Annotated in this window: 64 protein-coding genes, 1 tRNA gene and 4 pseudogenes (2 of these 69 only partly in view); 43 read left to right on the forward strand and 26 right to left on the reverse strand. The window is 39.7% G+C overall.

Going from position 1 to position 55825, the window contains the following annotated elements; translation table 11 throughout:
* Positions 1-146 carry the start of a PTS system trehalose-specific EIIBC component gene (gene treP / locus M3234_RS06260; protein WP_262303880.1) on the reverse strand. Its footprint begins 1279 nt before the window's first position, so the window shows 146 of its 1425 coding nt (coding positions 1-146); its start codon is at positions 144-146; its stop codon lies beyond the left edge, outside the window.
* Positions 147-584: 438 nt separating this feature from the next.
* Between treP and M3234_RS06265 the strand changes: the two genes are divergently transcribed.
* The 3 genes from M3234_RS06265 to M3234_RS06275 are packed head-to-tail and all read left to right on the forward strand — an operon-like array spanning position 585 to position 2210.
* On the forward strand, positions 585-1190 hold the full coding sequence (locus M3234_RS06265) for a vacuolar protein sorting-associated protein 54 (RefSeq protein WP_262303881.1): 606 nt from the start codon (positions 585-587) through the stop codon (positions 1188-1190).
* An 18-nt stretch (positions 1191-1208) separates the two neighbouring features.
* The gene (locus tag M3234_RS06270) at positions 1209-1760 is read left to right on the forward strand and encodes a GNAT family N-acetyltransferase (protein ID WP_262303882.1); all 552 of its coding nucleotides are present in this window, start codon (positions 1209-1211) and stop codon (positions 1758-1760) included.
* A 39-nt stretch (positions 1761-1799) separates the two neighbouring features.
* Positions 1800-2210: a VOC family protein gene (locus M3234_RS06275; RefSeq protein WP_262303883.1), complete on the forward strand. Its 411-nt coding sequence runs from the start codon at positions 1800-1802 to the stop codon at positions 2208-2210.
* A 62-nt stretch (positions 2211-2272) separates the two neighbouring features.
* On the opposite strand, the gene M3234_RS06280 is transcribed toward M3234_RS06275, so the two are convergent.
* Complete coding sequence (locus M3234_RS06280) at positions 2273-2665, reverse strand: thiol-disulfide oxidoreductase DCC family protein (RefSeq protein ID WP_262303884.1); 393 nt, start codon at positions 2663-2665, stop codon at positions 2273-2275.
* A gap of 147 nt (positions 2666-2812) precedes the next feature.
* Here M3234_RS06280 and M3234_RS06285 point away from each other — a divergent pair, with 147 nt between their 5' ends.
* The gene (locus M3234_RS06285) at positions 2813-3184 is read left to right on the forward strand and encodes a DUF2500 domain-containing protein (protein WP_262303885.1); all 372 of its coding nucleotides are present in this window, start codon (positions 2813-2815) and stop codon (positions 3182-3184) included.
* Positions 3185-3328: 144 nt separating this feature from the next.
* On the opposite strand, the gene M3234_RS06290 is transcribed toward M3234_RS06285, so the two are convergent.
* Positions 3329-4429 carry a DUF4236 domain-containing protein gene (locus M3234_RS06290; RefSeq protein ID WP_262303886.1) on the reverse strand — a complete coding sequence of 367 codons (1101 nt, stop codon included), beginning with the start codon at positions 4427-4429 and terminating at the stop codon, positions 3329-3331.
* Positions 4430-4578: 149 nt separating this feature from the next.
* On the opposite strand from M3234_RS06290, the gene M3234_RS06295 reads away from it, so the two are divergent.
* A complete protein-coding gene (locus M3234_RS06295) occupies positions 4579-5649 on the forward strand; it encodes an NAD(P)H-dependent flavin oxidoreductase (protein ID WP_262304126.1) in 1071 nt (356 codons plus the stop codon).
* A gap of 32 nt (positions 5650-5681) precedes the next feature.
* Positions 5682-6329: a phosphatase PAP2 family protein gene (locus M3234_RS06300; RefSeq protein WP_262303887.1), complete on the forward strand. Its 648-nt coding sequence runs from the start codon at positions 5682-5684 to the stop codon at positions 6327-6329.
* 74 nt (positions 6330-6403) lie between these two features.
* Here M3234_RS06300 and M3234_RS06305 read toward each other — a convergent pair whose 3' ends face one another.
* The 4 genes from M3234_RS06305 to M3234_RS06320 all read right to left on the reverse strand — a co-directional run bounded on the left by M3234_RS06305 (position 6404) and on the right by M3234_RS06320 (position 10599).
* A complete protein-coding gene (locus M3234_RS06305) occupies positions 6404-7072 on the reverse strand; it encodes a DUF2642 domain-containing protein (RefSeq protein WP_262303888.1) in 669 nt (222 codons plus the stop codon).
* A gap of 178 nt (positions 7073-7250) precedes the next feature.
* The gene (locus tag M3234_RS06310) at positions 7251-8795 is read right to left on the reverse strand and encodes a hypothetical protein (protein WP_262303889.1); all 1545 of its coding nucleotides are present in this window, start codon (positions 8793-8795) and stop codon (positions 7251-7253) included.
* Positions 8796-8852: 57 nt separating this feature from the next.
* Positions 8853-9392 carry a hypothetical protein gene (locus M3234_RS06315; protein ID WP_262303890.1) on the reverse strand — a complete coding sequence of 180 codons (540 nt, stop codon included), beginning with the start codon at positions 9390-9392 and terminating at the stop codon, positions 8853-8855.
* Positions 9393-9528: 136 nt separating this feature from the next.
* A complete protein-coding gene (locus M3234_RS06320) occupies positions 9529-10599 on the reverse strand; it encodes a CotH kinase family protein (RefSeq protein ID WP_262303891.1) in 1071 nt (356 codons plus the stop codon).
* A gap of 179 nt (positions 10600-10778) precedes the next feature.
* On the opposite strand from M3234_RS06320, the gene M3234_RS06325 reads away from it, so the two are divergent.
* The 3 genes from M3234_RS06325 (at position 10779) to M3234_RS06335 (ending at position 14981) form a co-directional block, all read left to right on the forward strand.
* On the forward strand, positions 10779-11408 hold the full coding sequence (locus M3234_RS06325; protein ID WP_262303892.1) for a hypothetical protein: 630 nt from the start codon (positions 10779-10781) through the stop codon (positions 11406-11408).
* Positions 11409-11689: 281 nt separating this feature from the next.
* Positions 11690-13042: an arsenic transporter gene (locus M3234_RS06330; protein ID WP_262303893.1), complete on the forward strand. Its 1353-nt coding sequence runs from the start codon at positions 11690-11692 to the stop codon at positions 13040-13042.
* Between the two features lie 457 nt (positions 13043-13499).
* Positions 13500-14981: a pyruvate kinase gene (locus M3234_RS06335; RefSeq protein ID WP_262303894.1), complete on the forward strand. Its 1482-nt coding sequence runs from the start codon at positions 13500-13502 to the stop codon at positions 14979-14981.
* Positions 14982-15164: 183 nt separating this feature from the next.
* Here M3234_RS06335 and M3234_RS06340 read toward each other — a convergent pair whose 3' ends face one another.
* The 3 genes from M3234_RS06340 to M3234_RS06350 all read right to left on the reverse strand — a co-directional run bounded on the left by M3234_RS06340 (position 15165) and on the right by M3234_RS06350 (position 17145).
* Positions 15165-16484, reverse strand: coding sequence for a D-serine ammonia-lyase (locus M3234_RS06340; RefSeq protein WP_262303895.1), 1320 nt, complete (start codon positions 16482-16484; stop codon positions 15165-15167).
* Between the two features lie 155 nt (positions 16485-16639).
* On the reverse strand, positions 16640-16750 hold the full coding sequence (locus M3234_RS06345; protein WP_082692766.1) for a YjcZ family sporulation protein: 111 nt from the start codon (positions 16748-16750) through the stop codon (positions 16640-16642).
* A gap of 92 nt (positions 16751-16842) precedes the next feature.
* A complete protein-coding gene (locus M3234_RS06350; protein WP_262303896.1) occupies positions 16843-17145 on the reverse strand; it encodes a hypothetical protein in 303 nt (100 codons plus the stop codon).
* A 707-nt stretch (positions 17146-17852) separates the two neighbouring features.
* Between M3234_RS06350 and M3234_RS06355 the strand changes: the two genes are divergently transcribed.
* Entirely contained in the window at positions 17853-18113 is a 261-nt protein-coding gene (locus M3234_RS06355; protein WP_066304931.1) for a metal-sensitive transcriptional regulator, read from the forward strand.
* A gap of 33 nt (positions 18114-18146) precedes the next feature.
* On the opposite strand, the pseudogene M3234_RS06360 reads toward M3234_RS06355, so the two are convergent.
* Both M3234_RS06360 and M3234_RS06365 read right to left on the reverse strand, forming a co-directional pair.
* Positions 18147-18464, reverse strand: a pseudogene (locus M3234_RS06360) (redoxin domain-containing protein); the annotation flags it as partial.
* A 15-nt stretch (positions 18465-18479) separates the two neighbouring features.
* On the reverse strand, positions 18480-18656 hold the full coding sequence (locus M3234_RS06365; protein ID WP_262303897.1) for a hypothetical protein: 177 nt from the start codon (positions 18654-18656) through the stop codon (positions 18480-18482).
* A gap of 211 nt (positions 18657-18867) precedes the next feature.
* On the opposite strand from M3234_RS06365, the gene M3234_RS06370 reads away from it, so the two are divergent.
* From M3234_RS06370 to M3234_RS06445, 16 genes and pseudogenes are all read left to right on the forward strand, one after another.
* Entirely contained in the window at positions 18868-19440 is a 573-nt protein-coding gene (locus M3234_RS06370) for a YckD family protein (RefSeq protein ID WP_262303898.1), read from the forward strand.
* A 200-nt stretch (positions 19441-19640) separates the two neighbouring features.
* Positions 19641-20290: pseudogene (locus M3234_RS06375) on the forward strand (response regulator transcription factor).
* Positions 20287-21150, forward strand: coding sequence for a HAMP domain-containing protein (locus tag M3234_RS06380; RefSeq protein WP_262303899.1), 864 nt, complete (start codon positions 20287-20289; stop codon positions 21148-21150). The pseudogene M3234_RS06375 and the gene M3234_RS06380 overlap by 4 nt, the downstream one beginning before the upstream one ends.
* Positions 21151-21155: 5 nt before the next feature.
* Positions 21156-21659 (forward strand): sensor histidine kinase, encoded by a 504-nt coding sequence (locus tag M3234_RS06385; RefSeq protein WP_262303900.1) that lies wholly within the window; start codon positions 21156-21158, stop codon positions 21657-21659.
* A 115-nt stretch (positions 21660-21774) separates the two neighbouring features.
* Positions 21775-22206 (forward strand): cytochrome c-type biogenesis protein CcmH, encoded by a 432-nt coding sequence (locus M3234_RS06390; RefSeq protein ID WP_262303901.1) that lies wholly within the window; start codon positions 21775-21777, stop codon positions 22204-22206.
* 407 nt (positions 22207-22613) lie between these two features.
* Positions 22614-22844 (forward strand): glutaredoxin family protein, encoded by a 231-nt coding sequence (locus M3234_RS06395; protein WP_262303902.1) that lies wholly within the window; start codon positions 22614-22616, stop codon positions 22842-22844.
* A gap of 277 nt (positions 22845-23121) precedes the next feature.
* On the forward strand, positions 23122-25065 hold the full coding sequence (locus M3234_RS06400; protein WP_262303903.1) for a CoA-disulfide reductase: 1944 nt from the start codon (positions 23122-23124) through the stop codon (positions 25063-25065).
* A 564-nt stretch (positions 25066-25629) separates the two neighbouring features.
* Complete coding sequence (locus M3234_RS06405) at positions 25630-26109, forward strand: DsrE/DsrF/DrsH-like family protein (protein ID WP_262303904.1); 480 nt, start codon at positions 25630-25632, stop codon at positions 26107-26109.
* 82 nt (positions 26110-26191) lie between these two features.
* Entirely contained in the window at positions 26192-26488 is a 297-nt protein-coding gene (locus tag M3234_RS06410) for a rhodanese-like domain-containing protein (RefSeq protein ID WP_262303905.1), read from the forward strand.
* Between the two features lie 52 nt (positions 26489-26540).
* Entirely contained in the window at positions 26541-27110 is a 570-nt protein-coding gene (locus tag M3234_RS06415; protein WP_262303906.1) for a sulfurtransferase TusA family protein, read from the forward strand.
* 83 nt (positions 27111-27193) lie between these two features.
* Positions 27194-28321: an MBL fold metallo-hydrolase gene (locus tag M3234_RS06420; RefSeq protein ID WP_262303907.1), complete on the forward strand. Its 1128-nt coding sequence runs from the start codon at positions 27194-27196 to the stop codon at positions 28319-28321.
* Between the two features lie 26 nt (positions 28322-28347).
* Complete coding sequence (locus M3234_RS06425; protein WP_262303908.1) at positions 28348-28575, forward strand: sulfurtransferase TusA family protein; 228 nt, start codon at positions 28348-28350, stop codon at positions 28573-28575.
* 50 nt (positions 28576-28625) lie between these two features.
* Positions 28626-29402 carry a sulfite exporter TauE/SafE family protein gene (locus tag M3234_RS06430; RefSeq protein WP_262303909.1) on the forward strand — a complete coding sequence of 259 codons (777 nt, stop codon included), beginning with the start codon at positions 28626-28628 and terminating at the stop codon, positions 29400-29402.
* Positions 29403-29503: 101 nt separating this feature from the next.
* Positions 29504-30574 (forward strand): redoxin domain-containing protein, encoded by a 1071-nt coding sequence (locus M3234_RS06435; protein WP_262303910.1) that lies wholly within the window; start codon positions 29504-29506, stop codon positions 30572-30574.
* 433 nt (positions 30575-31007) lie between these two features.
* Entirely contained in the window at positions 31008-31976 is a 969-nt protein-coding gene (gene uvsE / locus M3234_RS06440) for a UV DNA damage repair endonuclease UvsE (RefSeq protein ID WP_262303911.1), read from the forward strand.
* 68 nt (positions 31977-32044) lie between these two features.
* Positions 32045-32185, forward strand: a complete 141-nt coding sequence (locus M3234_RS06445; RefSeq protein ID WP_262303912.1) for a hypothetical protein — start codon at positions 32045-32047, stop codon at positions 32183-32185.
* 30 nt (positions 32186-32215) lie between these two features.
* Here the strand turns inward: M3234_RS06445 and M3234_RS06450 are convergent, their stop codons facing one another.
* Positions 32216-32539, reverse strand: a complete 324-nt coding sequence (locus M3234_RS06450) for a hypothetical protein (RefSeq protein ID WP_262303913.1) — start codon at positions 32537-32539, stop codon at positions 32216-32218.
* 76 nt (positions 32540-32615) lie between these two features.
* On the reverse strand, positions 32616-33773 hold the full coding sequence (locus M3234_RS06455; RefSeq protein ID WP_262303914.1) for an MFS transporter: 1158 nt from the start codon (positions 33771-33773) through the stop codon (positions 32616-32618).
* A gap of 221 nt (positions 33774-33994) precedes the next feature.
* Here M3234_RS06455 and M3234_RS06460 point away from each other — a divergent pair, with 221 nt between their 5' ends.
* Positions 33995-34762 (forward strand): ABC transporter ATP-binding protein, encoded by a 768-nt coding sequence (locus M3234_RS06460; RefSeq protein WP_262304128.1) that lies wholly within the window; start codon positions 33995-33997, stop codon positions 34760-34762.
* Positions 34749-36674: an ABC transporter permease gene (locus M3234_RS06465; RefSeq protein ID WP_262303915.1), complete on the forward strand. Its 1926-nt coding sequence runs from the start codon at positions 34749-34751 to the stop codon at positions 36672-36674. Before M3234_RS06460 ends, M3234_RS06465 begins: the two co-directional genes overlap by 14 nt.
* A 15-nt stretch (positions 36675-36689) precedes the next feature.
* On the opposite strand, the gene M3234_RS06470 is transcribed toward M3234_RS06465, so the two are convergent.
* Entirely contained in the window at positions 36690-37667 is a 978-nt protein-coding gene (locus M3234_RS06470) for a sensor histidine kinase (protein ID WP_262303916.1), read from the reverse strand.
* Positions 37664-38338, reverse strand: a complete 675-nt coding sequence (locus M3234_RS06475) for a response regulator transcription factor (protein ID WP_262303917.1) — start codon at positions 38336-38338, stop codon at positions 37664-37666. Before M3234_RS06475 ends, M3234_RS06470 begins: the two co-directional genes overlap by 4 nt.
* Before the next feature lie 172 nt (positions 38339-38510).
* Between M3234_RS06475 and M3234_RS06480 the strand changes: the two genes are divergently transcribed.
* Positions 38511-39020, forward strand: a complete 510-nt coding sequence (locus M3234_RS06480) for a hypothetical protein (RefSeq protein WP_262303918.1) — start codon at positions 38511-38513, stop codon at positions 39018-39020.
* Positions 39021-39075: 55 nt separating this feature from the next.
* Here M3234_RS06480 and M3234_RS06485 read toward each other — a convergent pair whose 3' ends face one another.
* The 4 genes from M3234_RS06485 to M3234_RS06500 form a co-directional block, all read right to left on the reverse strand.
* Positions 39076-40716 carry a PhnE/PtxC family ABC transporter permease gene (locus tag M3234_RS06485; RefSeq protein WP_262303919.1) on the reverse strand — a complete coding sequence of 547 codons (1641 nt, stop codon included), beginning with the start codon at positions 40714-40716 and terminating at the stop codon, positions 39076-39078.
* On the reverse strand, positions 40709-41470 hold the full coding sequence (locus tag M3234_RS06490) for a phosphonate ABC transporter ATP-binding protein (RefSeq protein ID WP_262303920.1): 762 nt from the start codon (positions 41468-41470) through the stop codon (positions 40709-40711). The genes M3234_RS06485 and M3234_RS06490 overlap by 8 nt, the downstream gene beginning before the upstream one ends.
* 15 nt (positions 41471-41485) lie before the next feature.
* Entirely contained in the window at positions 41486-42385 is a 900-nt protein-coding gene (locus M3234_RS06495) for a putative selenate ABC transporter substrate-binding protein (RefSeq protein WP_262303921.1), read from the reverse strand.
* 215 nt (positions 42386-42600) lie between these two features.
* Entirely contained in the window at positions 42601-44154 is a 1554-nt protein-coding gene (locus tag M3234_RS06500; RefSeq protein WP_262303922.1) for an ABC-F family ATP-binding cassette domain-containing protein, read from the reverse strand.
* A 258-nt stretch (positions 44155-44412) separates the two neighbouring features.
* On the opposite strand from M3234_RS06500, the gene M3234_RS06505 reads away from it, so the two are divergent.
* Positions 44413-44580, forward strand: coding sequence for a spore germination protein (locus M3234_RS06505; protein WP_262303923.1), 168 nt, complete (start codon positions 44413-44415; stop codon positions 44578-44580).
* 74 nt (positions 44581-44654) lie between these two features.
* Here the strand turns inward: M3234_RS06505 and M3234_RS06510 are convergent.
* Together M3234_RS06510 and M3234_RS06515 are read right to left on the reverse strand one after the other, a co-directional pair.
* A pseudogene (locus M3234_RS06510) lies at positions 44655-45092 on the reverse strand (solute carrier family 23 protein); the annotation flags it as partial.
* Between the two features lie 143 nt (positions 45093-45235).
* Positions 45236-45481 carry a helix-turn-helix domain-containing protein gene (locus tag M3234_RS06515; RefSeq protein WP_262303924.1) on the reverse strand — a complete coding sequence of 82 codons (246 nt, stop codon included), beginning with the start codon at positions 45479-45481 and terminating at the stop codon, positions 45236-45238.
* 197 nt (positions 45482-45678) lie between these two features.
* Here M3234_RS06515 and M3234_RS06520 point away from each other — a divergent pair, with 197 nt between their 5' ends.
* The 8 genes from M3234_RS06520 (at position 45679) to M3234_RS06555 (ending at position 49921) form a co-directional block, all read left to right on the forward strand.
* Positions 45679-45888, forward strand: coding sequence for a hypothetical protein (locus M3234_RS06520; protein WP_262303925.1), 210 nt, complete (start codon positions 45679-45681; stop codon positions 45886-45888).
* Between the two features lie 177 nt (positions 45889-46065).
* The gene (locus M3234_RS06525) at positions 46066-46212 is read left to right on the forward strand and encodes a hypothetical protein (RefSeq protein WP_262303926.1); all 147 of its coding nucleotides are present in this window, start codon (positions 46066-46068) and stop codon (positions 46210-46212) included.
* A gap of 161 nt (positions 46213-46373) precedes the next feature.
* Entirely contained in the window at positions 46374-46718 is a 345-nt protein-coding gene (locus M3234_RS06530) for a DUF2493 domain-containing protein (RefSeq protein WP_262304129.1), read from the forward strand.
* A 12-nt stretch (positions 46719-46730) separates the two neighbouring features.
* Entirely contained in the window at positions 46731-46904 is a 174-nt protein-coding gene (locus M3234_RS06535; RefSeq protein ID WP_262303927.1) for a hypothetical protein, read from the forward strand.
* Between the two features lie 51 nt (positions 46905-46955).
* Positions 46956-47264 carry a hypothetical protein gene (locus M3234_RS06540; RefSeq protein WP_262303928.1) on the forward strand — a complete coding sequence of 103 codons (309 nt, stop codon included), beginning with the start codon at positions 46956-46958 and terminating at the stop codon, positions 47262-47264.
* A gap of 137 nt (positions 47265-47401) precedes the next feature.
* Complete coding sequence (istA, locus tag M3234_RS06545) at positions 47402-48970, forward strand: IS21 family transposase (RefSeq protein ID WP_262303929.1); 1569 nt, start codon at positions 47402-47404, stop codon at positions 48968-48970.
* Positions 48967-49731 carry an IS21-like element helper ATPase IstB gene (gene istB, locus M3234_RS06550; protein ID WP_262303930.1) on the forward strand — a complete coding sequence of 255 codons (765 nt, stop codon included), beginning with the start codon at positions 48967-48969 and terminating at the stop codon, positions 49729-49731. The genes istA and istB overlap by 4 nt, the downstream gene beginning before the upstream one ends.
* Before the next feature lie 52 nt (positions 49732-49783).
* Positions 49784-49921, forward strand: coding sequence for a hypothetical protein (locus tag M3234_RS06555; RefSeq protein ID WP_262303931.1), 138 nt, complete (start codon positions 49784-49786; stop codon positions 49919-49921).
* A gap of 276 nt (positions 49922-50197) precedes the next feature.
* On the opposite strand, the gene M3234_RS06560 is transcribed toward M3234_RS06555, so the two are convergent.
* Complete coding sequence (locus M3234_RS06560; protein ID WP_262303932.1) at positions 50198-50311, reverse strand: YjcZ family sporulation protein; 114 nt, start codon at positions 50309-50311, stop codon at positions 50198-50200.
* Between the two features lie 236 nt (positions 50312-50547).
* On the opposite strand from M3234_RS06560, the gene M3234_RS06565 reads away from it, so the two are divergent.
* Positions 50548-50638, forward strand: a tRNA-OTHER gene (locus M3234_RS06565).
* 96 nt (positions 50639-50734) lie between these two features.
* Here M3234_RS06565 and M3234_RS06570 read toward each other — a convergent pair.
* Positions 50735-51163 (reverse strand): hypothetical protein, encoded by a 429-nt coding sequence (locus M3234_RS06570; RefSeq protein WP_262303933.1) that lies wholly within the window; start codon positions 51161-51163, stop codon positions 50735-50737.
* A gap of 146 nt (positions 51164-51309) precedes the next feature.
* On the opposite strand from M3234_RS06570, the gene M3234_RS06575 reads away from it, so the two are divergent.
* The 4 genes from M3234_RS06575 (at position 51310) to M3234_RS06590 (ending at position 53338) form a co-directional block, all read left to right on the forward strand.
* Positions 51310-51942, forward strand: a complete 633-nt coding sequence (locus tag M3234_RS06575; RefSeq protein ID WP_262303934.1) for a type II toxin-antitoxin system PemK/MazF family toxin — start codon at positions 51310-51312, stop codon at positions 51940-51942.
* 261 nt (positions 51943-52203) lie between these two features.
* Complete coding sequence (locus M3234_RS06580; protein WP_262303935.1) at positions 52204-52647, forward strand: DUF3908 family protein; 444 nt, start codon at positions 52204-52206, stop codon at positions 52645-52647.
* 205 nt (positions 52648-52852) lie between these two features.
* Positions 52853-53011, forward strand: a complete 159-nt coding sequence (locus tag M3234_RS06585; protein ID WP_262303936.1) for a hypothetical protein — start codon at positions 52853-52855, stop codon at positions 53009-53011.
* A gap of 177 nt (positions 53012-53188) precedes the next feature.
* Complete coding sequence (locus tag M3234_RS06590) at positions 53189-53338, forward strand: hypothetical protein (protein ID WP_262303937.1); 150 nt, start codon at positions 53189-53191, stop codon at positions 53336-53338.
* Between the two features lie 287 nt (positions 53339-53625).
* On the opposite strand, the gene M3234_RS06595 is transcribed toward M3234_RS06590, so the two are convergent.
* The gene (locus tag M3234_RS06595; RefSeq protein ID WP_262303938.1) at positions 53626-54630 is read right to left on the reverse strand and encodes a tyrosine-type recombinase/integrase; all 1005 of its coding nucleotides are present in this window, start codon (positions 54628-54630) and stop codon (positions 53626-53628) included.
* An 89-nt stretch (positions 54631-54719) separates the two neighbouring features.
* A pseudogene (locus tag M3234_RS06600) lies at positions 54720-55825 on the reverse strand (nucleobase:cation symporter-2 family protein) (it continues 205 nt past the right edge of the window).

Consider the following 55825-nt stretch of genomic DNA (forward strand, 5'->3'; position numbering starts at 1 on the left):
ATGGACTCAATTTCTTTAATATCGGCATTGCCAGGATCTTTTAAGACAAAACGCATTCTCGTTGCACAATGGGTAACGGCTGCGATGTTGTCTTTTCCGCCAATGTGTTCCAGCAGTTCTTTTGCCGGTTCAGTGTACTTTGACATATTGTATTTCCCCCCGTGTTCAGGTTTTGAAGACCTGATTTTCTCGTTTATTTTTCAAATCATTACATGCCTAATATACAGGTAGTGTTTGCGGTTTCATTTCATTTTATATCTAACCTGTATATACAAGTTTTGATTACGGTTTCATTCTAACTTGTATATACATGTTTGTCAATCAGGAGATTTTAGATTTATTGTTTTAAGGCTAATATTATTTTTGTGTGACATTTTTCACTTTATTGCTTTAAAGTGTTGTGTGAAAATTACGAAAATGATAGAATGAAATTGTTTAAATTCTTCTGAGTTTAGACCTCCTAATTTGAGAGCTTAGCAGGCAGCTAAATTCTCGCTTGGGCCTTCGACAATAGTCGAAGGCTCTTTTTTTATTGTTTTTTAATTGGTATAATTTGGTACAGGTAGTGATAAGGGGGAAATGGGATGGGATGGGCTGAATTTCGCAGCATTCGAAACGATTACAATGACCATTTTAAGGAAATTGATGAGAAACTGCTTCAACTTCTTCATGAACGAAAAAAACTGGCGAACGGAAAAAGATTTTTTCCGTCTTCTGAACAAATGGAAAAATGGGCTGAACAGTATGAAATAGAGATGCCGCAAGTAAGCTGGTTCTTTCACAGTGTTAACGAGGGTCCGCATTCCTATGTACCGGAAGGACCCGGGGAACTGTTAAATGTTATTCCAATCATGAAAAAAACAACTGTGGGAGATTTTCAGTATTTAATTTCGCACGCCATGCAGCATCAAAATGGCAGTATTATTACAGTTGAAATTGAGCAGCTTGATAGAGAAAAGAATCTTGGTATGATTCGGTCGCATCTGATCTTAGAAGTAGCAGGGAGTGTAGATTACCAAGTGCACAGGCACGGTGTCCACGGCAGAGATGGCCAGACCCAGATTGAGTTTCTGGTCACGCGAAGGTTGCCGGATCAACTCGATGGGGTTGCTTTTGCCTTAATGCCCTACGCGATGCCAATGGAAGAACGGCCAAAGGAAGTCATTTTGGACAAGGAAGTTTATTTTTAGAAGGAAGGTTGCTGTCTGTTGCAAGTCAAGACTGTTGACTCATGGAACGAGGAACTGTGTAAACAGGTTTCCCGCATTTACGAGCAGGCTTTTGCCGGAAAGGGTGCCAAGCCAGAGAAAATTCTCCGAAACATGTTTCGGAAAAAGCTTTGCTTTTTGCATGTCGGCTTTATTGAAGACGAGGTAGTCGCCATGGCGATTACAGGTGAGTTGAAAGGAATCGAAGCGCTGTTGATAGATTATCTGGCGGTGGATGAAGGATTTCAACACCGGGGGATTGGCCTGCAAATGGTTGAAATGATAAAGGACTGGTGCCTATCGGATGGAAGATTTAATGGCATGGTCATAGAAACCGAAGCCGATATGACTCCCGACAATCTGGCGCGTATCCAATTTTGGAAAAAGTGCGGTTTTACCATAACCGATTATGTCCATCATTATATTTGGGTCCCGGAAACGTACCGGGCAATGTTTGTAAAATTGGTGTCTGACTCCGTGCTTCCGGACAATGGGGAGCAGGTATTTCGGTTTATTGGCATGTTTCATAAGGCTTCCTACCAGGGGGCATAAAATTAGTCAAATACATAAATGATATGGAGTGGTTTTAGAATGCGAGGACAAATTACACCTTACTTGATGTTTGATGGCAATGCCAAAGAGGCGCTGGAATTTTATCGGGATGTATTCGGCGGGGAAATTTCCAATTTGAAAACCTACGGGGAGGCAGATTATCCAACTCCGCCGGAAGCGAATGACCGGATTATCCATGCCCAGTTTAGAAAGGGCGATTTGTTGATTATGGTGTCGGATGCTTTTCCAGGCAGCAAGGTCGTCGTCGGAAATAATATCTCTTTAACTCTGGACTTTGAAAGTGAAGAGGAGATTCAGACAATCTATGATGCTCTTTCTGAAAAAGGATCAGTCCACATGGAGTTGCAGGATACCTTCTGGGGAGCCAAATATGCTAAGGTCAAGGATGCATTTGGCGTGATTTGGGATTTAAACTATCAAAAATCTTAAAAAACAGGTACGAGGCTGGTCAAAAAAGCCAGCCTCTTTTAATGATGTCTATCCGATCCTTCTTAGTCTAAAAACCTTTTTCGCCATTCCGGCAATGGAAGCATACAGCTTTCTTTTTTGCCGAACCACTTATATCGATTATTAGCGATGAACTTATATACGACATCACGAATAGGGCGGGGTATGATGAGGAAGGCAGCGAACAGTTTCCATCCACCCGTCAGCCCCTTGCACACTTTTAACGCCGCCGTTGACTCAAGATAAACCTTCTCGTTTTCTATTAAAACAAAGCTGTTAATATCCGGATTTAACCGGAATTTTTGAATCATCTTTTGTCCAGCCTCACCCTGCAAGGAAGCAAACCCAAACTGGCCTTTAGGATCCCTTTTTAAAATAAATTGCACACTACTGTTGCAAAGATTACAAACTCCGTCAAATAAAATGATCCGCTCCATTTCCACCACCAACCTAAATATCCACTATTTATGTATGGTTTAAGCTTACCATACACTTCAAAATATCCCAATATTACAAATTATGATTGCACGATGGTGAATCTAATCGTTATAGTGGAAATAGATACATAGAAGGGGGAACACCACATGGGGGTTGAGTCAGGATTTGATCTATTTAGTATTATCCCAACGATTGTCCCAATCTTTTTTATCATTGTTATCGGTCTTATTCTATTTTCATTTGCCAGGGGTATTAAGGAGTGGAGCAATAATAACAATCAGCCAAAATTAAACGTGGATGCATTGGTTGTTTCCAAACGAACTCAAGTCCGGGGCGGGGCAGGGGATGCACCATCCAGCACGAGGTACTTTGTCACGTTCCAGTTTGAAAGCGGAGACAGGACGGAATTCCGGGTGAGCGGGGCAGAATATGGGCAATTGGCTGAAGGCGACAAAGGCGAACTCGTTTTCCAGGGCACCCGTTATCATGGCTTCACCCGCATCCAAACTGGCGCATAGCCAAACAGCTAGGAACAACAAAAATTGGAAAGAGAAACCTGGTTTTGAGGTTTCTCTTTTTTGTGTTGTGTCCGCCGTAGGCGGACAATTGTCCACGTTCGGTGCCTGACACCAATAGTCACTCAACCACCATTAATAACACCATTAACTTATTACAGTACCCACATCCTCAAACCCCTGCGTCTTTTTGAATTTCATTTTGTGCGGGAAGTTGGCCAAGGCATCAGATGGGTCCAGGTTAGTAAAATTTAGTCGGTTCAGGGTGATTCGGTCATATTTAACGGAAAGAATAGTTATGGTTTCCGCGTATCCTGTTGCTGGATTAAGCCGTTCTTCAAAAGCATGGACGTAGACATAGTTGATGGGCAGCAGGGCGAGCATGTCCCGCGCGATTCGGAGCGCACAGCTGCACACATAATCCTGATAAATATCATAATAGGCAGTTTTCGTTAACGCTTTCTCTGACAACTTGCCGGTTTTCGTCAATGACAACGCTTTTTCAGGGATCACGTTTCCTGCATTGACATCAAATGAGACATGGATTTCGTTCGGGTTGTCTGTGCCAAACTCAAAGCCGCTGCCGAATTCCACCAGATCATCAAGTGGTGCGAATTCTTCAATCACTTCAAAATATGTATCGATATCGCGGTTAAGCATCCGACCGGCTACATCGTGCATCCTCTGCCAGGCCGCTATTAACTCAGCATCAACCACTTTTGCCTTTTCAACGTCCTCGTAAAGCTTCTGTTTTTTCGACTCATCCCGGTTAAACAGCCGGTCCATTAAGCCGGGTTGGTAGGCCTGGAGCTGCTGGCGTGCCGCCGATGTATTCGGACCCTCCTGACCGGCAAGAAATGGAGGTTCACGGTGGAACACTTCCTGCCAGTTGATCGGATCGTCACACTCGTGATGGATGGAGCGAATCTGCTCCAAGCGATTCTCATACAGCTCCACCTGTAATCTGGCGTACTCCAATTCCTGAAGCTTTTGCTGTTCCCGCTGCATCCGGGCCAACTCATTATTTCTTTGATATGCTGGTGTCATATACGATTTTTTGCCTGACCCGGATGTAGTCGAATAGGAAAGCCCGGAGCCGGGAATCCCGACCGTTGTGGTTTTCCTGCCGCTGCTATTGATGGAATACCGCAAACCTGGTCCACCAAAACTGACGCCAACCCCTTTTTTGCCGACATTCATCCTGACCCCCGGCGCAATTTTAAAGCTCTTTCGAAACCGTATCCCCATTTTTAAAATCCCCCCTAAGAAGATGATCTTTATTAAAATTATGGCACTAGAGTTGATGATTTTCAATTTACTCCCGGGAATAGCTTCAATATTTCGGAGAAAAATGTTACTTTTAAAGAAACTTCAGAAAATTATGGCGGTGAAAAATGATGTCGAAAAATTCATTAACCAAATTATTTAACATTCAGTATCCCATTATTCAGGCACCTATGGCCGGCGGGGTCACCTCGTCTGAGCTGGTCGCGGCCGTATCCAATGCCGGCGGGCTAGGCATGATCGGGGCAGGCTATTTAACCCCGATTCAGTTGGAAACACAAATTAAAGAAATTCGTAAGTTAACAGACAAAAATTTTGGCGTCAATCTATTTGTGCCAATCCCATATGAAATGGATGAGGAAAAACTTCAAACAGCCAAGCAATTTTTACAGGAAATTTTAACAGAGTTGGAGATAAAGGATGAGTCGCCGCAGTTGCCAACTTATGAAACTGACCTGAAAACCTTCCATGAACAGATCGATATTTTAATAGAGGAAAAGATTCCGGTTTGCTCGTTTACTTTTGGGCTTCCATCAAAGGAAGTTGAAACGAAGTTAAAACAAAATTCGTCATTATTAATAGGAACTGCAACAACGGTCCAAGAGGCGCTTCTGAACGAAAAAGCTGGAATGGATGCCGTTGTGGTTCAGGGCGTCGAGGCAGGAGGCCACCGCGGGACCTTTCATCGGAGCGCCAATGAAAGTTTAATCGGACTAATGTCGCTGATTCCGCAAACCGCTGATAATATCACCATTCCGATTATAGCGGCAGGAGGAATTATGGACGCCAGAGGTTTGATGGCTGCAAGATGCCTTGGAGCCCAGGCCGTGCAAATGGGAACAGCCTTTTTGGTATGCAAGGAAAGCGGAGCGAACCATCTGCACAAGGACGCTATTCTTAAAGCTACTGAAGACGAAATGGTCTTAACCAAATCTTTTTCAGGAAAAACGGCAAGAGGAATCCATAACCGTTTCATTGAGAAGCTGAAAATGGCTGAGGAGAGTCTGCCTGACTACCCATTGCAAAATGAGCTGACCAAAGCGATCAGAAAGGCTGCAGCTGCAAACGGAAAAGTAGACTTTCTTTCACTTTGGGCTGGCCAAAGTCCACGACTGGCCAAGAAACAAACCGTAGATGAGCTTATTCAAAAAATCGTTTCCGAGGCAGAGGAACTGCGAATTTGAATAAGTATTTATGATAAGAGGGGTAGGGAACAGTGAGCAGATTTACAAAAAAGCTGCCGTATTTGTTGGTTCTGTTGGTATTTCCGTTGTTAGCCGGAATATATCAATTACTTAACAATCGGCCGAATAAAGCAGTGGTTTTGACAACCACTTTGGACCAGGAAATTCCCTTCCTGCCAGTATTTATTATTCCCTACATCCTTTGGTATGGGTATATTTTCTGCTATTTGATTTATTTTTGCTTTAAGAATACGAAGGTCTATTTCAAAACAATCTTACTAATTGTGACAGGAGAACTGATTTGTTTTCTGATTTATTTCTTTTTACAGACTCACGTCCCACGGCCGGCGCTTGAGGGGGACGGTTTCATGACGTTGCTGGTTCAGTGGATTTATACCAAAGACCAGCCATACAACTGTTTTCCAAGCATCCATGTGTTAACCACCTTTGCGGTTATGCTGGCGTCGCTTCATATTAAAAGCAAGCATGTCCTAAACACGGCTTGTATTCATATCGTTGGAAGTCTGATTATCATCTCAACACTGTTTGTGAAGCAGCATGTCATTTTTGATATGATTGCGTCCATGTTCCTGGTTACATTCCTATATGGACTGGCATTTGAACTATTGTCAATCCGAGTTACCGAAAAATCACAAACCGCTTACGTGAAAAATAAGTAAAAAACGGACAACTCTGTCCGTTTTTTTAGGTCTAGTCTGGCTTGTTCACTTACCCGCCGAAAAAAATAGGATGTCTACGTCATGTGCACCGTTTTAATATGCTGGAGATTTAAATAAACTGGATCTCCCTTTGCTGTAATTAACTCTACGAAATTATCCTTGATTCCTTGTATTTTACCCATTACATTTTCATTTTCACCTATATTAAATACAATCAATTCGCCCTTTAGTTTTTCAATTTGAATTTCAAAGGATCTGGCAAATGTGATATTGCTTGGGTTTACCGGCAGGCTGGCATTGCTCAAGCCGTAAGGCCGTTGATGGTTTGTATATGGGATCAGCCATTTCAGATGGTTTAAGGAGATGAACATCGTTTTGTAGATAGGGGAGTAAAACACAAAGTAATTGTTCATGATGCTGATAATATAGCCGTGCAGTGCTTGGTTACTAGTTACATATATTTCTGAAAAAATTCCCTTTGCCGATGTCAGTGTTTTCCTCAATGAGATTTCTTCATTATGATTATATATGGGGGTAGGTTCATTCGTCAGTGTGAACTCATCAATTTCGTCTTTCTTTAAAAATTGCCAATTCTGAATATGAACGGTTGGTATATATAAATAATCATGGCCGTTGAATAAAACGCATAAATCGCTGCCGACATCTACCATCATGCCGCTTAATAATTTTTTTCCTGATAATTCAAGTTTCACATATTTACCGATATTGCTTTTCAAATTCATTCATTCACATCCTTTCTGATAGAACGACTTTACAAAAAGAGAAGGGCAGTCAAAATACCTATGGCAATCGTCTCAGGGAACAACATCGTGTGCCCGGCTCCTTTTTGTAAGTTGATTCATTTGGTATCGAATTCATTGATGTGTTGGTTGTGTAAGCCTTCATGGTCATTGGTAGTGATTAAAAATTTAAAAAACCTGATGTTTTCTTCACCTTGTTCGGGAATCCGGCAAATGGGAAGGCTCTTGCGGTATCATTTACTGGTGGTTCACCGCCAAATAGGAATGCTCTAGTATTTTTGTTTTTTGTAGGTTTATTGGAAATCGCCTGGGATTTCACTTTTTCTTTCGTAGCTTCGGTTGCAACCGAGGCTTTTTTATCATTCATTGCTGCTACGCGCTCACCTGCAAAGCGTTTCGATTTCTTTTCATGGCTGATTGGTTTCCAGACATAACTCGTATTGTTCTTTTCCATAACCATATCCTTTGAGTGCTTTTCTTTTTGTGGAGATTCCGATTTTGCTGCCTCTTTTTGTTTTTCTTGATTAGATTCCTGCTTCTGTTTTTCTTTGTCCTTAGCTTCCTGCTTTTGTTTGTCTTTGTCTTTTGATTCCTGCTTCGGTTTGTCTTTACCCTTTGCTTCCTTAGGAGGGAGTGGAAGTGGTTTTACTTTCATCATTTTTGGCTCATCATTTGGTTTATCCTTTTGGCCACTTTCATGTTGGCCTTTCTTATCCATATTGCCTTTGGAAGCTTTTTCCGTGGACTTCGATTTTTCTTTGTTGGAATCGGAGGAAGCCTCTTCTTGACACGGTACACATGTTTCGGCCTTGATCGGTTTCGACCAGGAGGTGGTAGTGCTTTGCTGCAAGACAGTTACTTGCTGGTGCTTTTCGTCATCCTTGTTAACGTGCTTTGATTTCTTTTCGTCATCTTTGTTATCATTCTTTGATTTGTTATCGTCATCTTTGTTATCATTCTTTGATTTGTTATCGTCATCTTTGTTATCGTGCTTTGATTTCTTATCGGATTTTCCTTGCTCCGTGTGATGGGTATTTGCCTGCTTGTCAGATTTGTGCTCACGCTTTTCAGCAGCTAGATCTTTTTGCGCGGATTTATTGTCTGTTTTTTCAGCAGCGGCTTGATTATTTGAATGCTGGTCTTTTTTATCGGCGGATTCTTCTTTTTTCTCTGATTTGCTGTCTTTCTTATCTGAATCCGATTTCTCATTCGACTTCGATTTATTGCTGACGTCCTTGCTTTGACTTTCCGCCTTTTCACTCTTTTCTTCTTTGTTTTCCTCTTCTTTAATAACTCCTTTTAGGATGTTTGAAACATAATCCAGTTTTAGCAGGATTCGCTCTTCACCGTTTATTAGGGTAACAAAATCGGAATCTACCTCGGCTAGGACTCCGTTAAATCTTTGTTTATGAATACTTAAGATGCTGACCCAGGTATTTTGAAAAGAATTTAAAAGTTCTATTAAGCTCTGTGTTTGTTGGAAATGAGCCTTTGATTTCTGTACTTTAAAATCCTTGGTATTTTTCGTGATTGCCTGAATTTTATCAATCCGATAATAAAAAATATATTTATCTTCGGTTTCCAAAACAACGTGGTCAGATTCGACGCCTAATAATTTTCCTTTATAGACTTCTTCACCGACGAAAAGGTTGACGTCGAAGCCCTGTAGCAAATCTAATGCTATAGTAAATTTCTCTAATCCCATTTTTCAGCCTCCTTTAGGGATAATGGGTCGCTTCTCGGTTGGAGAAGCGACATGATATTATTCGTTATCCTCGTCTTGATTGTTATCATTGTCATCATTGTTATCGTTGTCGTTATTATTGTCATTGTCGTCATCGTCGCCGTCGGATTTTCCGGAATCGTCGTTAGAACCGCCAATGATTAATCCATAGCTGATGTTTCGAATATGTTTCATTGAAAAACGGACGACTTCTTCCTTTACAATTAACGAAGCAATGTCCTTCGTGACATCGTTTAGAACACCCTCTAATGCCTCATGGCCGCCACGGTTGATCCGTATCCATTGATATTTGATGCTTTCCAAAAGTTTGACGAAGTTTTCGGCAGTTTTATACTCGAAGTTCTTAGGAACTTTGATGCCTAATTTCATTAGGTCTTTCGAGCTTTCCGTCACACTTCTGATATGATTGGTTTTGTAATAAACCACTCCATCTCTTTTGGTAAGCAAGATAAAATAATCATCATGAACTGCTAACAATTTACCAATCCTGGACTCTGGGCCGCCCCGATCCACCCTGATTATTTTGCCTACGTACTGCATCATTGCTTCTTTATTCATAACCCATAGTTTCCTCCTTTTATTTAGATAAACATTTACACTGCATCTATATTCGTCATGGTGGGATGTTGTACTAATAAAGTAGCCTTTTTTTCACAGGTTTGCGTAAAAATAGGCAGATGTAGATAGAATCCCATTATTGAAGTTGGAGGAGTTGTTGTGTCAGGAAACGATTCCGTTCGTTAATAAAGTTGTAGATAAATTCTTTCTCTTTATCGAGCCTTTCCTCGGTTGTGTCGAAAAACGGATCTAGGTGAATATAGGGTTTAAGGGAGTTTATCAGATTATCAATCTTAATTTTTTGGGCATCCACAGTAAAATTTTTTTCGAGAATCTGAGACAAAATGCCTAAATATTTCTTCTTAAAATCAGGAAAGTGAAGCAGTCGGCCAGTTAGCGTGTTAAATCCGGTAAGAGGGACAAAGTCATAATCGTTTGGCCTGCCGTGAAGGTCCCGTCCCCAGGTTCCGTCATAATCCCAAGGGGTGATTTCATACAGGCCGGATTCACCATTTTTATAGAGGGCGTAATTATGGATGAATCCATCAAAGTTTTGGGTGCAAACAACACCGGCGAGCCAGGTTAAATATTGGTTAATATCAAGGATTTTCGGAATTTCTGTTTGGAAATCTTCATTTTTTAACGAGTTAATCATCGCGATCCATTGCTCCAGGTCGCTTAAATCTTTTTTATTCCCATATTTAAGCGTATAGCCCTCAAGTAAACTGGTTTTTAAGTTCTTCTCAGGTGTTAAGAGGGAAAAATTGGCATGGTAATTGGTCGCATAGATAATAGGGCCGAGCGGTAATTTCCGCTTTTGCAACAGATATTGGTCAAACGATTCAAGTTCCAAATAAATTCCCTTACAGATTCCGTTTATAAAAAGAAGAACATGTTTTGAGTGCGGCGCAGTGACGCCGATTTTTTCAAAGAAGTCAAGGGACAGCTTGTTTCTTGATAGGGAAATATCACTGTACTCGGCGTTTAGGTGGATTTCATGGGCACCATCAACTAATGTCGGCTTTTGAAATACGATGTGATACGACTTTTTCTTCTTTTTTCTAATGACATTTCCCCGGTAGCATAGCCCAATTTTATAGCGTTTATCACCCATTTTTAAAACACCGGGGACATGGTTCTTCGTCCAAATATCATCATCCAACTGCTTTACTAATTTGGGATTAATGAAAATTTCATATTTTAACATCTTTTTGGCTCCTAAAAACGATAATTTCTAAATATTATGCCTAGTTTAAAAGGAACGTGAGCATTTGGGCGTTTGTATGAATGTTAAAAATTCAATGTGAGTCTATATCAAAAGTCCTTGGGCCGCCATAGATTAGAAATGAGCATATTACTTTTTGGAAAGTGGTGGGTTATTTGGTAATGAAGATTGACGTGGAACAGTTACTATCTGAGGCCCAGGATAATGGCGTGTCTGCATTTCTAGACAATAATCCTGTTGAGACTGTCACTTTGCTTCATAAAAAAGGGAAAAAGGGAAGCAAAGGCAAAGGCTCAAAGGGCGGTAAGGGTTCAAAAGGAAAAGGTGGCTCTAAAGGCAGCAAAGGTACCCAGGGGAGCCATGGTTCGCAAGGCAGTGGCGGATCGAGCGGCAGCTGCGGATCAAGCGGCAGCTGCGGATCGAGCGGCAGCTGCGGATCAAGTGGCAGCTGCGGATCAAGCGGCAGTTGTGGATCAAGCGGCAGCTGTGGATCCCATGGCAGTGGCGGTTCGAAAGGCAGCGGTGGAGCAAAAGGCAGCGGTGGTTCAAAGGGAAGTAAAGGAAAAAAGGGTGGCAAAGGCCCCGGACCAAAAGGAAAAAAAGGTCCAAAGGGTAAAAAAAGTTCAAAAGGAAAGAAATCAAAAGGCAGTAAGGGATCAAAAGGCGGTAAGGGATCAAAAGGCAGTAAGGGATCACAAGGCGGTAAGGGGTCACAAGGCGGAGGCACAAAAGGCAGCAAGGGTTCCAAAGGCGGGAAGGGCTCAAAAGGCAAAAAGGATCATAAAAGTTAAAATTAATCATAAATCTTCCCAACGACAGTGGGGGACAATAAACCGATACTTGAAAGGTATCGGTTTATTCTTTTTTGGGACATTTACCCATTAATGGAGATTTAGGTACTTGACTAATTTGAAAATTCATAGGTAAAAAACTAGTAAATTTAATATGGTTTTTAGCTGATTTTTGAAAAACCGAGATATTCGTTTAGGTCAAGCCCTTCAAAAAGTACGTACTATAAACCAACTAAAAGGCAATTAATTAGTTAGCTAATGAAGGGAGTTATACACTTTTTATGTATCATCCAACATCGATGATCATCACAATATTTGCCTTTCTACTCACTATGATTATGATCTTTATACGGCCAAAAAATATGAACGAGGCCATTCCGGCAACTTTAGGAGCCATCATTGTTTTCCTTAGCGGCAGCGTATCCATTTCAGATTTAATTGATATTAGTTCTAAGGTAACAGGAGCCGCCATCACCATTATCGCCACGATTGTAATGGCGATAGTTTTAGAGAGTTTTGGATTTTTTAGCTGGACTGCAGCCCTTATGTTAAAGCTATCAAAGGGATCGGGGACTTGGCTATATTGGAATACATTATTACTTTGCTTTTTGATGACTCTGTTTTTTAATAATGACGGAAGCATTTTAATAACCACGCCAATCCTGATTTTGATCTTAAAGCATTTAGGATTAAAAAATAGTCAGATGATTCCATATTTATTAAGCGGGGCCCTGATTTCAACTGCTTCCAGCGCTCCCATCGGCGTCAGCAATATCGTCAATCTTATAGCATTAAAAATTATCGGAATGGATTTATACCTTCAAACCGTAATGATGTTTGTTCCCGGGGTAATCGGTTTGTGCTTCTTATCATGTCTATTGTACCTCGTTTTCAAAAAGGACATTCCTCAATCTATTCAAGTCCATTCTTATTCTTTTACACTTCAAAAAAACCTCTTCCATCCGCTTCAGAAAAACTATGAAAACCTGTTTAACCAACAAAAAAGGCTGATGATAAATATGCTAATCTTTGTGTTCTTTGTGAGAATCAGCCTGTTCTTTGCCTCGTTTATCGGGATTTCCGTATCACTGGTGGCTGTTATTGGGTCAATCATTCTATTAATTTGGCGCTGGATCCATTTGAAAAAGAATCCAAAAGATGTCGTCCGAAAAATCCCTTGGCATATTCTTTTATTCGCCTTTGCGATGTATGTGATTATTTACGGGCTTCACAATATTGGCTTGACGGAACTGTTAATAGCTCACTTAAGGCCATTGGTTAACGACAGTTTATTGCATGCCAGCCTTACGATGGGGATGATTACCGCGCTTCTCTCCAATATATTTAATAATCACCCAGCCTTGATGATTTCAACACTGGCATTAACGGAGATGGGTCTCGACCCGCTCATCATGAAGACCGTGTACTTGGCTAATATCATTGGCAGCGATATTGGCTCACTGATTCTCCCAATCGGGACTTTAGCCACGTTAATTTGGATGCATATCCTAAAAACCAATAAAATTTTTATATCATGGCTTGACTATATAAAAGTAACCCTTATTGTCATCCCGCCTACACTCATCTTCACATTAATTTGTTTATACCTGTGGCTGCTGCTTGTTTTTGTCTAGATAGCTGTCCTAATAAGGTATCTGCCTATGCATGTACCTTTTTTGTTTATTTTCTTAAAAGCAAATTGTCCCAATTACCACAAATTATGAGTACGGCAAATTTAGATAAATAGGATTGATTGCTGCATATATAGGCGTCAGCCACACGGTTTCCCAATTAATTTTAGTGGGGCTAAAGTAGCCATACCAATGCAATTTTATATAAATATACATCGGTAATTAACTGTACATACATCGCAGCACCCATTGTCGCATACAATTCAATTATTAAAACCCGTTTTGGCATAAATATGACAATTAAGGAGTATCGCACTCCCAAACAAAAACCCACAATGAAGGCCATCGCCTTGACTGGCAGTATTTAACCGTATAGTATTACCAATTAGGCGTTCTAATATTATGGTGCGATGAAAAGACTGAAATCCTTGGCTATTTTTCCATAAGGGGAGAAACAAAAGTGGCACCGACAACTGACGAGGAATTGATCAAAAATCTCGATAGCTTCTACGAGCACATCGTTGAAGAAAGTGAGCGAGCAATTCAAGAATTCCCCTTAATGCATGCCGTTCTTAACCGTGATAATTTACTAGCTTACTTATCCTTAAAAGAAAAAATGCCTTTATATATTACAAAAGAATTGGTGGTGCAGGGCTTTTTCCCGCTTAATCATTCATATTCTCACGTTATCTATACGTTCAAGCAAATATTAAAACATTTGGGCCACCCTACTAGAGAACCTAAAAACCTCACCTGTCCAACCCCGTATGAAGCGAAAAAGATTTTAAATATAAGAGCGGGCCACCTCCTAGGAAAACGATGGAAACAGTTGCAATCCACCATAATGGTTACCCTTGATGCAAAGATGTCTGACGAAGAGACTCTGATGGAACAGTTATTAATGAATGGCATGACGATTGCCAGAATTAATTGTGCCCATAATCATCAACAAGTCTGGCTACGGATTATCGAAACTTTGCGTAAATCCGAAACGAAGCTGAGAATGGAAGGGAAGTATCAGAATCAGAAGTGTAAAATTTTTATGGACTTAGGAGGTCCAAAGGTCCGAGTCGGCCAGTTGGGTAAGGAAGGAATTTTTGTAAAAAAAGGCGATCTCCTCAGATTGTTTCTTGACTCGGATTTAATCGGCCATCCGGCAAGCGAACATGGTCCTGCGGGAATTCCGGTTACACTTGAAAAAGCATTTCGAAATGTCCGGTTAAACGACCGAGTTTTTATCGATGATGGAAAAATCAACGGAGTCGTCCGCGAGATTTCTTCTAAATTTATTGAAATTGAGATTTTATCCCCCTTTCAGCCGGTTAGGGTCAAACCTGGAAAAGGCTTGAATTTGCCTGACTCTTTATTAAATTTAAACCTTCCCGCCCTAATGGAAAAAGACTATCAAGATTTGGAGTTTGTCGCGAAGCATGCGGACATTGTCGGAATATCCTTTGTCCACTCACCGCTGGATTTGAAAAAGTTGAGGGAAGCTTTGGACCGGTACGGGAAGCGTGATTTGGGGGTAGTGGCTAAAATTGAAACCAAGGATGCCGTACATCAAGTGGCAAGGATTATTTTGGAAGGGTTACATTTTCAATCATTCGGTATTATGATCGCTCGCGGGGACCTTGCTGTTGAGGTCGGCCCAGAAAATCTTGCGGATGTTCAGGAGGAAATTTTGAGGGTCTGTTCAGCCGCATATGTCCCGGTTATTTGGGCAACTGGAGTATTAGAAAAGCTGACGAAAAAAGGCATTCCGGCTCGCTCAGAAATCACGGATGCCGCCCAGGCAAGGCGGGCCGATTGTGTTATGCTCAATAAAGGCCCCCATATTTTGGATGCACTCGTGATGTTGACCAAGCTTTTAAAAGGGAATGAGCATGATTCCTCGAAGACTTCAAAAATTGAAGAGCTGACGAGGCAGTTTGGTATTTTATAGGGGTTTGGAGAATTTAGGCCGTGAAAATGTATGTCCGACTGCTCCAATAAGAGCTATGGGCGTAGTGAGCGCCTTAAAAGAGGCTACGACTGCTCCATAAGAGTTATTGGCGCACTATACCCAAAATTCACTATAAACTAATCCAATTAATCAGCCCAGCCTCCAATGAAGGCGGGGCCACGATTATGAAAAAGTGCCTTTTTGATAATACTCCTCTAATATTTCTTTCGGCACCATGCTGCCGCCGGTTGCCCAGACAATGTGTGTGCTGCAATCCATCTTATCACGTAATCCAACCTTTTCAAGGTACCCATTTCCGTATTTTCCTAGATTCACCGGGCCGATCATCCCGGCTAACGCTGAAGGTTCCAGATCGATGTCCTCTGAATCTGCCAAATCCTTCAACAGCTTATACATCTGCTCGTCGCTAATGGTATAGATCCCTGATAACAATGGTTCCATGACTTTCCCTACAAATCCAGAAGGCCGGCCGACCGCCAGCCCATCTGCGTCGGTTACATTATCGATACCGATATCCCCAACAGAAATTTGGTCGTGCAGCCCCGTCATCATTCCGAGCAGCATGCAAGGGGAGTGAGTCGGTTCGGCAAAGAAACAGTGTACATGATCCCCAAACACGAGTTTAAGGCCAAATGCCACACCACCGGGACCGCCGCCGACTCCGCAGGGAAGGTAAACGAATAACGGGTGATCTCCATCCACCAAAATAGCCGAAGACTCCAATTGCTTTTTTAAACGGAAAGCCGCTACAGCATAGCCTAAAAACAAGTCACGTGAATTTTCGTCGTCAACGAAATGACAGTTAGGGTCAGTCTCGGCCTGACGACGCCCTTCTTCAACCGCTTTGCTATAATCGGCTGCATATTCAATAACGTTAACTCCCTTACTGCGTAGCAAATCCTTTTTCCAATGCTTGGCATCGGCAGACATATGGACCGTAACATTAAACCCCAATTTTGCGCTGATGATGCCAATACTTAAGCCAAGATTACCCGTGGAACCAACAGCGATGGAATACTGCGAGAAAAAGGAACGGAACCTTTCGCTGTCAAGAATCGAATAATTGTCCTCAAGGGTAAGCATTCGATGCTCCAGCGCCAGTTGTTCGGCCTGCTTCAGAACTTCATAAATCCCGCCTCTCGCTTTAATCGAACCGGAGATTGGTAGATGAGAGTCACATTTTAGCAATAATTGCCCCAAGATTTGCTGACTGTAATCCTTCCTCATTAACAGCTTCATATTCGGTAGTTCCACTAACGGCGATTCAATCATACCGCCATCAGCCAGAGTTTCCGGAAAAACTTTCAAGATATAGGGAGCAAAGCGCTTTAACCTTTCCTCTGCAGCCTTCACATCTGCGTAAGTTAGCGGGGATTCAGCCATTCCCTCATTAGCATTTTTTATTTGGGAGTTAAGCCAAAATACCTCTTGTAATGAGATGAGTTTTTCTATTAAAGGGAATTGCTGGGTATGTATTTTCATTCCAAATCCTCCCGAACCCAAGTTAATATTCATTTTAACACACAAGGTTCGCAGACAGTTCACCTATGAAAAAATAAAAACAGCCATGGTTTGGACCATGACTGTCCATTATGAAATTAAACCAAATCGCGGTTTATTATTTCATAATTTCTCCATTAATACCAGTAGCCGCCCATAAAGCTAGCACCTACGATGATCAACAGAATAAATAGAACAACAATTAGAGCAAAACCTGCTCCAGCTCCGTATCCGCCACCGCCGCTCATTCATATCACCTCCATATCTTTATTACAAAATATGATTGGAGGTACAGCGACGTATAGACAAACATGTATTTTTAAGCCATTTTTTTAGTCAGTTAATTGTGTTCGTGGCTTTCGCTGAAGTGTTGGTCATGACTTTCACTGAAGTCTTCAAATTCAGGCCCAGGCGGCATAAAGCCAAACGGCCCCCGCGGAGCCATTTCCGCGCGATACAAGGCAACTATTTCTTCTTTTCGGATTAAAACCTTGACCGGACGAGGAACAGCCCGATTTAATAATACGATGGCATCGGTGCCTACCTTAAGCAGCCTTCCTTCAAAATTCCCATGTGTTGTTACTACATTTACCTCTTCTTTTAAGTGTTCCTTTGCAAATTCATGAAAAATTGTTTCACCCATTTTCCATCCTCCTCTCAGAATAGTAAATGCATATTTTAGGAAAATGAGATTGTTTTATTCATTTTTTTTTATTGGTAAAGAGCTTATTTCCAAATACCTGTAAGCTGCTGGTATTGGGGCGTCACAATGAACTGTGCTTCTTTGTACCCAAAGGTTTGAACGGCATGAGGAACAAGCTGGGATATGGCCTTATCCAATCCGCCCATTTCCGATTTTAATGATATTTTATGGTCAGAACAAGAATTGGTACCTTCGTGGTACATCATGAAATTGTTCAAAAAGTTTTCACGGCCACAAATACCCGTGTAGGTATATAATGAAGTTATAATTGATGTCATTTTAGATGAGGTGGAAATATTGAAGAAAACATCAATGGTGTTGGACCGGTGGCATGAATACGTGGACCTATGAATTGGAGCAATAAACTTTTTTATGAGTATTGCAATAGCGCATGACAAAATGTAAGAACCTTTACATTTTGTCATTTTTTTTGGAGAAAAAATACCCAGATTGTTCATAATTAGAAAATAAAATGCTTATGCTAACAATTCCTATGATTTTACTTGGTAATAATCGGTGTGTTTGATATAATTTATTTTGAGGTAAAATATTGATAGATTATCGAATTGGAATAGTATTGACAGTATACCCTTGTGGGTATAATATAAATCGTATCAGTACTGTTTTAAAGGAGGGCGGATGGATATATGGATTATAATGATCAAATTAAAAATAGAGTTAAACGGATTGAGGGCCAGCTACGAGGAATCTTGAGAATGATGGAAGAGGACAAAGAATGTAAAGATGTCATTACCCAGCTCTCAGCAGCGAGAACTGCCATTGACCGGACGATTGGAGTAATCGTCAGTTCCAATTTGGTTAATTGCGTTCAAAAAGCAGAGGAAAAAGGCGAAAGCATGGAGGATTTAGTTAAAGAGGCTGTTAATTTACTAGTAAAAAGCCGATAAAAAAGGGGCCTACTTAAGCCCCTTTTTTTAGTATTATTGCCGCACTTTTTCAGCTGCATAGCTGATAATATCTGCTGCTGCTTCTCCAAACGGATCTATTTGCTGAGCCTCGATAACTTCCCCTTTATTATCAAGAATTACGAAACCGCGCATTGATTTTGTAGGCTCTTCCGGATCTTTTAGGCCTGCTTTTTCAATCATTTGGAGCGATTCATCCGATAATACCGGAAAATCAAGATTTAATTCCTTTTTTAACTGCTTATGATGTTCTAAAGTGTCAGCACTAATGGCATATATGTCACCAGGAAAACTTGAAAATAAGTTTGTATTTTTTTGCAGCTCGACCAGCTGTGATTTACAGTAGTCTCAGCCAATTCCAGTGAAGAAAAATAGTAATGTAGGCTGCTCCTTGTTATCTAAGTGTACTGTTTTTCCACTTTCATCCTTTAGGGCATTTTCATTCTCATTAGAAGAACATCCATTTCCTATAATAGAGATGACCATCATAGAAAATATAAGTATTAGAAATTTTCTTTTTAGCATGGGATGCACCTCCTTTCTGTATTTTATTTGTTCTTATTATACCCGATGGTGTATGGGTATTTGATTTGCAAATTTGAATAAAAATCAAACTTTCATGAATTTAAGCGAATCTTAACAAGTTCTTGACATTCCCTAAAAAGCTTCTGAAAACTTCTCCTGTAAGTTTAATGTGTAAGAGCAATTTCCACATTTTTTAAAGGAGAGGATTTAAATGAAATGGAGTTATGTTTTGGCTGCAGTTGCTTTTATCGGGGTTTTTTCCTTGGGTGCCTGGTTTTCTCCTATCGAGAAGTCATCAGCAACGGTAAATGACCCAAAATTACCCGTAGTCCAAACAACAAATGAGAAAGAACCGCCTCAACAAGGACAAGCTGGATATTCTTGTCGGATGAATGGAGGACAGATGGGCAGCGGTGCAGGTATGAGAATGATGGGCTCAATGAACGAAGTCATTGCTGATGCGCTTGGCATGTCAAGAGAAGAATTCCAAACAGCCCGTCATGAAGGGAAATCTGTTGCAGATCTTGCAAAAGACAAAGAAATCAGCGTGGATCAGCTTTTAGCTTTTATCATCGAGACAAGAAAAGCAAATCTTGAAAAGCTTGTCAAAGATGGAAAGCTTACACAAGAACAAATGGACTCCATGCTGGAAAATATGACAGCCATGATGAAAGAAGCAATTGAACGGAATACTACGGGACCAATGCATGGGAGTGGAAAAGGTATGGGCTATGGCGGTCGTTGGAGCCAACAAACCCAGACAAATAGTGGTTCAGAAATTTAACAGTATAAACATATAAGCAAGCTCTAGGGCTAAGCCCTAGAGTATTTTTCAGGATTAGATGGTTTGGCAATTTTTACGAATTCGTCATATTTATCAAGCGGAAGGGGGGGGATTCTTCCACTATAATATGAGCAAACTGGGAGGTTGAGAAAATGGATCAGATCATTGCTTTTGTGGATGATGAAATAAAAATCCGGGATATGGTTCGTACCTATTTGGAAAATGAAGGGTTCAAAACGGTTGAAGCTGCAGACGGAGTGGAAGCAGTCGATTTAATGGACAACGATAAAGTGGATCTTATCCTATTGGATGTTATGATGCCGCGTAAAGACGGTCTTCAGTCATTAAGAGAAATTAGGATAAATCATAAACATGTGCCTGTCATCATGCTAACGGCAAAGTCAGAGGAAATAGACAAATTGCTGGGACTTGAAATGGGAGCGGATGATTATATCACCAAGCCATTCAGTTTGCGGGAGCTTACCGCTAGAATAAGAGCGGTCTTGAGGAGGAGCAGCTCAAACGCTGATAACCTTGAAGCAGATGAACTTCTGCTAAGGGATGAAATTACACTCAACTTATCTACTTATGAAGCAAGGATAAACGATGAAATATTGAATCTGACTCCAACTGAATTTAAAATCCTGGTCACGCTCGCGAGAAAACCAGGCCGCGTCTATAGCCGCCTTCAATTGATGAATAGCGCAATGGGGGAGGAATATGTAAACTATGAACGTTCAATTGATACCCATGTCAGCAATTTACGAAAAAAATAGAAAAAGACCCAGCGCATCCGAAATACATTCATACGGTATATGGTATTGGGTATCGTTTCGGTGAAAAGAAATGAATTTGCAAACGAAGCTGATTGCTGCCATTATTGTGATTATTTTGTTCATGGGGATAAGCCAGTCACTCTTTTTGCAATCGAGCATCCGATCGACGTTCCAAAACTATCTGGATCAGCACACAAACAATTTTATGCTCCGGATGGAACAGTCCCTGGAAGCTTATTATGAGGTGTCGGGGTCTTGGGATGATGTGCAGGAGCTTTTCTTTGAATATGATTCCACAACTGGCCAAGGACATGGGATGATGATGGGAAAAATGATGATGAATATGTCCCTGTCGAGTGACGATCTGCTCCTTCTTGATCTGAATGGAAAGGTGATTGGCGACTCGTCAGGCACAAGAATCGGAACAAACGGAGAGGACTTAACCGGTAAAAAAATTTCTTTAAACGTTAACCATGCAAAAATCGGGACTTTGGTCCTTCATCAACGGCAGCTTCAAAATCTTGAAAAGGAATTTATGCAATCATCCAATACGGCAATTTTTATCAGTGGTTTATTTGCAGCAATTGCGGCACTCCTGTCCAGTATTTTCATTGCAAAAAAGATCTCTAAACCATTAAAAGTCCTTATGGCTGGAATTAAACAGATTGGTAACGGACAAAAAGTTCATGGAATCAATATCTCAACCACAGGGGAATTCTACGAACTTAGCAAAGCATTTAATGACATGATCAGGAAATTGGATCGAAATGAAGAGATTAGACGGTCTTTAGTGGCAGATGTGGCCCATGAACTGAGGACACCATTGGCCATACTTCAGGGAAAATTGGAATCAATTCAAGAGGGGATCACCGCTCCAACGGAGGAAACTATCCTTGAACTAACTGATGAAGTATATCGATTAAGCGATTGGTAAAGGATTTGCAACAGTTAAGTCTGGCGGAGGCTGGCAAACTTAAGTTAAATCTGTCACCTGTAAATCTTAATGAGCTGATTGATAAAGTGTGCCACAATTTTAAGTGGCTGGCAGAAGAAAAGGGGATTATGCTTCATCATGATCATATACCCAATAACTGTTCTCCTAGAATAGATGCAGACAGAATGACCCAAGTCTTTGTGAATTTGATTGGCAATGCGCTCCGACATACGCCATCAGGAGGAAAAGTTGAGGTTTCCGTACAACAGCAGGGAGATTTAGTGTTAATACGAGTTGCTGATACTGGACCCGGCATACCCGCTGAGAAACTTCCACATATTTTTGACCGTTTTTATAAAGCGGATGCCTCTAGATCACGGAGTGAAAGCGGCACAGGTCTGGGGTTATCCATTGCAAAGGGATATATTGAAGCACATGGTGGTGTCATAACTGTTGAGAGTCAAGTAGGGAGGGGGACCGTATTTTTAATTACGATCCCAGTTAAATAACAATATTCCAGCCTTAATATGTCATGAAATCGCCATAAAAATAAAACGGGTACATGTTATAATATACTATACTATATGGGGTATATAAACGAACTGTAATGGAGGTGTTTTTACATTGAAACGTATTTTTGGACTGGTCTGTGTTTTTATGCTGCTTTCAGGTTCTCTCCATGCTGCGGCAGAAGAAAAGGCCGCTAAACAAAGCTATGACTATACCAATTCGGAATTTAAAGCGACGGTGGACATGCTTTATATGGATGGGCATAGTAATGACGATCTTGCAAGCTGCCAAGTTAAACAGGAATATTATCAAGATGTGGGCGAGATGTTTTTTGATAAAGGAATGTCGAAGGATGAAATCTTGTATTACTACAAAAATGAACTAGGCGTTCACGCCGTAAATGCCCCGCCTGGAAAGGGCTTTAATCTTGTCCTTTGGGTTCTCCCTTTTCTATTAATCTTTATTATGTTTATCATTATCTATTATGTTGTGAAAAAGTGGAAGCGAAATCAACTTGAGGCTCCAGTCGAGGAGCAAACCTACTAAAATGAGTTGGATGATGTTTACGCATCGATGATTGAAGATGAACGAAAGAAGTTTGTATAATTACTAGTCAGTATTCAATTTTCAAGCGCTTGCCTGCTCTTTTGAATAGCTTTAGAGAGCAGGAATTTTTTACTTTACAATATACCCAGGTGGGTATATAATACTCACTATAAAATAGATAAGTAAGAATGAGAGGGGGGTCCTGACCATGGATAATAAACCAAGAAAAGCCAATGATTGCAGTACAACTGGTTCTTGAGGAATTAGCAGTCTAAAGGTTTCTGAGGATGGGAAGCGGGTAAAACAACCGATTCCAATATGACCAGGAACTCTAGTATGGCTCCTGGGAGGAGCCATTTACTTGATTGTTAAAGCTTTTAGTTAATTTATAAAAAGGAGAGAGTTAAATGAATCAAATTACCGTTTATACAACAAATACCTGTCCCTATTGTGTCATGATGAAAAACTTTCTGACTCAACAAGGACTTACTTTTAAAGAAGTGAATGTTCAACGGGATCAGGCTGCGGCTACTCGTTTAGTAAAAACAACCGGCCAGTTGGGAGTTCCCCAAACGGAAGTAAACGGTCAGTGGGTGTTGGGATATGACCCAGACAAGGTAATGAGATTTGTAAGGTAAAATTTTGTGCAAGAATTACAAATATATGTCCGCCACTTGAAAGGTGAGAAGAGTTCACGTTGAACCAGTTATAAATCTAATTATCTAGGGGCTTTTAGCCCTCTTTTTTTATGAAAATGGAAGATTATGAAGAATTTGTGACAACTATACTATGTTACTTTACATTATCTTCAGGTGGTTTATAATACCCATTTAGGTATATTACTACCCATACGGGTATAGCTAATATATACAATGTTTATAAGTGAAATTTATATTTAATAATGGAGGGATTGTCATGACTAAGAAAGTTATTATTATCGGTGGAGTAGCCGGTGGCGCAACTGCAGCAGCCAGATTGAGAAGAATCAGTGAAGACCTGGAAATTATCCTGGTTGAACGTGGGGAGCATATTTCATTTGCGAACTGCGGATTGCCTTATTATATTGGTGAAACAATTAAGGACCGCAGCAAATTATTGGTTCAGACAGTCAAGGGTATGTCGGAACGTTTTAATCTTTATATTCGCAACTTAAGTGAAGCAGTGAGCATATCGCCTGAAACGAAAACTGTTACAATCAAGAATTTGCAAACTGGAGAAGTATACGTAGAATCATACGATAAATTGCTATTATCGCCAGGGGCTAGACCGATTGTACCGCCAATCCCAGGATTAAATGACAACCAGTCACTATTTACATTAAGAAATATTCCGGATACAGATAAAATTAAGAGCTATGTTGATACTAAGCATCCTAAAAAAGCAGTAGTTGTTGGCGGCGGTTTTATCGGCATCGAAATGGCTGAAAACCTAGTTGATAGAGGGGTGGAAGTGACCATCGTTGAAATGGCCGACCAGATCATGGCGCCGATTGATTTCGAAATGGCCAGCATTCTGCATACTCATTTAAAGGAAAAAGGCGTGAAGCTTATTTTGGAAAACGGAGTGCAATCATTTGCTGATCAAGGTAAAAAAGTAATCCTATCTGATGGCACGGACATTGATACCGATATGACCATCCTTTCAATCGGTGTCAGACCTGAAAATGAATTGGCTAAAAAAGCAGGATTGGATTTGGGCGAGCGTGGCGGCATCATCGTAAACGAATACCTGCAGACTTCGAATGAAGATATCTATGCAGTTGGAGATGCGATTGAGGTTGTTAATTATATTAGCGGTGCAAAGGCAATGATTCCGCTGGCAGGACCGGCAAACCGTCAGGGCCGAATTGCTGCCAATAACATGATGGGCAAGCATGAAAAGTATCAAGGAACATTGGGTACGTCCATTGCCAAAGTATTTGATTTGACTGTTGCGGCGACAGGCAACAACGAGAAAACTCTAAAGCGGTTGGGTGTACCATATGAGGTTGTCCACATCCACCCTAGTTCTCACGCAGGGTACTACCCAGGTGCCGCACCGATCGCGTTAAAATTAATTTTTAATAAAGAGACCGGAAAAATCTTCGGTGCCCAAGCGGTTGGTTCAGATGGCGCTGATAAGCGGATGGACGTCATTGCTACAGCAATCAAAGGCGGCTTAACCGTTGAAGACTTGACCAATCTGGAATTGTCTTATGCACCGCCATATTCTTCTGCAAAAGACCCAGTGAACATGGCTGGTTATGTAGCTGCGAATATAATCGAAGGCGAACTGGAAGCCGTTCAATGGCATGAAATTGATGGAATCGTCGCTGATGGAGGACTTTTAATAGATGTCCGTGAACCTATGGAGCGTGAATTTGGCTTTATCGAAAGCTCAATCAATATTCCGCTTAATGATTTGCGAAACAAATTGTCAGAACTTCCAAAGGACCAAACCATTTATGTTAGCTGTCAGGTGGGCTTGAGGGGCTACTTGGCCAGCCGCATCTTGAAACATAACGGCTTCAATGTGAAAAATGTTGACGGCGGCTGGAAAACCTTTTCATCTGTATTCGGCAGCAATATAAATAGAAATGTTTCTACGTCAACAAACGACCTTGGAGAAACGGTTGTAGAAAACACAAGTGAACTAAAGGTCTATTCAGTAGTGGATGTAAAGGGATTAACTTGTCCAATGCCGATCATTAAATTAAAAAAAGGTCTTGAATCCTTGGATAGCGGCCAAGTATTAGAGCTGCATGTAACAGATAAGGGTGCATTAAATGACCTGCCGGCATGGTCAAAAAATGCGGGCCACTCCATTCTGAAAACAGAAGTAGACAAAAGCTTGATAAAATTTTGGATCGAGAAAAAATAAACAGAGCAAATGCTTAGAGCATGACTAAAATAAAAAGTCATGCTCTCCTTATCTTACGCTATGTTCATACTAACCGTTAATTTTAAGATGCGTTGGTGCTCTCAATATATGTTTCCAACGCAGGATGAAATTCTTTTTGATAATGATTGTCAGGGCAAGTTTTGATGATCGTTGCCTTAAAAAAATTTGATTTGTTTGTCACCAAGGCTTTATTGCAAATCGGACATTTATCTGTAAAAAGGCATTTTATTAGGCTCATTTCTCATGCTCCTTTTCAAAAAAATTAAAACCCCTAATTCTTATATATATACTATGAATTATAAATGGATGGTTCATTTTTTTCAACAGAAGATTACTATTACACATAGATAGGTGTATAACATAATTTATGAGCCGAATAAACAAGTGGTGAACATTAGCACGTTAAAAAAGAGTTGACACCTGGAGCATTTTTAATTAACATTATACCCACTGGGGTAATAATGACAAGTATATTTTTTTGAAACTAACAATACCCATACGTGTATTGGTTTAAATAAAAAATACCATTCAGGAGGTAACAAAATGACAGAGAAAAAGAAAACAACGATTATCTTATTTAGCGGTGATTACGATAAAGCAATGGCAGCCTACATTATTGCAAACGGCGCTGCTGCTTATGATCATGAAGTCACGATTTTTCATACATTTTGGGGATTGAATGCACTAAGAAGGGATGAAAATATTCCTGTTCAAAAAGGGTTTATGGAAAAAATGTTTGCAAAAATGATGCCAAAAGGCGCAGATAAAATGGGACTGTCTAAGATGAATTTCGCTGGGATGGGGCCAAAAATGATTAAGGGTGTCATAAAGAAGCATAATGCAATGACTCTTCCTCAATTAATTGAAATGGCCCAAGAGCAGGACGTTAAATTAGTAGCATGTACCATGACAATGGATTTAATAGGCCTGCAAAAAGAAGAATTATTGGAAAATATTGAGTATGCAGGTGTTGCTGCTTATTTGGCGGATGCGCAAGATGGCAATGTTAACCTATTCATCTAATCACTGACAGGGGGGAAGCCCCTAAAAATAAATGGCGATGTTGATGCCGCCTGGTCATATTTTGAAGGAGGTAAAGTGAACAATGAGAGAAATAAGTGCAAAAGAAGTAGAAACTTTATTGGCAGTAGGCAAAGAATTAAATATCATTGATGTGCGTGAAGTGGATGAGGTCAAAACCGGAAAAATTCCAGGTGCAGAGAATATCCGCTTGGGACTGTTGGAGTTCCGTATGCATGAACTGGATAAGTCGAAGGAATATATTATCGTTTGCCGTTCTGGTGCCCGAAGTGCCCGCGCAGAACAATTTCTTGAATATCATGGCTACAATGTCATGAATATGACAGGTGGAATGATGGCTTGGGAAGGTAATGTAGAGTAATATTTTTTATCGAAAAATATACCAGTAGCGGTATATAATTGGAGGTTATACAATGGAAAACATAAAGGCAAATGTGATACTGAATGCAAAAGGATTGGCATGCCCAACGCCCATTGTTAAAACAAAAAGGGCAATGAAGGATTTGGAAGCCGGTCTTGTGTTAGAGGTGCAAGCAACTGACAAAGGTTCAAAGGCCGATATGAAGGCATGGGCAGAAAGTACGGGGCATCAATATTTAGGAACCTTGGAGGAAGGTCAAGTTTTAAAGCACTATTTACGAAAGTCCTCCCAAGATGAGACATTGGAAAAAAAGCATCCGCTTGTCATTACTAATGATGAGCTTGAAGCCAAGTTGGAAGCCAATGAAAAGATCGTTGTTCTTGATGTGAGAGAAACAGCAGAGTATGTTTTCAATCATATTCCAAAAGCCATCTCCATTCCTTTAGGAGAATTGGATGATCGCATCAGACAATTAAATAAAGAGGAAGAAATTTATGTCGTTTGCCGGACAGGGAGCCGCAGTGACCTGGCTGCACAAAGGCTGGCAGAGAAGGGTTTCACCAATGTTGTCAATGTCGTCCCAGGCATGAGTAAATGGTCGGGAAAAACCACTGGTATTTAAAAAATAGCACCTGGCATTCTATCGATGTTGTAATGAGACAATTTTTTTTGAAATAAAATATACTCTAGGGGGTAATTTTAAAAATGACTATGAAAGCTATGAGTTCAAAAGAAGTAACACAAAAGATTTTTAATAAACAAGAATTATTTATCCTGGATGTCCGAAATGAAAGTGATTTTAAAGATTGGAAAATTGAAGGGGAAAACTTCGAATATCTGAATATCCCGTATTTTGAATTGCTGGATGGCGTAGAGGAGATTCTTGGCAAAATTCCTGCCAATAAGGAAGTTCTTGTTGTCTGTGCAAAGGAAGGTTCATCTGTCATGGTCGCGGATATGTTGTCTGATGCTGGACTAAACGTTTCTTATCTTAAAGGCGGAATGAAGGCGTGGAGTGAGCACCTGGAGCCTGTTAAGGTAGGGGATTTAAAAGATGGCGGCGAACTATACCAATTTGTCCGCATCGGAAAAGGTTGTCTATCCTACATGGTTGTTTCAAACGGAGAAGCGGCACTTATTGATGCTACTCGGATGACAGATGTATACCTTGAATTTGCCAATAAAATCGGGGCGAAAATTACCCATGTAATTGATACACATTTACATGCGGACCATATTTCCGGAGGCAGAAGAATTGCAGAAAAAACAGGCGCTGCTTATTGGCTCCCACCAAAGGATGCAACGGAAGTCACATTTTCCTATCAGCCTTTGGAAGACGGCAATGACGTGGAGATTGGTTCAGTGAAAATTAATATTCACGCCCTTTATTCTCCAGGCCATACGATTGGTTCTACTTCGTTTATTGTGGATGAGAAGTATTTGCTTTCAGGCGATATCTTATTCATTGACTCGATTGGAAGACCGGATTTAGCTGGTTTGGCACAGGATTGGGTCGGTGATTTGCGTGAAAGTTTATATAAACGCTACAGAGAGCTATCTGAGGAACTGATTGTTCTTCCAGCACACTTTATGATTATTGAAGAGTTGAACGACGATGGCATTGTGTCTGAAAAGCTTGGTACATTGTTTACTAAAAACCACGGCTTAAATATTGAAGATGAAAATGAATTTCGTAAACTTGTGACGGAAAATCTGCCGCCACAGCCAAATGCATATCAAGAAATCCGTAAAACGAATATGGGGAAAATAAACCCTGATGAAGAAAAGCAACGTGAAATGGAAATTGGACCAAATCGCTGTGCAGTTCGATAAATTTAACACTTTAGGAGGAGAATTAAATGGAAGCAAATAAATTCTTGGATGCAAAAGGATTGGCTTGCCCAATGCCAATCGTAAAAACAAGAAAAGCAATGAATGATTTGCTATCGGGGCAAATACTAGAAATCCATGCAACAGATAAAGGAGCAAAAAACGATCTTACTGCCTGGGCGAAATCAGGCGGACATGAATTAGTGAAACATGAAGAAGAAAATGGTATATTAAAGTTCTGGATTATAAAAGGATAATTGAATTAAGGGAGCCAATCGGGTTCCCTTATTTTAAGGAGTGGAACACCGTGGAATTAGGCTTTATCGTGACGATTTTCATCATTGGATTTATTGGTTCTTTTATTTCTGGGATGCTTGGAATAGGCGGGGCCATTATTAATTTCCCCATGCTGCTATATATACCTGCACTAGTTGGTGTCGCCCATTTCACAGCTCATGAAGTTTCCGGTATAACGGCCATCCAAGTGTTCTTTTCAACTATCGGCGGTATTTGGGTGTACCGTAAAGGTGGTTTTTTAAACAAAACGCTCATTGTCTACATGGGCGGCGGCGTGTTGCTTGGTAGTTTTATCGGTGGATTTGGCTCCACACATATGCCGGAGAGTGGCATTAACATTGTATATGGGGTATTAGCGTTAATTGCCGCAATTATGATGTTCGTGCCTAAAAAAGGATTGGATGATATCCCTTTGGGTCAAGTGAAATTTAATAAATGGCTGGCTGCTTCATTATCCTTCGTTGTCGGAATCGGGGCAGGGATTGTCGGGGCTGGCGGAGCATTTCTGTTAATACCGATCATGCTATCCGTGTTAAAAATACCAACAAGAATGACAATTGCCTCCTCTTTAGCAATTACCCTCATATCATCTATTGGATCTATTGGTGGAAAAATCTCAACCGGCCAGATTCCCCTTCTGCCGTCCATTATTCTGGTTATTGTCAGTTTGATTGCTTCACCACTCGGTGCATCGGCCGGCAAAAGAATAAATACAAAGCTGCTGCAAGTGGTAATGGGGATTTTAATCGTAGCGGTTGCTATTAAGACGTGGCTGGAAATCTTATAAAAGGGGCTTTGTAGGCCCTTTTTGGTTTACAGTCATATCTTTTTTCTTGTTATACCCCTTATAGTATAATAAGAAGAATTAAAACTATTAAGGGGGCGTACATGCAATTCATTCAGATTGGTTCTTTGGCGGTATTGTTAAGATGGCTTTTGCTCGGGATTGCTCTAGTTTTTGGACTACTTACGATTAAACTGTGGCTAAAACAAACTCAAGAAAACGAAATACATAAAAAGGTTTTTGATTTAATCGCAAATGCATTATTTTTAGGGTTTTTTGTTTGGAAAGGGAGCTTAGTTATTCTAGAACCTTCACTGGTAATCAAAAGCCCAATGTCTTTATTATATTTTACCGGTGGAACTCCCGGATTAATTATAGCCGCTTTAAGTGCAAGTTTTTACTTCGTGTACAAATCACGAAGAATGAACCTCTCCAATTTGTTCATCCTGCAATCGGGAATCATGTTTATTTTTTCCGTCATCGGAGGATATTACTTCATGGCTATTTGGTTATTTCCTGTTCAAAACACATTTCACCTTGTTTTAAGTATTTTTTCGATTCTTATCGTTGGATTTATTTTATTTAAGTATGATCCAAAGGAGGCAATTGAAGTGGTGAAAAAACTCTTGGCCATCACGGTTTTGGCTGGCCTGTTCGGATGGGTGGCATATGATCGATTTGTGGCACCGACTGAAGCTGAGAAAACTGTACAGATGAGTAATCCTGTAGATCAATCTGTGGAAATAGGCATTCAAGAGGGAAATCGTGCGCCTAATTTTCAATTGAAAAATTTAGAAGGTGATGAAGTAGCCTTAAACGATTTGAGAGGAAAGAAGGTAATTCTGAATCTGTGGGCCACCTGGTGTCCGCCATGTAAGGCTGAAATGCCACATATGCAGGAATTTTACCAGGAACAAAAAGGAAAAGATGTGGAAATCCTGGCTGTGAACTTAACGACAGCAGAGAAGAATCCAAACGGAGTCGGTCAGTTTGTGAAGGATTATGGTCTAACCTTTCCGGTTGTGCTGGATACCGCTGGTGAAGTTGGGGATGCCTATCAAGCCTTCACAATTCCTACGAGTTATTTCATTGATAAAAATGGTATCATCCAAAAACGAATTGTCGGGCCAATGGATAAGGGAATGATGACCGAATTAATCAATAGTATTGATTAATGATGAAAAACCTTCCTTGTTTACGTGAAACATTTTATTACAAACTAAAAAATAATCAGTGTTGGAAAGAGGGATCATTGTGGTTAAAGCAACACATGCAGCAATTTCGAAAATTACGGAAGAAGTACAAGATGTGATTAATGAAGGAAAGAAGCCATTCATCCGCCTAGAAATGGGAATTGGCTGAGGCGGTCCGCAGCTGCGTCTGACTCTGGAGGAGTCAGCTTTAGAAAACGATGAAATCTCTGAAATTGAAGGCATTCAGTTTTTGGTGAATGAACGGGACCAAGTATATTTTCAAGATGCAAAACTTGATTACGTCCGAAGTATTATGGGCGGAGGGAAGTTTAAGGTCCTCAGGGTGTAAAATTAGAGGCTGAAGGGCCTCTTTTTTTTGCAAACTTTCACATACTAAGGGGAAGAGGTGAAAGTAATGACGCTAGTAAGACTCGGCTATGTAGCAATGAGCATGGAACTGAAAAATGCCTCGCCTTCCAAAACCATGACATTTGCCCAATTCCAAAAAATCGATGATCGTGAAGCCGCTATCCGCAAATTGGAACGCATTGCACAACAAAATTTACATAATACGCTAAGAATCATGCGGCATAATGTCGCCTCAGAGATCCATTTTTACCGGCTGACCTCACGCCTGATTCCACTGGCCAATCATGAGGAGTTGCTGGATTGGGATTACCTAAAGCCGCTGAAACGGGATTTGCACGAGCTGGGGGAGTATATTAACGAGCATCACGTAAGGGTTGATTTCCATCCGGACCATTTTGTTCTGATTAACTCTCCTCAGCCGGAGATCTTGAAAAATTCCATCCGTACCTTGAAGCTCCATTATAGGCTATTGAGGGGGATGGGCATTAATCCAATCCATCGTTGTGTCATGCATGTTGGCGGCAACTACAAAGAAACCGAAACATCACTGGAACGATTTGTGGAAAATTGGATGGATGTACCCAAAGGAATTCAAAAAATGATCATGCTCGAAAATGATGATACTTCTTTTACCTTGGACGACACCTTGTATTTATGCGAGAAGCTGGAGATTCCGCTGGTGTTTGATTATCATCATCACCTGGCCCACCATCAGAACCCAAATTGGGAAGAAAACTGGGAGCGAGTTGTCGGAACATGGAAACACTCACACCTGCCCATAAAGATGCATATTTCCAGTCCAAAAAGCGAAAAAGAGTTCCGGCATCATTCGGAATATGTGGACATAGACATGTTTTTCAAATTTCTTCAGGTGATTAAAGGAAGCGTCCGGCAAATTGACTGCATGATTGAAGCCAAGAAAAAAGATGAAGCTTTGTTTCATTTGATGGAGGAAATCAAAACGAGAAGTGATGTCGAAATCGTTGATGGCTCTTCCTTTCGTCTAAAATCATAATTCCGGTTATGAAAGTAAACAATAGGGAAGGATGATTATTTTCCAATTAATATGTGGGGGTATGAAGAATGGCTAACCATAGAGCAAATCGCAATCAGCAGCAAAAAGGGAACTACACGGAAGGTTCGGGTACACAGTATCATAAAGAGCATGCCGGAAATGTACCAGGTTATGGAAATAACCCTGCGGGTCAAAATCAAAAGTCCTAAAAAGTGTAGGACCGCCATCCATCGGCGGTCCTACTTTTTGTAATCGTAATACCTTAGCGTCTCAACTTTTGAGGTCGGGACTTCATCGGTAATATTGCCTTTTTCGTCCTTGTAAACCTCGTATTCCTGATAGGTTTCCACAATATAACCATCCACTTTTTCCCGTTTGACAAGCTTTTCAATCAGTTCGGGTCCCTCATCCTCGGGTTCTACCGCAACAGGCTCCACTGCCGCAGGTTGATCGGCGATATAAACGAAGTCCGAATTTAAAAATGAGAAAGGCGATTCTAGGTAAGCCAGTAATCCTAAGGTTAAGAGCAGGGAAAACGCATATAAGATATTTTTTGATTTCATGGGTTCGACGGCTCCTTTTTAATTGAATCCTAGTAACCCATTTTATGCATGTCCAAGCAACATATGACTTCCTCGTTTAAATGTTGGTTTGTTTTGCCTTGGCACGAAACCCAAGGAAGAGAACGAACGCGACTACGGTGAGCAGCACCCCGGAGATATACGGAAGTCCAATCGTAATCGAAAATAGCCAGCCGCCAAGCACCGGACCGATAATCCGGCCTAATGAATCAAACGATGATAATAGACCTGTAGAACTGCCGTGTCCGGAGGTCGATATTTTGGTCAACAGTGACGAAACGCTCGGCCGAATGACGCCATTGCCAATCCCGAATATCGTTAGATAAATCGCTGCGGTCGTGAAATTGTTTACGAGTAAAATCAAACCAAACCCAATTGCCGAAACAATCATGCCGCCTTGAATCACGGCGCTTTCGCCGTATTTCTTTGTCCAGCGGCCAACCAGGCCTCCTTGGACCATCGCCCCTGCAAACCCCATAATCATGAAGATATACCCTAACTGTGTTGATCCTAAACCGGCGCTCTCGGCAGCAAAATAAGCAAAGGTCGCTTCCAGTCCGGACAAGGATAAAGAGATAAACAATTGGACGAAAAAGAGCACGGACACATCAGGGGTGAACGCTTTCCATACGGACTGCCTTTCTTCAGCAGCTTCGCTCTTGTCCTGTTTTGATTCCTTCAAGAGAATTGCCACAAGAATCAATGTAATCAGCGAAGAAATACCCGCAAGATAAAATGGCAAGCTTAAGCTGTTTTTTGAAAAAATCCCGCCGACTGCCGGCCCGAAGACGAACCCCAATCCTACTGCGGCGCCAACAATCCCCATGCCTTTGCCCCGATTTTCTTCGGTGGTGATGTCAGCGACATAAGCCATCGCGGTCGGCATATTGGCTGAGGACAGCATCCCGCCGATGATACGGGCCGCAAACAGCATCCATAGTTGTGTTGAAATGGCTTGGATAAAGAATGATAACGCCAGACCGGTAATTCCGATCATCATGACCGGTTTTCGGCCGATCCGATCAGACAACCTGCCCCACATCGGCGCGAAAATAAGCTGCATTAAGGAATAGACGGCCATTAACAGCCCAAGCTCGGTCGGACTTGCCCCCATCTCCTCCGCATAAAATGGAAGCACTGGGATGATGATTCCGAAACCGATCATGACAAGAAACATGACCACAAATAAAATAGGTAAAGCAGATTTTGCCTGCAAGGATGCTCACTCCTTAAAAACTACATGTAAGTTCATTTTTAGTCCATTTACAATTATCACCTAGCCTGGCTGGATAATGCAACCTACAAACTCATGAATCTATGGGCAACCTTGCAAAAATGTAAGGTTAAACGCTAAAAACGTAAGGATTCATTATGGAAAAGCATCCTCTAGTTTTCTATGATAAAACTAAGCAAGAAATTGAAATGGGGATGAACCAAATGGAAATGATTTTAGAGGCAAAAGCAGTAAGTAAAGTATTCGGCGGAAAACGAAATCAGTTTAAGGCACTTCATGATATCGACCTAAATATAGCGAAAGGGGAATTCGTCGGAGTGATGGGGCCATCCGGTGCCGGGAAATCGACATTGCTCAATGTTCTATCTACGATTGAAGTCCCAACATCAGGAAAGATTCAGTTTGATGGAGTGGAATTGACAAAAATGAAGGAGCGGCAGTTGACGGAGTTCAGACGGGATAAGATGGGATTTATTTTTCAGGACTATAACCTGTTGGATACGTTAACGGTTGGGGAAAATATTATGCTGCCGTTGGCGTTTACGCACATGCCGGCAGAGCAAATCAAACAAAGAGTAACCGAATTAGCCAGGCAGTTTGGGATTGAAGGAATGCTTGAAAAATATCCATACGAAATCTCGGGTGGGCAGCAGCAACGGACAGCCGTATGCCGGGCGCTTTCTAGCAATCCAAGACTGCTGTTTGCCGATGAGCCAACAGGTGCCCTGGATTCAAAATCGGCGTTCCAACTCTTGGAAACCTTATCTAAGCTTAATCAGGAACGGCAGGCGACGATTTTAATGGTAACACATGACCCATATGCGGCGAGCTTCTGTTCTCGGGTCATATTCATTAAAGATGGCAGCCTGTACACAGAAATTCGCAGAGGCGAGCAGACAAGGAAACAGCTGTTCCAGCAAATTCTCAATATCCTTTCGACGATTGGGGGCGGACAGTATGACGTTGTATAGTCTGGCAAGAAAAAATATTGTCCAAAACATCCGCCAATACATGCTTTACCTGTATTCAATGGTCATCAGTGTTGCGATTTATTTTACCTTTGTTTCACTTCAGTATAATCAGCAATTGCTGGATTCTACCGTTACACTTGGAAAAATCGAATCAGCCTTTTTTGCCGCATCTGTCATTCTTATTATTTTTGCGGCGATCTTCATTTGGTATTCCAATTCCTTTTTTACGAGAACTCGAAAAAAGGAAGTTGGTCTATACGCCTTGTTCGGCATGAGCAAGAAAAAAATTGGCACCCTGCTATTTTACGAAAATATCATCATTGGAGCCATCGCCTTGATGATTGGAATCGGTCTTGGCATCCTGTTTTCGAAGCTGTTTATGATGATTATTTTTAAAATAATGGGCTTTTCACTTGAAGTCACCTTTCACCTTTCAAACATGGCTTTCTTGCAGACCATCGTTGTATTTGCGCTGATTATTCTGGTCACATCGATTCACAGCTATCGGTTAATTTACCGTTTTTCCCTGTCGGAGCTGTTTAAAGCAGAAAGAAAAGGCGAGAGGCTGGCGAAAGGCTCACCGATCACCAGCATCTTGGCTGTGCTCTTCATTGGGGCTGCATATACATTGTTTCTGAACCCTAATGGTCTCGAATTGATCGATAATGACGGGCTGCGAATCTTAACGGCAACAGGCTCATTGATCATCGGTTCCTATTTATTTATGAATTCGCTTGTGACTTTCCTGTTAAAGGCGATACGGAAGGTCCCGCCGATTTTTTTAGCAGGGAAGAATTTGCTCAGCATCACGAATTTATTATACCGATTCAAGGGCAATGTGCTGATTTTGACGGTTATTTCTTTATTGAGCACTGTCACGCTGTTTGCTTGTACCACGACGTTGGGGTTTTACTCTAATTTGGATCACATTTCCAAATTGAATAATCCATATTCTTATATGTTTAATTTAAAGAATGAGAAGGCGGAAGCGGAGATAAACAGCTTACTGAAACAAGGAGGTGGCAATGAACTTTCGTATTCCTATCAGCTCGAATATTTGACAATGAAGCCAGGTGCGACAGGAATTCCACGGGTTCCTGGATTCTTCCAGAACATGTTGATTTCGGAATCCTCTTTTCAGCAGCTCATGCAGCTTAGAGGAACGAACGTGTCGGTTGATTTAGGAAGAGGTGAGGCGATTGCCTTTTATGATGGCAATATGGATGTGAAATCCGATCCGTTCACTGGCAAAAAGGTGAAACTGCCCAGCGGCGAGGAATTGACTATTTCCAAATATAAGTCTTATAGCTTTCTTAACCAAGGAAATATGCTTTTTCCGCTTGTAGTCGACGAGGAGCTTTATAAGGAATTAAAAACAGAGATCACACCTGAAACATTGAAAATTTATAAAGTTGCTAACGAGAAAAACTTGAGCAAGCTGGATGGAGAAATAACAGAGATCGCCGATCCGCTGACAGGACGTGATGATGGTGTGATTTATTCAAGCTTTTATGAACAATACCATTACGGGATGGAAACATATGGCCTGATGATTTTTATCGGCGGCTTTCTCGGTCTAGTGTTTTTGGCGGCCACCGGGAGCATGATCTATTTTAAACAGTTGATGGAAGCCGTCTCTGACAAAGGACGTTATCAGATCCTTAGGAAAATCGGCATTCCGGAAACAGAGGTAAAGAAATCGGTAGCGAGACAGGTATGGTTTGTCTTTGCTCTGCCGCTGCTGCTGGCTTTTTGCAATAGTGCCTTGATTAGCTATTGTATGGGTGAGTTTATCCAAATCTCGATGCTGGTTCCGTTTACGGTTTGTTTGGCAGTGTATCTCTTGATTTATGCTAGCTACTTTATTCTGACCAACTACAGTTATTTGAGAATTATAAAACCAAGCTCATGATGCTGAGCTTGGTTTTTAAAATTGAAGAAGTTGTTCGCTCCGGTCCGGAAAATAGATCGTCGCTGTTGTTCCTTTACCAGGGGAGGACGTGAGAGAAAGACGATGTCCTAATTTATCAGCCGTTTTCTTTGCCAAATACAGTCCCATTCCGGTTGACCGCTGGTGAGTTCTGCCGTTACTGCCGGTAAAGCCTTGTTCAAACACGCGTGGCAGGTCCTCAGGCGGAATTCCAATACCAGTATCGCAAATCTGCAATTCTCGTGCTTCGGGGTTGACCGTAATGGTAATTTCTCCGTGGTCACCCGTATACTTCAATGAGTTGGACAACAGCTGGCGAATCAAATAGGTTAAGCCTTTTTTATCGCTAAAAATCGTTGCCGGCTTAAGGTTTAAGGTAAGTTTGATTTTTTTCGCAATAAAGCTTTTCATTTCAGTCTTAATAATCTCTTTGATTAATTTCTCCAAATCAATTTCCTGAATCAAATAATCTTTATTAAATTCGTGGAGTCTGGTAAAGTAGAGTGCTTGCTCCACATATCCTTCTATTTTATTGATTTCTTCTGTTAAACTGTGAGAATTGACTTCCGTTTCGAGTAGCAGACGGCTGACGGAAATCGGTGTTTTGATTTCATGAAACCACTGGGTCATAAATTCAAGCTGCTCTTTGGCGGTTTGGTTCTGTTCTTGGATTGTCTCAAGATAATGCTCCTGCCATTTTCTAAAGGCCTGTACATAGACCTCTTGTTCATGAGTTAGGGCCACAGGTAGCTCTTCGAACGATTCCCAACTTTTGAGCTGATTTCTTTTGAAAAAATAACCCCCAATGAAAAAGCAGGCAAATATGATGAATGAGATGATGACCAAATAGATAAGACTGCTAACGGCAACGGTCAGTTTTGGGTCTACGCTAACCAAGACAGCGATAAAGAGTAACACAAAAAAGAAGGTAATCAGCTGCCATTTTTGATCGGCGACATAGTGTTTAAGATTCATGGGATGATATATCCTTGTCTTTTTTTCGTTTCGATAAATTCAGGGAGACCCAGTTCCTCCAATTTCCGCCGCAAGCGGGCAATATTGACCGTAAGTGTATTATCGTCGATAAAATTCTCGCTTTCCCAGAGAGCCTGCATCAATTCATCGCGGGATAAAATACTTTCCTTCTTTTTCAGCATTAGATAAAGGATCTGAAATTCATTTTTCGTTAAATCCATTTCTGTGTCATGATAGGAAATGGTAGCTTTGCTGATGTTCAGGATTAACCCTTTATGCTCCAAGAAATCATGATCCTCCTGCTGATAGGTATACGTTCTTCTTAAAATCGCATTTATTTTTGCAAGCAATACCTCAAGTGAGAAAGGTTTCTGGATAAAATCATCTCCGCCCATGTTCATCGCCATAACTATGTCCATGTTTTGGTCGCGCGATGAAATAAAAATGATCGGCACATTGGAAAGTTGGCGGAATTTCCCGCACCAATAAAAGCCGTCATAGACTGGAAGGTTGATATCCAAAAGCACCAGATGGGGCTTAATGGCTAGAAACTGAGTGTCGAGATTTTCAAATTCGGTTGCACTGTAGGCTTCAAACTTCCATTTCGTTAGATGTTCAGAAATGATAGAACTAATTTTGGCATCATCTTCAATGATCATTACTTTGTACATTAATATCACAACCAGTTTTTGTTATTTGATTCTATTATACTGATTATTTACAATTGGAAGGAATTTTTTTGATTTATAGGATAAAAGTAGGAAAAATATATTCATAATTTTATAAAAGTTTGCTATGATTACACTGCCTAAATGGTAATTTTATTTATGGGGATGGATGTTGATGAAAAAGTGGGTAAAGCAGATAGATCCAAACAATAAGTATGGCGGTGCGTTTATTTTAGGAGATAGAAATGTGGAGCTGCCGTCAACAGCTGTCGTATCGGTAACGAGAGGGGAACAGTTCAACATTCCAAGGCTGATTATTAACGGGTTTTTAAACCAAATGATCATGAAAGCGATGAGCAAAAATGAAGATTTGCTGTATGCAGAGTTAAGGGGGCAATTAGAGGGAGGAATCGGCCAAACGATGACAGTTTGGAAGGCGGGGAAGGAGATGAATTCGTTCCGGACCAGCGGGATGCACAATTTTTCCCGAAAATTCTTTAGCTGGGTGTTTTATAGCGGCAAGGTTCAATCCTACTTTTTAACCTGGAAGGCGAATGGACACATCCCGAGTTATGACGAGGCTTCAGAGATTGTGACCACCTATGGCCGGCATTTTGATGGCGGCAAACTAGTCAAGAAGGCATCACAGCCTCCTAATGAATTATCTGATCAAAAACCAAGTTGAGTTATATAAAAACCCGGCCGCCAATCGTATGATGGCGGCCGGGTTCCGTTAATAGCTATTTCACCGCTTTTCGCGTGCTTTCTGATGCGAAGTCGGCAAAAATAACGAGAATCATATAACAAAGAATCAATAATGTAATATCCGTATATTGAAAATAGCTCATTGCCAGCTTAAATTCCATTCCCAAACCGCCGGCGCCAACAAAACCAACGACAATCGTGGTTCTCATGATCACTTCCCAGCGATACAGAATATAGGTGAGAAAGCGCGGCATCACAATGGGAAGAATGCCATAAAAGAACGTTTCAATTTTTGATGCACCAGCTGAAGCTAGATTCCGTATCGGCCGTGGATCCATGTCTTCAATTACCTCGGCCCACAACTTCCCAAGAATCCCAAAGTTATGGAGTGCCAGGGCAATCGCCCCTGGCAGCAGCCCAGGTTTAAAAATGAAGATAATCATCATCGCCCATACTAATTCCGGCACAGACCGGGAGAATATATAGATGATCCGTACGATTCCATACAGTATCCAGTTATACCACCTTCTAGTCCCCGTCAGGCTGCCGTTGGCAATGTTGCTTGCGGCCGGAAGCACGGTCAAAAACGCTGCAACCGTAGAGAACCCGATTGCCATAATGCTCATTTCCAACGTTTCATAGGTTAGCTCTAGGGCCGAAGTCCATTTACCCGCATTCAAAAAGGCCGGATTTTGTTCATTTACACCGATGAGGCCGCCGAAGAACTTGCCGGCAAATTCAAGATTGCGTTCTGAGAACAACGAGACAAGATCTGCTTTTTCCCCAATGGTAATGAACATCCACGAACCCGCGGTCAGCAAAAGTGCCCCCAAAACATGGCTCCAACCAGAACCAAGGCCACGCTTCCGCACACGAGCATTCAAACCACGCCGAACCAAGTGACTCCAGCCATCGACAAACACAACCAGTCCAATCAGGAAATAGACATATGTCCAAACTTGGTCGTATTTCAAATCCGCCAAGGCAAGCTGAATTTGATACCCTAGTCCGCCTAGCCCGACAAAGCTCATAATCGCTGACGAACGAATCGCACATTCGAAGCGGTACATCGTGTAGCTGATCAAATCTGCCCATACCAACGGTAAATATCCATAAATCAACGTTTGCAGGCGGGATGCCCCCGATGACTTTAACGCGTCAATCGGTGATGCTGGAGCATCATTTAACATATCGGCAAAGATTCTGCCAAGAATACCGCCGTACGGAATCGCCAGCGCGAAAATCGCTGCATAGGGCGAGAAGCCCATCGCGGCTACAAACAGCCAGGCCCAAACCAGTTCATGAATCGATCTGGTAAAACCTAATATCCCTCTAAAGAAAATCTTTGAAACCAGTCTCGAGATTCTGCTGGAGGTTAACGTGCCTGAGGCGAGAACACCGACGATAAATGCATAAATAATGGCTAGAGAAATTCCGGCCACCGCATAAGCAAGGGTGATCCAGGCAGCCTGTAGTCCGGCCAACAAAATGTCAGTAGATAAATCCGGATGAACCAAACCTTCAAAGATTTGCAGCAACGTAGGGATGCCGCCGGCATGGACCAATTCCTTACTTTCCCACTTAATGGAGAACAGACTCCACACAAACACTGCCGCCAACAACAAACTTAACAGAAATCGTCTATGTAGTTTGATTGAAGAAGTCAGTTTATTCATGTTTCGACTGCTCCTTAAGGTGGTAGAGCTCCTCAAGCAGTTCATCTGTCACTTTTTCCGCCGGCAAATCGAAAAAGAGCTCCCCGTTTTTCAACGCAATGATTCTTGAAAAATATTTGCGGGCATAGTCGACAGAATGGAGGCTGGCAATTAAGGTTTGCTTTTCTTCTGCTACCAGTTTTGTCAGCATCGCCAACACATCATCGGCTCTTGCCGGGTCAAGGGAGGCAACTGGTTCATCGGCCAAGATAATTTCCGGGTTTTGCACTAATAATCTTGCCATTGCCACACGCTGCTGCTCGCCGCCGGAGAGGGTGGAGGTGATGTCATTTGCTTTATCGGCAAGGCCAACCCTGCCAAGTGACGCCATTGCTGTTTGTTTCTCCTGTGGTACAAGTAGAGAAATTAATGATTTTACCGTGCCCCAATCCGCCAGTTTTCCCGCCAGAACATTATGAATAACCGCGAGCGGGCCGATTAAATCGAACTGTTGGCGGATGACACCAATTTTTTTCGCGAAAGCTTTTCCTTTTTTATAAAACGTAAGAGGCTGGCCGTCAATTAACAATTCACCGCTTTCAAGCGGTACAAGACCCGCGATTGTATTTAACAGTGTTGTTTTGCCGGCGCCGCTTGGCCCAATCAGCGCGACCATTTCGCCCTGTTTAATGGTAAAAGAAAGGGAAGATAGGGCTATCTTCCGCTCAAAATGTTTCGATATATTTTTTACGTTAATCATGGTTTTCGATGTCATGGGTGACCCCACCTACTATTTAATAATCTTCAATTCCTTTGCAACCTGTTCAATTTTTCCGTAGTTTTTATTGTTAGTTTCAATAAACTTATCTGTTTGGAACAGGTCGACGATTTCCTGCTGCTCGCCATTGAAGGAAAGGAGGGCGTCTTTTACTTTGTCCTTCGTGCCCTTGCCAAACACGTCTTCAACATTACTATTGATTGTCCAGTTATAGTCATAATAATCAGGTGTTGTGTAGAAAACCTTCACTTTATTGGTATCGACTTTTCCTTCCTTCACAGCTGCTTCCCAAACAGAAATATTCAATGCACCTGCCTGGAAAGATCCTGATTCAACTAATTTATAGGTTGTGTCATGCGAGCCGGAAAAATTAGGCTTGCCATTAAAATCTTTGTTCGGATCGATGCCTGCTTCAGATAAGAAGTAGCGCGGCATCAAGTGACCTGATGTGGAGCTTTCACTTCCAAAAGTAAAGGACTTGCCTTTTAAATCTTCTAAGGACTTGATGCCTGAGTCTGCTTGGGTGATAAACACCGATTGGAACTCAGCATCGCGTGGACGTTGGACGATGGATTCTGCATCAGGTACCAAATTTCGTGCTTGTACACTAGTCAATCCGCCAAACCAAGCCATATGGATTTCACCGCGCTGGAAGCCGGTAACCAAGGCTGCATAGTCAACAGACGGAACAAACTCCACTTTTAAACCTGTTTTTTCACTTATATATTTTGCAACGCCATCCATTCCTTTTTGGAGGTCGGCAGCATTTTGGTCAGGAATTGCCCCGATTTTGAAAACTTCTTCGGTTTTTGTATCTTTCTTTTCATCTGTTTCCTTTTCTTTTTCTTGGCCGCAGGCAGCCAATGAAAATACCATCAAAGCTGTAATCACTAAAGTTAGCCATTTTTTCATCTGATAATCTCCTTGTGTGTAAAAAATAGTAAGCCTTATCCATTATAAAAAAAATGCTTGGATTTTATAAATTCAATTTATCTATTTATTAGTTTGAAACCTATCTATTTTATCGATGTGTCGATGTGTTGTTTTAAAAGACCCCTAGTCAATGATGGTAATAAAAAGGGGTACCCAAGTGAATTTTTATTCATTGGGTACCCCTTAAGCTTTATTTAAAACACTTTCGTAGTCCAATCCTCACAATTCCAAATATCGGTCGCAATTTCACGATAGAAATCAGGTTCGTGGGATACCATCAAGATACTTCCGCGATATGCCTTAAGAGCACGCTTCAATTCTTCTTTTGCGTCCACATCCAAGTGATTGGTAGGTTCGTCTAAAATTAATAGATTTGTCTCTGTGTTTAAGATTTTACACAAACGAACTTTGGCTTTTTCGCCACCGGAAAGGACTTCGACTTTACTTTCAATATGTTTGGTCGTTAATCCACATTTTGCAAGAGCAGCACGGACTTCAGCCTGATTCATACTTGGAAACTCGCTCCAAATCTCTTCAATACAGGTATTGTAGTTGGCCTGTTTTACTTCCTGCTCGAAGTAACCGATGTGTTGATACTCACCACGTTCCACTTTACCCGAAATTGGATCAATCAAGCCAAGAATACTTTTTAAAAGAGTAGACTTACCAATACCATTTGCACCTACGAAGGCGATTTTTTGTCCACGTTCCATTTTTAAATTCAGAGGGCGTGAAAGTGGTTCATCGTAACCAATAACAAGATCTTCAGCCGTAAAAATATAACGACTAGCTGCACGAGCTTCTTTGAAGTTAAACTCTGGTTTCGGCTTCTCTCTCCCCAATTCAATAATTTCCATTTTATCAAGCTTCTTCTGACGGGACATTGCCATATTACGAGTCGCAACGCTCGCCTTATTACGAGCAACGAAATCCTTTAGATCAGCAATTTCTTGTTGTTGACGCTTATAAGCAGACTCTAGCTGTTGCTTCTTCATTTCATATATTTTAAGGAAGTTATCATAGTCACCCACATAGCGAGTCAACTCTTGGTTTTCCATGTGATAAATCAAGTTAACAACATTGTTCAAAAATGGAATATCATGTGAAATCAAGATAAATGCATTCTCATATTCCTGTAAATAGCGCTTCAACCATTCGATATGTTGTTCATCCAAATAGTTCGTAGGCTCGTCTAGTAATAGGATTTCAGGCTTTTCTAGCAAAAGCTTCGCCAGCAAAACTTTCGTACGTTGCCCACCGCTAAGATCATCTACATCTCGATCAAGTCCAACATCGTCTAATCCCAGACCACGAGCAACTTCCTCCACTTTTGAATTAATTTGATAGAAATCATTACTATCTAAAGTTTCTTGTAGCTCTCCCACTTCTGCAAGCAGTGCATCAATATCAGCACCTTCATCACCCATTTTGGCATAAAGTTCATTGATTTCTGATTCAACATCAAAAAGATATTGAAAAGCAGTACTCAAAGCCTCACGCATCGTAGTACCTTTTTGAAGTACTGCATGCTGATCTAAATAACCAACACGAACTTTTCGTGACCACTCCACTTTCCCTTCGTCGGGCTGCAACTTTCCAGTCACAATATTCATGAAAGTAGACTTACCCTCACCATTTGCCCCAACTAAACCAACGTGCTCTCCTTTTAAAAGTCGGAAAGACACATTATTAAAAATCGCACGATCACCGAAACCGTGACTTAAATTTTTTACGTTTAATACGCTCATTTTTTCTCGTAATCCTCACTTCGTTCAAGATTCAATCATTATTTCATAATACAAGATTTTCACAAATTCGACTAGACTTTTTGCCTGTAAAATATTTGGGAATTTTCTGGTGCAAGGTGTTTATCTCGTTCAGTTTGAATCATTGACGTTTGAATAATAGGGCTGCACCCAAATCAAATAGTTTTTCAAAAAGTTCAATCAAGTCCTGAAACTTGTACATATTATAGTAGAAACTAATTCTTGCTTGGGGGGAGAGTTATGGCTATCAGTAAGGATGGCATCAATATTGGGACGGTTTCCGGAGGGATTGTCAATTTTGGGGGGGCTGTTAATATTTCGCCTATCTCGATTACAAAAACTGTTAACGGTTCTGGTGCAGGGACTAGCCGCACTACTACCATAACAAAACTGGGCAAAGCCCTGTAACGAAGCAACCGATTTGTGAAACAATTTAATGGATATTATCGGACGGAGACGATAAACAACTCCGTCCATTTTTTTTAAGACGCTTTTAATTCTTTTGAGATTGCACTTTGCTTGATTGGCTTTATAACATTAAAAATAATGTTAAGGAAAATGGCAGTTAAACTTCCGGACACGATCCCGCTATTCGTCAGGATTTTTACACTTTCTGGAAGATGAGCGAATAGATCCGGAACGGTAGTGACGCCTAATCCAACCCCAACCGAGCAGGCAATGATAAGCAGATTCTCCTGTGATGAGAAATCAACCTTACTTAGCATTTTGATTCCGGACGCGATCACCATGCCAAACATGGCAACCATCGCCCCGCCTAGAACAGCAGTCGGAATCACGGTTGTAAGGGCAGCGATTTTTGGCACAAATCCAAGAAAAATCAATATTCCGCCCATCGTATAGATGACGCTTTTATCCTTAACGCCGGAAAACTGGACAAGCCCGACGTTTTGGGAATAGGTTTTTGTATTATCTTAGTTGCAAAAGCTTGTTAAATAATCATTTAAGGAAGATAAAATATCCAACATACTGGAAACTATACTACATTTTCTTAACATATATATAATATCCAAGCTGTTGGAAATTAGCAAAAAAAAAGACAGCTCTAATTGCTGTCCTCATCATCAACCAATTCAACTAATTCATTTAAATCATTAATCTGCAATTCTGTGGCAATCAATTCCATCAATTCTTTATTTAGTGATGTCCTTTGATTATTGTAAAGTTCACTAATTGCAGCAGCCCTAACTGTTTTACCTGTTGATTGTTCTATTCTTTCTTTTAATTCCTTTTGGGTTAAGTCATGTTTTTTTAATAATTCGTCTAATTTAACCCTTAATCTAATTGACATTGTTACTCCTCCCAGTTGTTGATTATAAGACTATTTTAACTAAAAATAAAAAATTACGCAATTTCGTAAAAAAGTATTGAAATTCAGTAATATTTGGTTTATCATAAAAATATAAATTTACTAAATAACGGAATTTAGTAAATTGGTCAATAGTCACAGCTTAAACAAAAATATTCGAAATTAAGGGAGAGGTTAAAATGAAAAATCAATATTCTTTTGGGGAAATCAATTTAAACGTATTTGGTGAAGAAAATTTCAATCTTGAAACTGTAGTAGCAGGAAAATTGCAATTAGTCTTAGCGAATGGAAAATCAATTGAACTTGATATTTGTGAAGTACTACATAAAAATTTAAAGCTATATGATACGGAAACAGATATTGAAATTGTTGAAGAATTAACCTATTAAAATACAAAAGGCTCCCATTGATTGGGAGTCTAGTGAATGTAGTAACTTTCCGAAAATGTGGAAAAGTCAAAATTATTATATATTCAGTAATTTGATGATTCAAGTAATTTGCTCTTTTTTTGAAATGATTAAGTGGTGGATGAAATTTCGTCCACATAAAATATGGAGGTTATCCAAATGAAAAAGGACATTACTCATCGTATTGCTTACTACACCCGAAAAGTCGAAAATAATGATGATTTAGAATTGCTTATTCGTGGGCAGGAATATATTAAATTATTGCTTCAAGACCGGAACATGAATAATTTCGAGGATGAGGACTAGTGAAACAGTTTTATTGTTACGAATGTTTAAAGGTTTATCGGAAACAAGTTTTCAAGTGTGAATGCCGATCAAAAGATATAAAGCCAATCGTTATCAATACAGATAAGCAGACGCTTAGAGAGTATTGATTTTTTTATTTAGGGGATGATTAGTTGTCGAAAGTGATTGTGACAGGCTTAAAAGGTTTTGATAATTATCCATTACTCAAACAGAAATTAGATTTTTTCCTTAAAGACAAGTTACCGAATGTTGTAATTGTTTCTGGTGAAGCTGAAGGTGTGAAAAGATTGGCCGAGAAAAATGCCGTTGAACGTCATTTGGATATTTGCTCTTTTCCTATTGATTGGGAGAAGTACGGAAGGCAAGCTGCGGTAATCAGGAATAATTCGATGTTTGACCGTTCTGATAGTTGTTTAATTTTCTGGGACGGTAAAAGCCAGGACACAGGGTACATAGTGGGAATGGCGAAGAAAAAGGGATTAGATTTTAAGGTTATTAGGTATTAGGGAGTGATCAAAATGGCAAAGATACAGCTTCAAAAATCAGATTCCTTAATTTTATGTCAAGATTTTATAAGCAGTCAGTTTGATGATGTAATTGTCACTGGAATTGAGTTTATCAATAGCGACAATTTGAAAAGTAAGATTAGTAGAATCGAAATTGACTATGTTAAAGAGCATAAAGGGAAGTAAGTAGGACGGCTTAACAGTTGTCTTTTTTTATTGGTATTGGAGTGTTAAGAAGTGGAAGTAAATTATAAAAATCCAGTGTTTTACTGTGATGAGGTGAGAAGGCAATTTACAATAATTAACAAAATAAAAGTGAATGAATTGCCTACATTAGAGGAAGTTAGAGAAATTTACGAGGTACATAGTTTCAGTGATGGTTACATTGCTGTTTTCAACACAAAAAGTAATCAATACATAAAACCAAGAATTGGAAATAAAAACAGTCCCTATTTTCGTTATGGCTTAGTCACAAATGACAACATAACTTTAACTGTTTATATGCACCGTTTAGTTGGATTGTGGATGTTAGATGGTTGGATGTGACTGCTAAACTAAAGTAGACAGTTTCTGCTAGATAAGATGAAACACTTAGTTGCCCAAATGTACCAGTAAAATATAAGCCTCTTCCATTGTAAGATATCTATGAATTTATTCTTACAACAATGGAGGATACAGAAAAGGTGGATAAGTGGGAAATGTACATGGAAATACAACAGTTAATAAAGAAAGGATTTAGTAAATCCAAGGTGGCAGAAAAACTGGGGGTTTCAAGATCAACCATATATCGTAATCTTAAGAAATCTCCTTCGGAGATGGCCGAATGGGTTGAATCCTTACAAACCAGAAGAAAGAAATTAGACACGTATAAGGAATTAATCTTATCTTGGTTGCAGGAACATCCTGATATGTCAGCTGCACAGGTGCAAGATTGGCTACAGGAAAGAAATCCTTCACTAGAGATAGGTGAAAGCACTGTAAGGGCATATGTCAGGGAATTACGCCATGAATATAAGATAGAGAAAGAGACATCACCAAGAGAATATGAAGCTATCCCAGACTCACCTATGGGAGAACAAATTCAAGTTGATTTTGGATTCACCAAACAAAGAACCATAAATAATAAAGAAGTCAAACTTAGCTTTATCGCATTTGTCTTATCCAATTCCAGATACAAATACAAAGAATGGTTAGATAGACCTTTTACAACAGAAGACGTCATTAGAGCTCACGAGAATGCATTCAAATGGTTTGAGGGAATCCCAGGAGAATTAGTTTATGACCAAGATAGTTTAATAGTCGTAAGTGAAAATGGCGGGGACTTAATTTTAACAAAGGAGTTTCAGCAGTATAAAGATACTAGAAAGTTAAACCTTCGGGTTTGCCGCAAAGCTGATCCAGAAAGTAAGGGTAGAATTGAGAATGTGGTAGGTTTTATCAAGCACAATTTCGCTAAACACAGAGTATTCCACAATATTGAGTCTTGGAACGAACAAGGATGGCAATGGTTAAATCGGACAGGTAACTTTAAAATACACAATACAACAAAAAAAAGACCAGTCGAAGTGTTCTCCTTGGAAAAGCAACACTTAAGACCAGTCATCCAAAAAATAAATGTCATAAACAAATATGAGAATAGTATATCAAGAAGTGTCCATAAGGACAATACTATCCGTTACTTATCTAACCGGTATTCCCTCCCACTCGGGACGTTTAGTAAATATGAAACTGTAGGTGTCAAGGAATCAGAGGATCAACACCTATTAATCTATATCCCTGAAACAGGAGAATTAATTGCAAAGCATAAGATACCTGAAGGGAAAGGCCATTTGATAAAAGATCGAAATCATACTCGCAATCGATCAAAAGGAATTGATGCGTTCCTTGATACAGTTGCGAACCAATTTAAGAACAAGGAAGCCGCAAACCAATATCTAACGACCCTTCGGGAGAAGTATCCACGATATATTCGAGATCAGCTACAAATTATATTAAGAGAGACAAAACGAAATAGTGATGACCTACTATCAGTAGCACTACATGAGTGTGAAAGAAGAAAATTATATAGTGCAACAGATTTCAGCGACATCGTTCAGTACATTAAACGGCAACGCCAAGTTAATGATACAGTGAACGATAACGCTGAGAATGTAACTCCAATAAATAGTTTGTCCAGTTGGATTATGGAAACAGAAGCTCCAAAAAGAGAAGTGGATACCTACACGGTGCTAATGGAAGGTGATTCACAATGAGTCAACTCCAACAGCTACAAGAAATCATGAGAACCCTTCGGTTGTCTGAAACCGCAAATCATCTACCTGAACTAATTAGAGAGGCTGAGAAAAAGGATTTATCCTTTACTCAGTTTCTCCTTGAAATGGCAACATATGAGCAGAGTCGAAGAGATGAAAAACAACTTGAGAAACGATTTAAGTGGGCGACATTTCCCTTTTACAGCACAATTGATGAATACGATTTGAAAGAACAAAAATCATTAAGTAGTAAGAAATTAAACCAATTAAAGGACTTAACATGGATTGAGCAGCTTTATAATATTATCTTTCTTGGACCGCCAGGTGTGGGTAAAACCCATCTTTCGATAGGGTTAGGAATAGAAGCTTTAAATCAGGGCTATAAAGTGGTTTTCACAACCATGGGAGATTTAATTCATACGTTAAAGACGGAAGAAATTACGAGAAAATCGAAAACCAGAATGAAACGAATTAGAGAAGCAGATTTAGTTATTATAGACGATCTAATGTTCATGGCTATGGATAAGCAAGAAGCTAATATGTTTTTTCATCTAATTAATAACCTTTATAATCAAACATCTATTATATTAACTTCAAATAAAGGTCCAAAAGAATGGGGTGAACTATTGGGGGACCAAGCAATCACTACTGCCATTTTGGATCGAATTTTGCATCGAGTAGAGATTATTCATTTAAACGAAGATAGTTGGCGAATGAAACATCGTAAAACAATATTTGGTGACCAAAGTGTTTCAAATTAATGAGCAAAAAGTGTGTCATTCTACTTGACGGTCACATTGGAGTAAGGAAAACGTGATTGATCATTTAGATGGGGATAAATTTAATAATCTAAAGGATAATTTGGATTGGACAAGTCAAAATGAAAATGTACAACGACATTTATTAAGGATTGGGAAAAAATATACTGATAAACTTAAAGCGACTGTTTAGGTAGCTTTTTTATTGAATACTTATTTGACCCACATTGCGAATTTCGGCGTACACAAAACAAAAAAGCTGCCCGAAAAAGACAGCCTTCTTGCGAAATATACTAGGTTCTTGCTAAAGGAGAGTAGCAAGATACATTAAGTATTATCGACCATTCTCTAAATTTTGTCTAGCAAATTTGACAAAAACTATGCATTAAAGAGAAAAAAAGAAGCGTTCTATACACGCTTCAAATGAAAGTGAGGTTTTATATATTTTTGGTTGTTATATCATCCTAGATTAGTAGTATCCTGTCATAAAGGCTGCCCCAACAATAATCAAAAGGATGAAGAGAACTACGATTAAAGCGAAAGGGTTATGCCGACGATGTTCATGATGTTCACGATGTTCCATAGTGTATCACCACCTTAATTTAGTATCTTTAAATAATATGTAAGAAAGGTTAGATATGAAATGGACAAGTATGTAATTTCATAAGTTTTAACAGGTATAACAATTAAAAATACTGTAATTTCTAAGTAGCTTGAAAGCGAAGTTCTCAAGAAAAGGAAGATGTAACAAGGGCAAGAAACTTAATGACCATTGTCAGTGTTGATGCATAATTCGATGAAAAAGCGACTTTTTATTTTGGGGCTGTAGCTTAATTGGTTAGAGCGATACTTGGTTTTCCCCTCTCCTTTTTTCCAAGTAGTATTGTGGGTTCAAGTCCCACCAGCCCGTCCGATAAAAATATTTAATATAGAAATTTGGTTAAAGTTTATAAATTCTAATATACCAAAATTAACTCCCCTAAAGGAATTAGAGGAGTTTGTTGAATTAATAACTATATCGTCTGTATTTACGTTTCTTGGGTTTATCATCTTCTGTTACTGCATTAATAAACATTATTACTACAATAAGGGCTACTCCTGTGAATTTTAGATAGGCTGATACTCCAAAGTAATAAATAGCAAAAGACATTGAGATTGCTAAAATCAGTGAAAAAATACCATGAATAATTTCTCTATCGAATAACATGAACCAGGCTCTTTTAAATGAAACCCATAGAAAAGCGATCGAATTTAGAACACAAAAAAATAAGGATAGAATTAATATCATAGGCTCGTATTGAAATGGGATTAGGAGAGCAATTGCTTCCTGAACAGTATTTATTGGCGGTTGTGACTTATATTGATAAAATGCAAAGCCAAATAATGCCATTGTAAAAAATAAGTAAACATAATAAGAAATATGGTTTCTATGCATATGAACCTCCTGAAAATAGAATATTTGTTCTATGGTTATATTTTACTATAATTCTATTTATTTGCAACAAAAGTATGGGGAATTCTCCAACATTTTCCCTATTATTCTCGAAATATGGTAGAATATAGGGAGATTGGAGGTGGAATATGGCAGATACTATAAAAACTAGAAAGGAAATTGATAATACCCTTTTAGGTCATATTAATGCATTAAAAGGTAAGTTAATTTCAATACCATTAAATGAAGGTAAATTTGCTGCAAAATGGTTTTTAGATTTATTGAATTTAAATGAAAACCATGAGAAGGAGCAAAGTTTAAGAAGTAAAATTAAGGTTGGTTTAGCCACTAAGGAATCATTAAAATCCGAATTAGGAAAGGTAAGTAAGAAAAACTTTCCTTATAATTTAAAATTTGGAGATATAATTCATGTGAATTATGGATTAGGTGTTGGTGATGAATTAAAAGACGGTCATTATGCTATTATTCTTTCAAGGAAAGGTGATATGTTTTTAGTTGCACCTTTAACATCTCAAGAGGTTGATTTTGAGGAAAATACAATTGTTTTTGAGGATTTAGGACTTCCTAACAAGGATGGTGTAGAATCTAAAAAGAGTTATGTTAGCTTTTCACAAATCAGATATATTCATAATAGAAGAATTGAAAAGATAAATAACTTAGATAAATCATTTGAAGGTAGGGTTAAATTAAGTCCAGATGATGCTTTAGAAATATTAAACAATTTTAACAAGATAATTATCAGTGGAATTGAAATAATTTAAACTTATTATTGACATTAATTGTTGATATGTTATTATTTAATTACAAATAAACATTGGTCTTCACTGGTGTTCCAGTTAGGACGGAAATTTAAACTTAAAGTTTTTTTGCTGATGCAAATCAAACAACATGATCTACATAATGAAAAAGGCTTCCGCAATATGTTGGGGGTCTTTTTCATTTGTCGAAAACATATCATTACATAAATCTTCCAAGGAACAAGTGTTTGTAGTATGCTTGTACTAAAGGGAGAGTGTTATAAAATGGGAGATAACTTAAGTTACAGAAAGTTTTTAGAATGGTTTGGTAATTACAGTTTCACTCAGACAAAAGATTACTACAAGCTAAAGAATTGTGTTTCAAAAGTAAAAGAGTTTATTCCGGATTCAGAAATTGAATTTTTCTACCCTCAAAATTTACTTGTTGAAGATAGTGACACTGATTTAATTTTCCTTACGAAAACAAAATTTATTCGGATTAGCGGTAGTGAAACTAAAACCTTTTTTGAAGTATTTAAATTAAAGGATATAATTGACTTCAATTTTGAAGTTTCAGAAGAGTTTGGGATTGAAAATGTATTATTAAATATTCATTTCACTAATCATAGACATTTGACTTTTAATAACACGGTAGACACAAATAAACATTGGCAAAATTCATTTAGAGCCAAAATTAAAGGAATATATAAGATGTTAATAAACGATTAAGTCACTCCTTACCGAGTGGCTCTTTTTATATTATGGATTGGAGAGGTTAATATGTTTGAAACAGATTTACAAAGAAATTTACATGTCATGCAAAGTAAGCAGCAAGATGATGAGCGATTTAAAAGAGAAGTCTTATCATTAATGAGATGTATTTTTGGTTAAAGTATCTTAATTACAATTTAGAAAAGATAGTGGAGGGTAAATAATGTTAATTGCCTTTCAGATTATTTTATTTCTGCTAATTGTCCTTTTTAGTCTTTATTTGTTGGCCGAAGATGGACTAGTAACCTATGAGGATAAGAATAGATACACTGCGATTGTTTTAGCTGCTATTATTGCGGAAACGGTTTGTTTCATTATTTAATTGACGGTAGTAAATTTTAAAGGCTAAGGTAAATAAGTAAGAAAAGCCCGAATACAAAGAACCTTTATATATAGAGGGAATAGACAAAATTAGTGAAGAAGGGGAACTGGATTTAGAGAGGTTTATAAAGAGGTTATTGAAAAGCAAATACATTACCGGAAATTTAAGTGGTATGGAATGAAAAAACAGGTGAAAGTTACTAATATAATCAGCAAAGAAACACAAGGTATTACAATTGCAAAATATCTACTTTCAATCGGAGTATATAAAGAAGAAAATACAAGCAAAGAAGGGGTAAACAATAAAACAGAGACGGAAAAAATTTAACAAATACGATAAAATAGATTTTGAAAATGATTTTATACGGATTGAAACAGAGGAAGCCGTTTCCTATAAAGCAAAGAAACCAAATGAAAGAGGATTCATTATCAATGTATCATTTACTAAAAATAAAGAAGAACACGAGGAAGCTATTAAAGCTATTAAGGAATTTTTTATTATAGAAGTCTAATGATTAATGGGAATTTCCTAAGTATCAGGCAATAAGGTAAATGTTCCCTATAAAATAAATTTCATAAAAAAAGACGGTGGAATTCTACCGTCTTAAAGTATTTTTAACGTAATTTTCCTTTTCTTTTAACCTTCACTAATGGGCTATATAACTCATGTTGATTTTTTATTACTTGTTCATCAAAGTGGACATATTTTTTAGTTGTTGATATTTGCGAATGTCCAACAATGGCTTGAACAGCGAACAAGGAAGCCCCGGAAGCTAACATTTCTGTAATTGACTGCCTTCTAAAGTCATGGCAGGAAAAAGGTTTAGTAATACCAGCTTTTTTAACATATCTTTTTAAATTTCTTCTAAATGTATCCTCTGCCATTGGTTCCCCATACCAGTTTAAAAACAAGTGGTTACTTTCAAAGTGAGTCTTATTTTCCGAAATAAGTTCGATAAGCATTTTAATGACTAAACCGGACAATGGAATAATTCTTGCTTTTCTTCCTTTAGCCTTTTCGGATGGTAAAAATATTCTTCTTCCATTTAAGTCTAAATCATCAATAGTTAAGCTAATAGCCTCTTTAATTCTTAATCCCGGGTCATAAAGTAGGTACATTATACATTTGTCTCTGAATTGAGGAAATTGACGTGTATCAGGAACATTTAATAATTTCTGCATTTCAGTTTCTTGCAAAGGATAGAAGATTCGTTCATCTTCTTTAATAAATTTCACTTGTTCGGGTGGATTGATATTTACCAATTCCTCTTTAACCAAGAAATTATAAAATGTTTTTAAAAATCTTAAACGAGCGTTTGTTGTCTGAATAGACAGTCCGTATTCTTTGGTTTTGTAATTAAAATGCTCTTCCTTTAAATAATGGACATATTGTCTTATCATTTGAATAGTTAATTGATCAATTGTTTTAATTTCAGGCAAAAAATCACTTAACCAATTCTTAAAAAAATTAAAATGTTCATCATAACTAGTCAAAGTTGGTTTTCGTAATCCTTCAGCTTTCTTTGAAGAGAGGAAGTATTCATAAGCTTGTTCAAAACTAAAAATTACAGAATGTGATTCTTCATTTACTGCTCTGTTTGTAAGTCTTTTTCTTTTCATTTTCGTCACCTCATTAACGATTTTCGTTAAGAAAATGTAGGCAACGTATCGACATATTTTAGTGGTTAATATGTGGGATATAAATTTAATTAAGCTACACTTTGATTACCCGTTTTTGCCACTTTCGGTTGCTTGATTGGCTTTATAACATTAAAAATAATGTTAAGGAAAATGGCAGTTAAACTTCCGGACACGATCCCGCTATTCGTCAGGATTTTTACACTTTCTGGAAGATGAGCGAATAGATCCGGAACGGTAGTGACGCCTAATCCAACCCCAACCGAGCAGGCAATGATAAGCAGATTCTCCTGTGATGAGAAATCAACCTTACTTAGCATTTTGATTCCGGACGCGATCACCATGCCAAACATGGCAACCATCGCCCCGCCTAGAACAGCAGTCGGAATCACGGTTGTAAGGGCAGCGATTTTTGGCACAAATCCAAGAAAAATCAATATTCCGCCCATCGTATAGATGACGCTTTTATCCTTAACGCCGGAAAACTGGACAAGCCCGACGTTTTGGGAATAGGTCGTATAAGGAAATGAATTAAAGAACGCCCCGATAACACTGGCTAAGCCTTCAGCCCGGTAGCCTTTAACCAAATCTTGTTCCGTCAATTTACGGCCAGTAATATCACTTAATGCAAAATAAACACCTGATGACTCAACAAGGCTTACAATCGCTACAATGGTCATTGTAATGATTGGCGCCAATTCAAACGATGGGGTTGCAAAGTGCAGCGGCGTGACCATATGGAACCAAGATGCGTCACCAACAGCAGAAAAGTCAACTTTGCCCATGAATGCGGCCGCAATCGTTCCGACGATTAATCCTAATAAAATAGAAATGGCACGCACGAACCCTTTAAAGAAACGATAAAGAATAATAATAAATAATAGCGTTCCAAATGCCAGTGCAATGTTAGAAATAGAGCCAAAATCAGGGCTGCCCTGTCCGCCGGCAACATTATTCATCGCAACGGGAATCAAGGTTGTCCCAATAATCGTTACGACCGAACCCGTTACGACGGGAGGGAAGAAGTGAATCAGTTTTCCAAAGTATTTGGCAATCAACATCACAATGATCCCGGATACCAGGATTGAACCGTAAATCGACGACATGCCATATTGGTTTCCTGTGGCTATAATTGGCCCCACAGCCGTAAATGTACAGCCAAGAACAATCGGCAGTC

It is taken from the genome of Neobacillus niacini (genome assembly GCF_023715785.1).
GTDB classification, from domain to species: Bacteria; Bacillota; Bacilli; order Bacillales; family Cytobacillaceae; genus Neobacillus; species Neobacillus niacini_E.

Excerpts from the sequence above, each read along its gene's own strand:
- M3234_RS06265 (WP_262303881.1), top strand. The coding sequence starts at position 585 with ATGGGATGGGCTGAATTTCGCAGCATTCGAAACGATTACAATGACCAT.
- M3234_RS06275 (WP_262303883.1), top strand. The coding sequence starts at position 1,800 with ATGCGAGGACAAATTACACCTTACTTGATGTTTGATGGCAATGCCAAA.
- M3234_RS06280 (WP_262303884.1), bottom strand. The coding sequence starts at position 2,665 with ATGGAGCGGATCATTTTATTTGACGGAGTTTGTAATCTTTGCAACAGT.
- M3234_RS06285 (WP_262303885.1), top strand. The coding sequence starts at position 2,813 with ATGGGGGTTGAGTCAGGATTTGATCTATTTAGTATTATCCCAACGATT.
- M3234_RS06290 (WP_262303886.1), bottom strand. The coding sequence starts at position 4,429 with ATGGGGATACGGTTTCGAAAGAGCTTTAAAATTGCGCCGGGGGTCAGG.
- M3234_RS06295 (WP_262304126.1), top strand. The coding sequence starts at position 4,579 with ATGTCGAAAAATTCATTAACCAAATTATTTAACATTCAGTATCCCATT.
- M3234_RS06305 (WP_262303888.1), bottom strand. The coding sequence starts at position 7,072 with ATGAATTTGAAAAGCAATATCGGTAAATATGTGAAACTTGAATTATCA.
- M3234_RS06310 (WP_262303889.1), bottom strand. The coding sequence starts at position 8,795 with ATGGGATTAGAGAAATTTACTATAGCATTAGATTTGCTACAGGGCTTC.
- M3234_RS06315 (WP_262303890.1), bottom strand. The coding sequence starts at position 9,392 with ATGAATAAAGAAGCAATGATGCAGTACGTAGGCAAAATAATCAGGGTG.
- M3234_RS06320 (WP_262303891.1), bottom strand. The coding sequence starts at position 10,599 with ATGTTAAAATATGAAATTTTCATTAATCCCAAATTAGTAAAGCAGTTG.
- M3234_RS06325 (WP_262303892.1), top strand. The coding sequence starts at position 10,779 with ATGAAGATTGACGTGGAACAGTTACTATCTGAGGCCCAGGATAATGGC.
- M3234_RS06330 (WP_262303893.1), top strand. The coding sequence starts at position 11,690 with ATGTATCATCCAACATCGATGATCATCACAATATTTGCCTTTCTACTC.
- M3234_RS06340 (WP_262303895.1), bottom strand. The coding sequence starts at position 16,484 with ATGAAAATACATACCCAGCAATTCCCTTTAATAGAAAAACTCATCTCA.
- M3234_RS06345 (WP_082692766.1), bottom strand. The coding sequence starts at position 16,750 with ATGAGCGGCGGTGGCGGATACGGAGCTGGAGCAGGTTTTGCTCTAATT.
- M3234_RS06350 (WP_262303896.1), bottom strand. The coding sequence starts at position 17,145 with ATGGGTGAAACAATTTTTCATGAATTTGCAAAGGAACACTTAAAAGAA.
- M3234_RS06355 (WP_066304931.1), top strand. The coding sequence starts at position 17,853 with ATGGATTATAATGATCAAATTAAAAATAGAGTTAAACGGATTGAGGGC.
- M3234_RS06365 (WP_262303897.1), bottom strand. The coding sequence starts at position 18,656 with ATGCTAAAAAGAAAATTTCTAATACTTATATTTTCTATGATGGTCATC.
- M3234_RS06370 (WP_262303898.1), top strand. The coding sequence starts at position 18,868 with ATGAAATGGAGTTATGTTTTGGCTGCAGTTGCTTTTATCGGGGTTTTT.
- M3234_RS06380 (WP_262303899.1), top strand. The coding sequence starts at position 20,287 with ATGAATTTGCAAACGAAGCTGATTGCTGCCATTATTGTGATTATTTTG.
- M3234_RS06395 (WP_262303902.1), top strand. The coding sequence starts at position 22,614 with ATGAATCAAATTACCGTTTATACAACAAATACCTGTCCCTATTGTGTC.
- M3234_RS06400 (WP_262303903.1), top strand. The coding sequence starts at position 23,122 with ATGACTAAGAAAGTTATTATTATCGGTGGAGTAGCCGGTGGCGCAACT.
- M3234_RS06405 (WP_262303904.1), top strand. The coding sequence starts at position 25,630 with ATGACAGAGAAAAAGAAAACAACGATTATCTTATTTAGCGGTGATTAC.
- M3234_RS06410 (WP_262303905.1), top strand. The coding sequence starts at position 26,192 with ATGAGAGAAATAAGTGCAAAAGAAGTAGAAACTTTATTGGCAGTAGGC.
- M3234_RS06415 (WP_262303906.1), top strand. The coding sequence starts at position 26,541 with ATGGAAAACATAAAGGCAAATGTGATACTGAATGCAAAAGGATTGGCA.
- M3234_RS06420 (WP_262303907.1), top strand. The coding sequence starts at position 27,194 with ATGACTATGAAAGCTATGAGTTCAAAAGAAGTAACACAAAAGATTTTT.
- M3234_RS06425 (WP_262303908.1), top strand. The coding sequence starts at position 28,348 with ATGGAAGCAAATAAATTCTTGGATGCAAAAGGATTGGCTTGCCCAATG.
- M3234_RS06435 (WP_262303910.1), top strand. The coding sequence starts at position 29,504 with ATGCAATTCATTCAGATTGGTTCTTTGGCGGTATTGTTAAGATGGCTT.
- uvsE (WP_262303911.1), top strand. The coding sequence starts at position 31,008 with ATGACGCTAGTAAGACTCGGCTATGTAGCAATGAGCATGGAACTGAAA.
- M3234_RS06445 (WP_262303912.1), top strand. The coding sequence starts at position 32,045 with ATGGCTAACCATAGAGCAAATCGCAATCAGCAGCAAAAAGGGAACTAC.
- M3234_RS06450 (WP_262303913.1), bottom strand. The coding sequence starts at position 32,539 with ATGAAATCAAAAAATATCTTATATGCGTTTTCCCTGCTCTTAACCTTA.
- M3234_RS06460 (WP_262304128.1), top strand. The coding sequence starts at position 33,995 with ATGGAAATGATTTTAGAGGCAAAAGCAGTAAGTAAAGTATTCGGCGGA.
- M3234_RS06465 (WP_262303915.1), top strand. The coding sequence starts at position 34,749 with ATGACGTTGTATAGTCTGGCAAGAAAAAATATTGTCCAAAACATCCGC.
- M3234_RS06470 (WP_262303916.1), bottom strand. The coding sequence starts at position 37,667 with ATGAATCTTAAACACTATGTCGCCGATCAAAAATGGCAGCTGATTACC.
- M3234_RS06475 (WP_262303917.1), bottom strand. The coding sequence starts at position 38,338 with ATGTACAAAGTAATGATCATTGAAGATGATGCCAAAATTAGTTCTATC.
- M3234_RS06480 (WP_262303918.1), top strand. The coding sequence starts at position 38,511 with ATGAAAAAGTGGGTAAAGCAGATAGATCCAAACAATAAGTATGGCGGT.
- M3234_RS06485 (WP_262303919.1), bottom strand. The coding sequence starts at position 40,716 with ATGAATAAACTGACTTCTTCAATCAAACTACATAGACGATTTCTGTTA.
- M3234_RS06490 (WP_262303920.1), bottom strand. The coding sequence starts at position 41,470 with ATGACATCGAAAACCATGATTAACGTAAAAAATATATCGAAACATTTT.
- M3234_RS06495 (WP_262303921.1), bottom strand. The coding sequence starts at position 42,385 with ATGAAAAAATGGCTAACTTTAGTGATTACAGCTTTGATGGTATTTTCA.
- M3234_RS06500 (WP_262303922.1), bottom strand. The coding sequence starts at position 44,154 with ATGAGCGTATTAAACGTAAAAAATTTAAGTCACGGTTTCGGTGATCGT.
- M3234_RS06505 (WP_262303923.1), top strand. The coding sequence starts at position 44,413 with ATGGCTATCAGTAAGGATGGCATCAATATTGGGACGGTTTCCGGAGGG.
- M3234_RS06515 (WP_262303924.1), bottom strand. The coding sequence starts at position 45,481 with ATGTCAATTAGATTAAGGGTTAAATTAGACGAATTATTAAAAAAACAT.
- M3234_RS06520 (WP_262303925.1), top strand. The coding sequence starts at position 45,679 with ATGAAAAATCAATATTCTTTTGGGGAAATCAATTTAAACGTATTTGGT.
- M3234_RS06525 (WP_262303926.1), top strand. The coding sequence starts at position 46,066 with ATGAAAAAGGACATTACTCATCGTATTGCTTACTACACCCGAAAAGTC.
- M3234_RS06535 (WP_262303927.1), top strand. The coding sequence starts at position 46,731 with ATGGCAAAGATACAGCTTCAAAAATCAGATTCCTTAATTTTATGTCAA.
- istB (WP_262303930.1), top strand. The coding sequence starts at position 48,967 with ATGAGTCAACTCCAACAGCTACAAGAAATCATGAGAACCCTTCGGTTG.
- M3234_RS06560 (WP_262303932.1), bottom strand. The coding sequence starts at position 50,311 with ATGGAACATCGTGAACATCATGAACATCGTCGGCATAACCCTTTCGCT.
- M3234_RS06570 (WP_262303933.1), bottom strand. The coding sequence starts at position 51,163 with ATGCATAGAAACCATATTTCTTATTATGTTTACTTATTTTTTACAATG.
- M3234_RS06575 (WP_262303934.1), top strand. The coding sequence starts at position 51,310 with ATGGCAGATACTATAAAAACTAGAAAGGAAATTGATAATACCCTTTTA.
- M3234_RS06580 (WP_262303935.1), top strand. The coding sequence starts at position 52,204 with ATGGGAGATAACTTAAGTTACAGAAAGTTTTTAGAATGGTTTGGTAAT.
- M3234_RS06585 (WP_262303936.1), top strand. The coding sequence starts at position 52,853 with ATGTTAATTGCCTTTCAGATTATTTTATTTCTGCTAATTGTCCTTTTT.
- M3234_RS06590 (WP_262303937.1), top strand. The coding sequence starts at position 53,189 with ATGAAAAAACAGGTGAAAGTTACTAATATAATCAGCAAAGAAACACAA.
- M3234_RS06595 (WP_262303938.1), bottom strand. The coding sequence starts at position 54,630 with ATGAAAAGAAAAAGACTTACAAACAGAGCAGTAAATGAAGAATCACAT.